The sequence below is a fragment of the Corynebacterium sp. KPL2734 genome, assembly GCF_040225595.1.
Classification (GTDB): Bacteria; Actinomycetota; Actinomycetes; order Mycobacteriales; family Mycobacteriaceae; genus Corynebacterium; species Corynebacterium rhinophilum.
Genome location: NZ_JBEHFO010000011.1, coordinates 1 through 55,626, shown reverse-complemented (window position 1 = coordinate 55,626; position 55,626 = coordinate 1). Strand labels below are relative to the sequence as shown.

Here is a 55,626-nt window from a genome sequence, read left to right as displayed (position 1 = left end):
AGGGAGCAGGCCGCTGGGCAGCATGTTTTGGTCTCGCCGCACCACGTGACGGTGGCGGCCGCAGCCGAGCCGGCGGGCATTACCGCCGTGGCGGGCTATCCCACCGGCCGGCACCACACCCTCATCAAGGCCTCTGAGGCCCGCCTGGCCATCCAGTCCGGCGCGGACGAGGTGTGGGTCAGCATTGACGCCACGCTTGCCGATGTCACCCCCATCCTCTCCGAGCTCGTAGCCATCCGCGAGGCCTGCCCGGACCCGGCCCGCGTGGGCCTCATCCTGCCGGAGGCGGAACCGGTGCGGTCCCTCGCTCAGACCGCCGCCGCCCAGGCCGGTTTTCACAGACTCGTCATAGAAAAAGGCAGCGAGCTTTCCAGCTCGCTGCCCGTCGTAGAATTTCCCACCGCCTAAGTCGCTCCCTAGGCCTCCGCTCCCTAGGTCGGCGCTGTTAGGCGGCCTTCTTCTGTTCGCCGCTTTCGTCTGAGAAATGCTCCAAATCATTCAATGGGACATCGGTGCCCGTAAAGGTGAGCGTGACCTTGCCGTCGCCTACATCCACGGATTCGACCTGCATGTCATTGGCAACGAGCTGCTCAGACATGCCTTCCTGCAGTGCCTCGGAAATGGAGCTAGTGGCTTGCTCAGGCAGGGAGAGGCCGAAGATAGCGGCCTCGGTGGCATTGATCTCCAGCTTGCCGTCGCGGGCGGTGGGCTTGAGCGAAAGGCTGGCCAAACCGCCGCCGAATTTCACCTCCAGCTCGTCGCTTTGGTCATTCGCGGTGATTTCAGTGACCACCATATTTCCAATGGTTTCGCTGCCGGATTGGTCTGAGATTCCTTTTTGGAAGCTAGCTAGCAGATAGTCATCCGGAACGGTAGTGGTGGCGCGGAGGAAGCCGGCTACTGGGTTATCGGTATCCGTCGACATGTCTTCCACGTGGATTTCGGAGGCGGGTTGCCCCTTGATCTGCGATCCTTCGATCTGCAGGGTCGACGGCGTGGTCATATCCATCTGGGAAATCGAGCCGCTCAGCAGGCCAAAGAGGAGGGGGCTGCCGCCAAAGCTTACCGAGGGATCCTCTGTGACCTCGATGCCTTCTTCTTTGGCGCTATTTTTAAACTCCTCGGTCATCTGATTACCAATGAACCAGCGCAGGCCAAACTCGGCGATGAGGATGATAACAAGGAGCGCTACGAGGACGCCTACGACAATTTTCCAAGCGAGCGATCCGCCCGATTTCTTTGCAGCCATGACTACCAGTGTGGCGCATGAGGCGGCCGGTGGCAATGTGTGCTGGATATTAGCGGGGCGCGATGCTCTCCCAGCTCACAGTGAGCGTATTATCGCGCAGCCGGCGGCGGGGAGGCTGGAGGTTAAAGGGGACATCGGCAAGCAGGGCGTGTGCCATGCGCCACCGCACCCGCGGGCCGTGCGGGGCCCACCCGGCGGCGCGATCCCAGGCCCTATCGGCGGCCTGCAGGAGCTCGTGGATGGGCTCGCCGGGCACGTTGCGGTGGATGAGCACCTTGGGCAGGCGCTCGGCCACATCAGAGGGGCGGGTCACGTCGAAAGGATCCCACGCGAGCGTCAGCGTCTTCGGCCCATGCTGGTCGAGCAAGATCCACGCCGCGCGCCGGCCCAACTCATCGCAGGTGCCCTCCACGAAGAACCCGCCAGGGGCCAAGCGCGAGCACACCGTCTGCCAGGCCTCCGCAACCTGGTCCACGTCGTATTGGCGCAGCACATTAAAGGCGCGCACCACCTGCGGCCGGTATCCCGCAAGCTCAAATCCGCCCAGCTCAAAGCGGACGCCATCGCGCGGCGGCAGTACCCTGTCCGGGTGGATTTCCAGCCCGCGCACATCCACGCGGGGGTTGATGCGGCGCAGCCACCGCGCCCACTCCACCGTGGTGGTATGGGAGGCGCCGTAGCCCACGTCGAGCGCGAGCGGGGTGCGCACGTGGCGCAGCAGGGCCGAGATTTCCGGGTGCGCCATCATCCACCTATCGCAGCGCCGCAGCCGGTTGTAGTTGGTGGTGCCGCGGGTAATAACGCCAAAAGGCCGACCCGCTGCTGCGCTGGCGCGCAGGTTATGAGCGTGGTCGGCCATGGGCGTGAAGGAATTCTAAGGGGTGAGTGCCTTAGGAGTTTTCAGAAATCCACTGTTCGGTCAGCTTGCCCTCGTTATCAAAGAGCTCCGAGAGGGATTCGCCCACCTTTGGCTCGATGGCTGCGCCCATCATCGGGATCTTGACGGAGATCTCGTTGGTGTAGGTCAGCTTGGTCATCTCACCCTCGCCGGCCAGGGAAATATCGCCCTTGAAGTCCACCGGGGTGCCCTTGACGTCTGCGGTGTAGTTGACGTCAGCGGCCTGGCCGTTGAGCTCGCCCACGGTGACCACGCGCTTGACCTTGAGATCCTGCGAGACCATCGCGCGCACTGCCTCTGGCAAGAGGGTGGTCGGAAGAACCTCGTAGAGCGTGGCTACGTTATCGGAGAAATCGTGAACCTGGCCTGCCTCAGGGGAAAGGTTTGCCACGATGTACTCCCAGTACCCCTGGGTAAGCAGCGCCTTGTGAACCATGTCGATAGGCTGATTGATGGTTACGGTGTTTTCACTACGAGTTGACATGCTTAACAGACTACCTTGGTATACGTGCTTGATAAATTTTTTACGCAACAACTCACAGCAATCGACGGCGTAGACGTGGATCCCACGGCGAGCTTTGCCGATCTCACCACCTTGCGCGTGGGGGGAAAGCCGCGGGTCACGTTGCGTTGTTCGCGGCCTGAAGCAGCGGTTGCGGCACTGCGGTACCTCGAGAAAGAAAAAATCCCTTTCATCGTGGTCGGCGGCGGTTCCAACCTGCTGGTTTCTGATGGCGAGGTAGACGTAGTCGCCGTAGTCCTCGACTTTGCCGCGGTGGACATAGATACCGAGACTGGTCTCGTGCGCGCCCAAGCCGGTGCGGTATGGGACGAGGTCGTGGCAGAATCCGTGGCACAGTCCCTGGGCGGCATCGAGTGCCTCTCCGGCATACCCGGCACGGTGGGCGCGGTGCCTGTGCAAAACGTGGGTGCCTATGGAGCCGAGATTTCTGAGGTCTTGACCCGCGTGCGCCTGTATAACCTGCGCACCGATGCCGATGAGTGGGTTCCCGTCTCCGATCTTGATCTGGCCTACCGTTACTCCAACCTGAAATTCACCGGCCGCGCGGTGGTACTCGAAGTCGAATTGCAATTGACCACCGATGGGCTGTCGCGCCCACTGCGCTTTGGGCAGCTTACCGATGCCCCCGGCGAGCGCCGACCCGTTGCCCAGGTCCGCGAAGAGGTACTCGCGCTGCGCCGCGGCAAGGGCATGGTGCTCGATCCCGCTGACCACGACACCTGGTCTGCCGGCTCCTTTTTCACCAACCCCGTGGTCGAATCCAGCGTCGCTGATGCCATCCAGGACAAGGTGCGTGCCACGCTTGGCGATGCCCCCGCCGACCGCATGCCCCGCCACCCCGCCACCGCTCCAGCACAGGGCGAACCGTCCCCGCGTGAGAAGCTTTCGGCCGCCTGGCTTATCGATAACGCAGGATTCACAAAGGGCTACCCCGGCTCCGGCCCGGCAACGCTGTCCACCAAGCACACCCTGGCGCTGACCAACCGCGGAAACGCGACCGCCGCAGACATCGTCGCGCTGGCCCGCACGATCCGCGATGGCGTCCGCGAGGCCTTCGGCGTCGAGCTCGTGCCCGAGCCAGTGTGGCTGGGTGTATCCATGGACGAGGACTAGGCCGCGCGGATATAAAAACGTCCAAAACAACCGCGTTCTTCTAAAATTCGCCCTCATTTTTGGCGAAACGCGGTTGTTTTGGACGTAATCGTTGCTTGTGGCCGGCACAGGCAGCACGGGCGGCGCAAAAGCCGCCCCGGCGCAGTCTTAGGCAGCCATGACCTCGAGCCACTCCGGCTTGGCGTCCAAGAACTTGCGAGCCGCATCCTGCGCGCCCTTCAAGCTGTGGTGCGCGCCCCAACCGCACTGCTCTTCGTTGGCGGCGGGAACCTCGGTGGCGGTAAGGATATCGTTCAGCGCACCCTCAACGGCGCGCAGCAATTCATCCTGCTCCATGCCGTTGGTGATGGCATAGAAGCCGGTGCGGCAGCCCATAGGTGCAAAGCCGATGAGCTTATCGGTGTAATTGCGCATAAAGTTGGCCATCATGTGCTCCACGGAGTGCAGCGCCTCCGTGTCCAAGTGCTCCTTATTGGGCTGGCAGAAGCGCAGGTCATACTTGATAATTTCCACGCCGCCGCCCAAATCGGTGCGGTCAGCCACGCGGATATAAGGCGCGCTGACGAGGCGGTGGTCGAGCTCGAAGGACTTAACGTTAATCTTCTGTTCGTTCTGTTCAGTCATAGTCCCCAGCCTAATCGCTGCGAGTGTCACTTCCCAGAATAGATTCTTAAGCCGCATACGCTTCGTAACTATGAGTGCCTTGGACGATGCCCCCGCAACCGGCAGCAAGCTAGCCCGGAAGCAGCCTGCCCAACAGTAAAAGATTGTGCCAAGCACCGTGACCAGCCTGGTCACCGTGGAAAGCCCGGCCGCCGATGTTGATCCGTGGGCGCGTGGCAATCGTCTGCGCAAGGACAGCTGGGGCTTGGTGATGCGGCGCGTGTGGGCAGATTTCTTCCACGATGCCCTCATGGACCGCGCCGCCGCGATGACCTACTTCACCCTCATGGCCTTTGCACCCACCGTCCTGGCGGCATATTCCATTGCCACGCTGATCTTTTCTTCGCGCCGGGGCGAAGTGGAGGCACTGACTGCGCAGTTCATTGATACCTACGTGCCACGCTCCATGGCGGAGGAGGCCGGCACCATTGTCAGCTCCATTATCGGATCCACAAGGGAGGGCACGTTTGCGCTGGTGGTCTCCGTAATGATTTCGCTATTTGCCGCCTCGGCGTATGTGCGGGCCTTCTCGCGTACCGCCAATACGGTCTACGGCCGGGTAGAAGGCCGCGGAACCATCCGCACATGGGTGTTGATGTGGGCCATTACCGTCATCCTAGTCATCGGCGCGGTGGTGGTGCTGTGCGCCAATTTATTGCGCGATACCGTCGTGGACAGCGTCATCGAGCCCGTGGCACTCCGGCTGGGGTTGCACGGCACAGTGGACTTTATCGGCGGCATTTTTATGCCCGTGTGGAATTGGCTGCGCTTCCCTATAACGGTCGTGGTGGCGCTGGCACTCATTGCCGTGTGGTACCACTTTGCACCCAACGTTCGGCCCAGCCGCTTCCGCTGGATTACCTTGGGCTCGGTGGTAGCGCTGCTGACGAACCTAGTGGTGTGGGGCGCATTCTCCCTCTACATCAAGTACCTGGCCGGGGTGAGCATTTACGGGGCATTCGGTACGGTCATGGCGGTATTTATGACTGTCTGGCTGTCCAATACGATGCTGATTTTGGGCATCAAGATCGATGCGGAGATCTTGCGCGCCAAGGAGCTACAGCTGGGGCTGCACGCCGAGCGCTATATTCAGGCCCCACCGCGCTCTGAATTCGCGGCGCAACAGCAGGTGCGGGCGAAGAAGAGACTAGAAGAGCGCTCGGGGCGTATCTTTGCCGGTGCTGCCCGCAGCGAGCACCGCACCCGCGCCGGGGAGTAGTTTCTCCGCCGCGAATTAGCGGGAAGCAACCTCTGCCATCAAGATTTCCTGCACCTGGCGGCGGCGCAGCTTGCCTAGCTGATCGGTGGGCAATTCCTCGCGCACCACGAAATGGCGCGGGACCTTATAGCGCGCCAAGAGGCCACGGCAGTGTTCGCGCACCGCTTCCGCGTCGAAGGTGGCACCGGGCTGGAGCACCAGGCAAGCGGCGACGTCCTCGGAACCATCGGCGCGCGGGACGCCCGCCACCGCGGCTTGGCCTACCGCGGGGTGGCTCAACAGTGCATGTTCCACCTCGCTAGGAAAGACGTTAAACCCACCGGTGATGATGACCTCTTTAATCCGGCCCACCAGCCGGAAATGGCCATCGGCCTCGCGCACCCCCATATCGCCGGTGCGCAGCCACTCGCCGTGGAATGCCTCCCGCGTGGCTGCGGGGTTGTCGAGGTATCCCGCAAAAACCTGGGGCCCGCGGGCAAGGATCTCACCGGGCGTGCCATCGGGTTGGCTGCGGTCCAGGTCACCCGGATCCCCGATGCGCAGGTCGGTATCGGCAAGCGGCTTGCCGATGGTCCCCACGCGCCGCCCCTCACCAAGCGGGTTAATGGTCAGCACGGGTGAGGCCTCGGTGAGCCCGTAGCCTTCGACGAGCATGCCGCCGGTGCGGTCTTGCCAGGGCTCGATGATGCGCGCGGGCAGCGATGCAGCCCCGGAAATGGCGTAGCGTACTCCGCCCAGGTCCGCGGCTGGTTCAGCGGCCTGCTCGTTCATGGCGCGCTCATAAATGGTGGGAACACCCGGCATCCACGTCGGGCGGCGCTGTGCCAAGGCGCTGACCACGGCCGCGGGGCGCGGGGAAGGCAGCAGGACGATCTCGGCGGCGCAGCGCATCGCGAGCAAGACGCTCATGGTCAGTCCATAGGAGTGGAACATCGGCAGCGTGGCGAGGAAGCGCTCGTGGCCGGGGCGCAGATCGACCTGGGCCTCCAATTGGATGCAATTGGAAGCGAGGTTGCCGTGCGTGAGCACCACGCCCTTGGGCTGGCCGGTGGTGCCGGAGGTGTAGAGGATAAGTGCGGCATCGGCAAGCGCGGCCTGGCGGTGGGGAACTGGGGCGCCGGAGAGGGGAAGGGGCGCCTCCAAAGACACGGGGATCACCGTGCTGGCCAGGCCATCGACCACGGCGGCGACCTGATCCCAGACCAGGGCGATGCTGGCGCCGTGGTGGGCAAAGAGCGGGGTCAGCTCGTGGGCGGTGTACTGAGGGTTATGTTCGACTACGACCGCGCCCAGGCGCAGCACCGCGAAAAAGGCAATGAGGTGCTGCGGGGAGTTGGGCAAGACCAGCGCTACCCGGTCGCCGGGGCGGATTCCCATCTCCCGCAGGGCGCCGGCGGCAGCGGCGATGCGGGTATCCAGCTCCGCGTAGCTCAAGGTCTCGCCGCCGAAAAATGTGGCGGGACGGTGGGGGAAGTTGTCTACTGCGGTGGCGAGGAAATCCGTCAGCGTGGCTTCGTACTCGAGGTCTGACATGGTGGTTAATACTAAGCCTTCTGCTTGAGGAGATCGAGCAGATCCTGTTGCACCATGCGGCGGCGGATCTTGCCCAGCTGGTCCGAAGCCAGCTCCTCAAAGTGGTAGAAAGTGCGCGGAATCTTGTAGCGAGTAAGGCGCTCGCGGCAGAAGGATTTGAGGCCTTCTGGGTCTAAGACGGCGCCATCGCGCAGGATGACGCAGGCGACGACGTCCTCGGAGCCATCCTTGCGCGGGCGGCCCACCACGGCGACCTCCTTGACGTCTGGGTGCTTGCGCACCACTTCTTCGACCTCGGCCGGGTAGACATTAAAGCCGCCAGTGATGATGATTTCCTTGATGCGGCTAACCAGCCTGACCCAGCCGTCCTCATCCATGGTGGCCATATCGCCGGTGCGGAACCAACCATTGTGGAAGGACTCCTCGGTGGCCTTTTCATTATTGAAATAGCCCTGGAAAATCTGCGGCCCGCGAGCCAGCATCTCGCCCGGCTCGCCATCTGGCTGGGTTTCATCGAGGTTATCCGGGTTGCCAATGCGCACATGGGTATCGGGAAAGGGCAGGCCCACATAGCCCGGGCGGCGGTTGCCGTTCATGGGGTTGCCAATAAGCACGGGGGAGGTCTCGGTCATGCCGAAGCCCTCCACGAGGCGGCCTCCAGTCATGGATTCCCAGCGCTCCATCACGTCAACCGGCAGGGTAGCGGCGCCAGAGAACGCGTTGCTGATGCCGGCGAGATCCACGCCCTTGTCCTCGGCGGCGTCCATGATCTTCTCGTACAACGTGGGCACGCCCGGCAGCCAAGTGGGAGTGTGCTTCTTAATGATGTCCATGATGAGCGGCATCTGCGGGGACGGAACCAAGATCAGCTCGGCGCCGAAGTAGATGCTGAGCACGCACAGCGTGGTCATGCCGTAGGCGTGGAAGAGCGGCAATGCGGCGAGGAAGCGCTGGTCGGTGGCGTCCATATTCGTCAGCCAAGCCTCGCCCTGCACGCAGTTGGCGATGAGGTTGCCGTGCGAAAGTAACGCGCCCTTGGGCTTGCCGGTGGTGCCGGAGGTGTAGAGAATAAGCGCGATATCGTCCTGCGTGACCTGGGCAATCTCGAGGTCCTTGCCATCGCCGCCGATGGCAGAACCGATAAGTGTGGACCAGGCCACGGTATTCGGGGCCGCGCCGGTCAGCTGCTCGCGCTTGGCGGCTAGCGGTGGCAGAGGAATCCGCAGCGCTAGGCGCTTGAGCGGTGGCATCGCGTCGATCATGTTGACGGACACGATGGTCTCCAGCGGGGTGGTGGCGCGCAGCTTATTCAGCGTCTGCGCCGTCTTATCCCAGGCGATGACCACGCGCGCGCCGTGGTCCTGGAACAGCCCCTCGAGCTCGTGGGCGGTGTAGAGGGGGTTGTGCTCCACCGCGGTGGCCCCGAGCAGCTGGACGGCATAAAACGCCACCACGTGTTGGGGGCAGTTGGGCATGACGATGGCGACCCTATCGCCAGGCCGGATGCCAAAGGCCTTAAGTCCCGCGGCGGCGGCGCGCACCTGTGCGTCTAGCTCCGCGTAGTTCTGCGTATTGCCAAAGAAGTAGGTAGCGGACTTATTCCCATTGATGCGGAGGTTATTGACGTAGTAGTCAACGATGGTTTTATCGCCATAATCAAGCGTGGCGGGGGTCCAGTCGCTGTAGTGCTTAATCCAGGCCCGGGATTCGTATGCAGACACGCGCTACCCTTTCGTTTGGTAAAGAAAAATATTACAAAGGGCGAGTATACCCAGAACGTGAGGAAATCCTCTAGTTTTCTTCGAGTGTCAGCAAAAAACGCTTGATATCCAGGCCGCCGGCATAGCCGCCGAGCGTTCCATCGCTGCGCAGCACACGGTGGCAGGGCCGAATGATCGGCAGGGGATTGGCGCCGCAGGCGGTGCCGACCGCCCGGGTAGCAGCGGGACGCCCCACGGCGGCGGCGAGTTCGCCATAGCTTGAGACCTCGCCGTAGCCAATGGAGTCGAGCTGCGCGTGAATTTGGGCGCGAAATTCCGTCGTCGGCGCCGGGTTAAGCGGCAGCTCAAACTCACGGCGGTGCCCGGCGAAATACTCCGCGAGCTGCTCCTGCGCCACATCTAGGATGTGTGCACCGCGCTTGTCGATGCCCCCATTGTCCCCGCCGCGAGTCTTGTCGGCTCCGTCGCTACCTCTGCTTTCCTCGTCGCGACCCGACTGGATCGCGACGAAGTCGACACGGGACAGCCCGTCCGCATCTGCGGTCAACAGTAGCGGGCCGATGGGGGTATCGATGGTGCGCAACATGGTGTGAACTCTAGGTGTTTTAGGAGTTCTTCTCTGCTTCGAGGCGGTTGATGAGGTCTTCTTGTACCTCGCGGCGGCGGATCTTGCCCATTTGGTCCTTGGCCAGTTCCTCGAAGTGGTAGAAGGTGCGTGGGACCTTGTAGCGGGTCAGGCGCTCGCGGCAGTACTCCTTGAGGCCTTCGGGGTCGAGCGCGGCGCCATCGGCAAGATCGAGGCAGGCCACGACATCTTCGGAGCCGTCCTCGCGCGGGCGGCCCACCACGGCGGCGTCGTCGACGCTGGGGTGCTCGCGCAGGATTTCTTCGACCTCGCCTGGGTAGACGTTGAAGCCGCCGGTGATGATGATTTCCTTGATGCGGCTGACCAGGCGGATGAAGCCGTCTTCTTCCATGATGCCCATGTCACCGGTACGGAACCAGTCACCGTGGAAGGCGGTATCGGTGGCTTCCTGGTTATTGAGGTAGCCCTTGAAAATCTGCGGGCCGCGGGCCAGCACTTCGCCCTCAACGCCGTCCGGCTGGGTTTCATCCAGGTTATCGGGGTTGGCGATGCGCACCTCGGTATCCGGGAAGGGAATGCCCACGTAGCCGGGGCGTCGGTCAGTGCTCATGGGGTTACCTACGATGATTGGCGAGCACTCGGTTAGGCCATAGCCCTCTACGAGCAGGCCACCGGTGGCGTTTTCCCACTTATTGACGGTCTCAGAAGGCAGGGTGGATGCGCCGGAGAAGGCTGCTCGCACGCCCTTGATGGGAACTTCTTGCTCCTCGGCGGCCTTGACGATGCGCTCGTACAAGGTAGGAACGCCCGGGACCCAGGTCGGGGTGTGCTTCTTCATCAGCTGCATGATGAGCGGGATCTGCGGCACGGGGAGAATGACCAATTCGCCGCCGATGAGCTGGGCCAAGGTGACGTTCATGGTCAGGCCATACGCGTGGAAGAAGGGCAGGGCGGCGAGCATGCGCTCTGGCTTATCGCCTAAGCCTGGCACCCAAGCCTTGCCCTGGAGCAGGTTGGATACGAGGTTGCCGTGCGAGAGCATCGCGCCCTTGGGTGCGCCGGTCGTACCGGAGGTGTACATCACCAGCGCGATGGTGTCCTTATCAATATCCTCCGGCGTCTTTATATCGCTGCCATTGCCGCCGATGGCATCACCAATCAGCGCTTCCCACGGCACGGTATTTGGTGCCGGGGCAGAAAGCTGCTCGCGCTTGGCCTTGAGCGGGGGAAGCGGCAGGCGCAGCGCGGCGCGCTGCAGGGTGGGCATGGCGTTGATCATGTTGATGGACACGACCGTTTCCAGGTTGGTGGTAGCCCGCAGCTTCTCCAGGGTGGGGGCGGCCTTGTCCCAGGCGATGGCGATGCGCGCGCCGTGATCCTGGAAGAGGCCCTCAAGCTCGTGGGCGGTATAAAGCGGGTTGTGCAGCACAACCTGGGCGCCGAGCTTCAAGATGGCATAAAAGGCCGCGATGTACTGCGGGCTATTGGGGGCAACGATGGCTACGCGGTCACCGGGGCGCACGCCAAAGGCCTTCAGGCCGGCTGCGGCGGCGCGCACTTGGCGGTCCAGCTCGGAATAGTTTTGGCTGCGTCCAAAGAAATACGTGGCTGACTTATCGCCATTGACCTTGAGGTTATTGTCAAACAGGTCCAACAGGGTGGTGTTGCCATAGTCGAGGCTATGCGGCGTCCACTCCGGGTAATACTGGAGCCATGCCTTTGATTCATAAGCGGACAATGCGTGACCTTTCGGTAGCGTAGGTTGTTGGCAGGGGCCAGTATAGCGCCGCTAAGATGGGACAACATGCGCATCGCCATGATTTCTATGCATACTTCCCCCATTGAGCAGCCTGGCTCCGGGGATGCCGGCGGAATGAACGTCTACGTTTTAAATATTGCCTGCCAATTAGCCCAGCTTGGCGTCGAGGTAGATGTCTATACCCGCGCGACCCGCCCCAGCCACAAAGAAATCGTGGACGTGGCCCCCAACCTGCGGGTGATCAACATCGTGGCAGGCCCCTTTGAGGGGCTAGAAAAAGAAGATCTACCTACCCAGCTGGCAGCTTTTTCCGGCGGCGTTATGCAATTTGCCAAGTGGCAGGGCAAAAAATATGACCTTATTCATTCCCACTACTGGCTGTCCGGCCAAGTGGGGTGGCTGCTGCGCGATCTTTGGGGCATCCCCCTTGTTCATACCGCCCACACCTTGGCCGCGGTGAAAAACGCCTACCGCACCGCCGAGGACACCGTGGAATCAGAGGCGCGGCGCATCTGCGAGCAGCAATTGGTGGATAACGCAGACCTCCTCGTGGTCAATACAGATCAGGAAGCCCGCGATCTAGCCGAGCATTACGATGCTGACCGCGACATCATCCGCGTAGTCTCCCCGGGTGCGGACGTGGGGCTTTTTACCCCTGGTACCGACCGCAATACGGAGCGCTCCCGCCGCGAGCTGGGCATCCCGCTGCATACCAAGGTCGTGGCCTTTGTGGGGCGGCTACAGAAATTCAAGGGGCCCGAAGTTCTTATCCGCACCGCCGCCGAGCTGTGCCACCGCGAGCCTACCCGCGATTTTCGGGTGCTCATCTGCGGCGGGCCATCTGGGGCGAATGCCTCGCCGGAGGCGTATAGGGAATTGGCGCGGGAGTTGGGCGTTAAAAAGCGCGTGCGCTTTTTAGGACCCCGCCCACCCGAGGAGCTGGTAGGTGTGTACCGCGCCGCGGATATCGTGGCGGTGTCCAGCTACAACGAGTCCTTTGGTCTAGTGGCGCTCGAGGCACAGGCCTCTGGCACGCCGGTCGTCGCCGCGGCCGTGGGTGGGCTGCCCATCGCCGTCGTCGATGGTGAGACTGGGCTGCTGGTGCCGTCCCACGATCCGAAGGAGTGGGCGGATTCCTTGACCCAGCTGCTGGACGATGACCCCCGACGCATCGCTATGGGCGAGGCCGCCGTCGCGCACGCCGCGCGCTTTAGCTGGACCAACACGGCTCGCGAGCTGACGGAGATTTATGCCGAAGCCCAGCAGATTCCGGTGCCTGACTGCCACCAACGCCGCGCGATGGGAGACTAGCCTCACTGACGCGCCGGGCGGTTTCGTGGCATGCTGGAGGCATGACTAACGGAAAACTGATTCTTCTTCGCCACGGCCAATCCACCTGGAATGAATCCAACCAATTTACCGGTTGGGTCGATGTTGATCTGACAGAAAAGGGCGAGGCAGAGGCCAAGCGCGGCGGCGAGCTGCTCGCGCAAGAAGGCATCCTGCCCAACGTTCTGTACACCTCCTTGCTGCGCCGCGCCATCCGCACCGCCAATATCGCGCTGGATGCGGCCGACCGCCACTGGATCCCGGTCATCCGTGACTGGCGCCTTAACGAGCGTCACTACGGTGCGTTGCAGGGCCTGAACAAGGCCGAGACCAAGGAAGAATACGGCGAGGACCAGTTCATGGCATGGCGCCGTTCCTATGACACGCGCCCGCCCGAGCTTGCCGATGACGCCGAGTACTCCCAGGCCAACGACCCCCGCTACGCGGACTTGGACAAGGTCCCACAGACGGAGTGCCTGAAGGACGTTGTCGAGCGCTTCGTGCCTTATTTCGAGGAAGAGATTCTGCCGCGGGCTAAGAAGGGCGAGTCAGTCATGATCGCAGCGCACGGCAACTCCCTGCGCGCGTTGGTCAAGCACCTCGATGGTATTTCCGATGATGACATCGCCGGGCTGAATATCCCGACCGGCATCCCGCTGGTGTACGAGATTGCGGAGGATGGCTCCGTGGTCAACGAGGGCGGCACCTACCTGGACCCAGAGGCCGCCGAGGCCGGGGCCGCTGCCGTTGCCGCGCAGGGTGGCAAGTAACCCGCTACTGCATATAAGTCCCCGGGGAGGTGCTCCCTGGGGACTTTCTAATGATTAGGCTTAATCACGTGGAATTAATTTTTGTCTTTCTCGCGGGCGTGCTTGCCTGCGCGGTGGCGCTGCCATTAATTTCTCGGGTGCGCGAGCGTATGGCACGCCGCCAGCGCGCCAGCGACGCCCAGGCAAACCAGGTCACCAACGTGAGCCAGGGCCTGCACCTCGCGGTCCAGGGCTCTCCTACGGCGCTGACGGTGCTCGATAGGAATCAGGAAATCATCCTGTCCAATCCCGCGGCGCACGAGATGTCCGTGGTCCACGATCGCGCCGTCAATCCGGAAATCTGGAAGACCGCAGAGCAGGTATTCGAGGATAAGGAAACCCGCACCGTGGACCTGGCAATCCCCAAGCGCCGCACTGGGCACCGCGTCACTCAGGTCAAGGCCGTTATCAAGCCGCTGACGCTTAACGATGGCCGCTTTATCATCATCTACGGCACCGATGAGAGCGAAAACGTGCGCATGGAATCCGCGCGCCGCGATTTCGTAGCTAACGTCTCCCACGAGCTGAAAACCCCGGTGGGTGGCATCGCACTGCTGGCCGAGGCCCTGCTGCAAGACCCCGAGGATCCGGAGCACGTGAAGTACTTCGGCAACAAGGTGCAAAAAGAGGCCAACCGCATGGCGGATATGGTCAGCGAGCTTATTTCGCTGTCCAAGCTGCAGGGCGCCGAAGCGCTGCCGGAAATGCAACCGCTTTACGTGGACGATCTCATTGACGAGGCGATTTCGCGCAATCAGCTCGCCGCAGACGCGCGCTCCATTAGGCTGACCCAAGGTCCCTCCGAGGGCGTGCAGATCAGAGGCGACCGTTCTCTCTTGGTAACGGCGCTGTCTAACCTCATTTCCAACGCGATTAATTATTCGCCGGAGGAATTGCCGGTCTCCGTCTCACAGAAAGTGGTGGGAGAGGACGTCGTGTTGATCCGGGTGACGGACCGTGGCATCGGTATCCCACCGGAGCATCATAAGCGCGTCTTCGAGCGCTTTTTCCGCGTTGACCAAGCCCGGTCGCGGCAGACGGGAGGCACTGGCTTAGGATTAGCAATTGTCAAACACGTGGTGGCCAACCACGGGGGCAATATCAAGCTGTGGTCGCGCCCGGGCACGGGCTCTACTTTTACCATCGAGTTGCCCATATATAAGGAAGAGAAGCCAGCGCACGAGGCTGACTTGCAGGATAATGAAGACAAGGAATCCGTCGATGCGGCGGCTCCTGGGCTCCAGCGTGCGGTAGCACGCGTAGCAGCACGTCGAAAGGATAAAGCACAATGACCACCATTCTCATCGTGGAAGATGAAGAGTCGCTGGCCGATCCGCTGGCATTCTTACTCCGCAAGGAAGGCTTCGAGCCGATTATCGCCCTCGATGGCCCATCCGCGCTGGAGAAATTCGGCGAAAATGACATCGACATCGTGCTGCTTGACCTCATGCTTCCCGGCATGTCCGGCACCGACGTGTGCAAGCAGCTGCGCGCCACCTCCTCCGTGCCGGTCATTATGGTCACCGCGCGCGATGCGGAAATCGACAAGGTCGTGGGCCTGGAGCTGGGCGCGGACGATTACGTCACCAAACCGTATTCCTCCCGCGAGCTCATTGCCCGCATCCGGGCCGTGTTGCGTCGCGGCAACGATCGGTCCTCCCACGCGGATGCTGCGGAGAGCACCGAGGCAGAAGACGAGCAGATCCTGTCCGGCGGCCGCGTGAAGATGGATGTGGAGCGCCACATCGTCACTGTGGCAGACGAGCCGGTGGCTATGCCGCTCAAGGAGTTTGACCTGCTGGAATACCTCCTGCGCAACGCCGGGCGCGTGCTGACCCGCGGCCAGCTCATCGATCGCATTTGGGGTGCCGATTACGTGGGCGATACCAAGACGCTAGACGTGCACATCAAGCGCCTGCGCACCAAGATTGAGGAGCACCCCTCTCGCCCGAAGCACCTGGTGACGGTGCGCGGGTTGGGCTATAAATTCGAGCTCTAATACCAGCCGGCCTTGATACTGGCTGGGTGCTGGCTAAGCTTTACGCCGTGCTCGGCGGCTTCCGCGCGGGCACGGCATTGTTGAGCCAAAATATCGTAGCTTTCGCGCCCCATGAGCGCGACGAGCTCGTCCTCGTGCGATTGCCACATTGGCAGCGGATTGGCGTGGCAGGCGCCATCGGTAGAGCAGTACCAATCAAAGTCTTCGCCGCCATTGCCCCAACCGCGGCGGTCATATTCGCCGATGGTGGTGCGCAAAATCTCCTGCCCATCGGGGCGTTCTTCATAATCCTCGTAGCGCCGCAGCGGCAGCTGCCAGCACACCTCTGGCTTGACCACGGTCAGCTCCTCGCCGCTATCGACGGCCCATTGGTGCAGCGCGCAGCCGGTGCCTGTTTCCCAGCCGGCGCGGTTGGCAAAGATGCAGGCGCCATCCACGATGGGCGTTTTCAGCGCCGGTTCCGGTTCGCCGTCCTCGCCATCGAGCTCGTCCCATTCCAACCAGGGCTCTAGCTCATCGGTGTTTTCTTGCTCCAGGAATTCATCTACCCCCGCTGGGCGCAGTTGCCAGTAGCGCGCGGGCATGCGGGAGACGGCATCGTAAAGCTGGTCGCGGTCTTGTTCATCGGCCATATATGCACCGTGCACGCAGCAGCCCACATCGGGCTGGCTCTTATCGATGCCCCGGCACGCCGACGTGCCAAATTGGCAGCTGTAGTGCGATTCCACCCACGTCAGATCGATGGAAAAGACATGGTAAGGGTCGTTTGGGTTGGTAAATTCGAACCACTCCCGCGGAAAATCTGGGGCCTCTTCGTGCCCGGCTTTAATCGATGCCGCCGCAGGCGAGCTGGCGGGAAAACCTAGGTAAACGGTGTCAGATTTTGGGCGATTCACACCTAACCACGGTAGACCTACTACGCTATGGGTGTGCGATTAGGTGTATTAGACGTTGGAAGTAATACCGTCCACCTCGTTGCGGTCGATGCCGCAATGGGGGGACGGCCTACTCCGATGAGCGATTGGAAGACCCCACTCCGGCTGGTTGAACAGCTGGATAAGAAGGGAAACATCCACGAAAAGGGCCTGAAAAAGCTCGTGTCCGCCGTGGGTGAGGCAAGCGAGCTGGGTGAAAAACTCGGGTGCTCCGAATTTATTGCCTTCGCGACCTCCGCGGTCCGCTCTGCCCCTAACTCTGAAGCGGTACTCGATGAGGTGGAAAAGCAGACCGGTGTGCGCCTGCAGATCCTCACGGGCGTGGAAGAAGCGCAGCTTACCTTCCTCGCGGCTCGTCGTTGGTACGGCTGGTCCGCTGGGCGCATCACCAACTTGGACATCGGCGGTGGCTCCCTAGAGTTATCTACCGGTACCGATGAACACCCTGACCTGGCTTTCTCTCTCGATCTGGGCGCAGGACGTCTTACCCACAACTGGTTCGATACCGATCCGCCGGAGAAAAAGAAGGTCAGTGCGCTGCGCGATTTCATCGATGCGGAGCTTGAAGATGCCGTCACGCAGATGAAGGCAATGGGCCCGGCTGGCTTGGCCGTGGGCACCTCGAAAACCTTCCGCACCCTCTCGCGGCTGACTGGTGCGGCGCCCTCGTCTGCGGGGCCATACGTCAAGCGCACCTTGACCGCACCGGGCCTGCGCCAGTTGATTTCATTCATTACGCGCATGACTGCAGCAGACAGAGCGGACCTCGAGGGTGTAAGTTCGAACCGATCGCACCAAATCGTCGCCGGCGCTTTGGTTGCCGAGGCAAGCATGCGAGCTCTGGGTATCGAGAAGTTGGAAATCTGCCCATGGGCGCTGCGCGAAGGTGTTATTTTGCGCCGGACCGACAAGGGATTGGAATAGGAAGAGATCATGGCTGACGAAAAACAGTTGACCGTGGCCGAGCTGCTGGCTCGCAATAAGAAGGACCGCACGGACAAGGACGAGAAGACCTCTCGCCGCCGTCGGCGGAGCCTCGATGAGGGCGGCGTATCCGTTGCTGAGCTCACCGGCAGCCTGAAAAAGGTAAAGTCCACCCCGCCTGAGGCGAAGCACACCAACGTATCCATCGACGATGACGCCCCTGTCATCCGGGCGCCGAAGTCCAAGGACGAGCAGGCCGCTGAGAAAAACGCCACGGCGAAGCCGACCAGCTCCAAGCCAGCTGGTTCCACGCCTGCCGGTGCTAAGCCTGCTGGCGCCAAGTCCACTGCGGGCAAGTCTGCCGCAGGCAACCCGGCTGCGGGACAGGCGGGCATCGGCAAGCCTGCGCAAAGCAGGCCGTCCCAGCCTAAATCCGCTTCCCCTAAGCCGGCCGCAGAGAAGCCTTCCGCTGGTACTCCCACCGCGTCCCCAGCGCCGAAGAAGAACGGAAAGCCGAGTGGGCCGACCGCTTCTCCCAAGCCTGCGGCGGGGCCTGCCTCGCAGCCGACGGCTAAGCCTGCCCCAGCACAGAAGGCAAACGCGCAGGAGGGAAAGAAGCCTGCGCAGTCGGAGCCGGAGGACAAGGCGAGCGCAAAGGACGCCGAGAAGAAGTCCCATCAGCCATCCGCAGATGACACTGCGGTGATGCAGCGCATCGGCAAGTCGCAGTCCTTGCAGGACAAGCGGAAGGACGCCGCTGATGCCGCTGAATCCAGTGCTAAAGAAACAGCTGGCGCAGCTGGCGCTGCCGGGACAGGTGCCGCTGCAGCCACCGCAGCGGGCGCCAAGGACGCTGGAACCAAGGGCAAGGCTGCCGCGCCTGCGCAGAAGCCTGTGGCGGCCGCGAAGAAGCCTGACGATACCGGCGAGCTGTCTCAGGTGCGGGACGAGGAAGTTACCGAAGAGCACGAGAAGCTCAACCCCATGTCTATCCTCATCATGGTGGTCGTGGGCATTGTCTTGGCCATTGTTATCTTCAAGGGCTTTGAAGTTCTTTGGGATAACTTCCCGCGCATCGTTGTGGCCATCTTGGCACTCGGCGTGACCGCAATTATGGTCGGAGTTACGCATGCGCTACGCACCGCCCGCGATGGCTTCTCCATGTTCCTTGCGGGCCTTACCGGCCTTATATTGACCTTTGGCCCACTGCTTTTGGTCATGCTCTAAACCGGCGAATTGCTGAGAACCACCCGGCTGCTTCCTTCGTGGAGGTAGCCGGGTGGCGTTATTTTTGGCATTGTGGAGACCATGACAAAGATTGCAATTTTAGGTGGAGGACAAATCGGTGAGGCTTTGACCTCGGGTCTTGTGGAATCGGGCTTTAATGCTTCCGATATCACGGTGACTAACCGCACAGCCTCCCGCGGTGAAGAGCTCAAGAGCAACTATGGCGTTAATGTCACGACGGATAACGCCGAGGCGGTGGACGGCGCGGACTATATCTTCGCGTCCGTCAAGCCTTACGCCATCTTGGACCTGCTGGGCGAGATTAGCCCAGCCAAGGACGCCGTGGTGGTCTCTATGGCTGCTGGGCTAACGCTGGAGGCCCTGCAGGCCGCTGCGGGCGAGGGCGTGCCGGTTGTGCGCGTTATGCCCAATACGCCGATGCTGGTGCGCCGCGGCATGTGCACCTGCGCCGCCGGCGAGCACGTTACTGAGACCCAGATGCAGGGCGTGAGAGAGCTGCTCGAGGCCGTTGGTGAGGTCGCGGTCATCCCGGAGAAAAACATCGATGCTGCGACCGCCCTGGCTGGTTCCTCGCCGGCCTACTTCTTCCTTGTGGCAGAGGCGCTTGTCGATGCCGGCGTGCAGCTCGGCCTTCCCCGCGATATCGCCGAAAAGCTCGCAGCCCAGGCGGCTGCCGGCTCCGGCGATATGTTGGCCAACTCCGGTCGCTCGGCAACGCAGCTGCGCGCGGGTGTGACCTCGCCAGGCGGTACCACTGCCGCGGCCGTGCGCGAGCTGGAAGAGTCTGGCCTGCGCGGTGCGTTCTACCGCGCCGCCGAGGCGTGCTCCGATAAGGCTAAGGAGCTGGGCTAGAAGCCCGCCAAATGCGGCGAGTTCCCCGTGGTGGGGTGTAGTTACCTCGCACCACGCGGGGGCAGTCCGAGAGTCATGGGGCGGTTGTTAAGCAGCGCTTTTGGCGGTGAACTGAACAACTGCTGTGAAAAAATTTGGCACTTGGGTCGCATTAGTCACATGTTTCACGATAGGCTGGGACGAGCACGTGCGTGAAGTCCTGTGGGAGGGGAAGCCTACAGCGCGTAACGAGCTGAAGGGTTAGATAATTATGGCAAATGAAGAAAAAGGAACCTTTCTGACGATCGCGGAGGTCGCCGAAATCATGCGCGTCTCTAAGATGACTGTCTACCGTTTGGTTCACGCAGGCGAAATGCCGGCTGTGCGCGTCGGACGCTCTTTCCGCGTTCACGAGTCTGCCGTTAACGAGTACCTCGAGGCATCCGTTTACGGAGCGTAGGTTCTCGCGCCTTTAAGGCAGCGCCCACTTCTGTTGGCCACTCTTGGTCAGCGGTGGTGGGCGCTGTCTCGTTTTCTCGCGCGCTTCCTTTTGCCGGCGTCGCCATCGGGGTCACTTTTGGAGACGCGCTGGGGACTAGGTAAGATGGATCGCATTCGTGTCGGCACGCCGTGATGGCCCGCATATGTGCGGCCAAGGTGGCAAAGAGTGCACCTTTGCCGTTTCAGGCGCCGGCAGGTTCACAGTACGTACTAAAAGAAAGTGAGGACGCCTGTTATGGGTTCTGTCATCAAGAAGCGCCGCAAGCGCATGTCCAAGAAGAAGCACCGCAAGATGCTGCGCCGCACCCGCGTGCAGCGTCGTAAGTTGGGTAAGTAAACCCAATAGCCTAGGATTCCTCCGCACCGTGCCTTAGCGCGGCGGCGGAGGTTTTCTGGTTTTAACGCCGAGCTTGGATTTCCGGTCGTGCCTCCGCTGCACCTCTCCACATACGGTCGATTGTTTTGAGCTGTAGAATCAATTCAACCCAGAAAAGCTGGGTCATGCGATGCTTCATGTGTTTAGCATCTGTTTCAAGGGAGGTTCCTGAGTGGGGTCCTTATCTGTATTCGGTACGTATTTATTAGCCATCGTTTTGATCGGCGATGCCGTGCTTTCTGTGAAGCCGCCCAAGTTCATTAGTCGCTGCCTTAGCGGAGTCAATTTTCCGCAAGATTGGTGGTGGGTGCTTATCGGAATTAAGGCGCTCGCTGCGCTTGGCTTGATCGTCGGAGCCGTTTTGAATAACCCGTCGATTACAACCACTGTCTCCGTCGGCGTACTTGCTTACTTTATTTTCGCCATTATCGCTCATATCAAGGCGAATTTCGTGGGTAAGGAGTTTTGGGTAAATTGCCTCGGGATGACGATTCTTAGTGCGGTTGTGCTCGTGTTGAACTTCGCGGCGATGGGGTAGCAATAGCCACACCGACGGGCTTAAGAAAGTAATTTGCTGAGCGACCGTTTAGAGTCGGCAGTGCTGGCTGTATTTCTACTTCCGGAAATAGCGCCAGCCGCCATAGGAAAAGGCGGCCGTGACAAGCGCTGGAAGGCCATAGGTGCGAATAGCGCGGCGGATGGAGCGGTAGTCGCGGACGATCCAGCCGCGCTTCTCTGCAATGTTGCGCAGCTTGCGGTCCGGGTTGATGGCTACGGGGGTGCCCACCATGGTGAGCATGGGCATGTCATTGGCGGAGTCGGAGTAGGCGGTGCACCGGTCCAGATCGAGGCCCTCGATGGTAGCGAGGGCGGCCACGGCGTGCTTTTTGCCTGGGCCGTGGAGGATATCGCCCACCAAGCGGCCGGTGAACTTGCCGTCTTCTACCTCCGCGACGGTGCCGAGGGCGCCGGTAAAGCCAAAGCGGCGCGCCAAGACCTGGGCGAGCTGGACTGGGGTAGCGGTAACGAGCCACACCTGTTGGCCGGCGGCTAGGTGCATCTCAGCGAGCTGCGTGGTGCCGGGATATGCGCGGCGGGCGAGTGAGGCTTCGACAATATCCTCGCAGAGCTCAATGAGCTCGTCTACGCTGCGGCCTTTGACAAACTCCAAGGCCTGCGCGCGGCCTTCGGCAACGTCTTTTGCATTCTCCGCGCCAGAGAGGCGGAATTTTAGTTGCTTCCAAGCAACCGGAAGTATCTCAGAGATGCGGATATAGCGCCGGCGGGCGAGCCCAAAGCCGAATTCCACCAAGGAGGAACCCTGAACGAGGGTATTGTCTACGTCGAAAAAGGCGGCGGCGCCGACATCGACGGGGACGTCCGGATCCTGGTCCGTGATGCGCTGGGAGCCTGCGGCGTCATAAGAGCCGGAGACGGAGGCTATGCCGGAGGCGAAGTCCTCGAGCTCTAGCCCGAACTCTTCTAAAGCGGCGGCAGCGGCCGCCTCACCTGCGGCGCGCTGTTCTTTTTCGCCCAAAGGGGCCAGCGCTTGGTTTTCTAAGAAGTTGCGCAGATTGCCGCGCGAGGCCGTCCAATTGGCCAAAAAGTCGCGGGGAGATTCGGGGAATCCGGGGGGAGGTATAGCGGACACGAGTGGAATAAACAGCTTTCGCAAACGCGGGGTGGACTAATATGTCCATAGTAAACGTTTCCACCGTCGGCGTCCTTATGAGGAGAATCCCGCCCCTATGTCCCAGCATCTAGTCGAGCTCATGGTGCGCCCCACCTGCGGTTCCTGTAAACGGGTAAAAGAGCAGATTACCCCCGTTATCCAGGAGGCCGGCGCCCAGCTGGAAGTGCGCAACGTGGAAGATAGCCGCGAGCTCGAGATGGAATTCGGTGACCGCGTTCCTGTTGTAGTGATAGACGGAGAAGAATTCGCCTGCTGGGAAGTTGATAACGAAGAGTTGGCTGCGGAGCTGCGCTGACGATTCGGGTTCCGCGTCCACGCGGGGTAGTCTTTGGAACCATTGCGATCAATCAAAAGGTTGAGGAGTGTGGAGCATGAGCGTGCTTGTAGTGGGAATGTCCCACCAATCGGCACCCGTGGCGTTGCTGGAAAAATTGAGCATGGACGATGTGGTGCAGCATTCCGCCTGCGGGCAGTTGGTTGACGCCGAGTCCCTTACTGAGGCAATGATCATTTCCACGTGCAACCGCCTTGAGGTCTATACGGTGACCAATTCCTTCCACACCGGCGTGCAGGACGTCATCCGGGTGCTCAAGGATGTCTCCCACGTCGATGAGGAAGAGCTGCGCAATTACCTCTACGTGCGCTATGCCGACGCCGCCGCCGAGCACCTTATGTCCGTTACCTCCGGCCTGGATTCGATGGTGGTGGGCGAGCAGCAGATCATCGGCCAGGTGCGTTCCGCCTACCAGTCCGCCTCCAAGCAGGGCACGGTTGGCCCGCGCATCCACGCCTTGGCGCAGTCCGCGCTGCGTGCCGGCAAGCGCGTGCACTCGGAAACGGAGATCGATAAGGCCGGCGTTTCGATGGTGACTTTCGCCTTCGACCAGGCGCTGCAGCGCCTTAATGCGGAGGACCTGCAGGGTAAGGCCGCACTCGTGCTGGGCGCCGGGGCGATGGCCTCGCTTGCGGCCACCCACGCAGGTCGGCTGGGCATCGGCGAGCTGGTGATTGCCAACCGCACCCGCGAGCGCGCCGAGCGCCTTGCCGGCCACGCTGAGGAGGCCGGGGTCCACACCCGCGTGGTGGATTTTGAGGATCGCGCCGCCGCGCTTGCCGATGTCCACCTCGCCATCTCCGCCACCGGCGCCGAAGGCTTTACCATTACCGCGTCCGACATTCCGCCCGCGCACCCGCTGATGCTCATTGACCTCTCCCTCCCGCGCGATATCGATGACGCGGCAACTGAAATCGATGACGTGGACCTGGTGAATATCGAGCGCCTCAGCAAGTCCCTGTCGGCGGCAGCGACTGATGTCGCGGCGGGCACGGACCCGCACGAGCAGGCCCGCACCATCGTGGACGAGGAGCTTGCCGCCTATACCTCTGCCCAACGCGTGCGCGATGTGGCACCTGCCGTTAGCGCCCTGCACCGCCGCGCGGCGGATCTCGTGGAGTGCGAGGCGGCTCGCCTGCAGCAAAAGCACCCGGAGCTAGAGGGCAAGCAGCTTGCCGATGTCCAAGGTGCCCTCAAACGCGTCGCCGACAAGCTGCTGCATGAACCGACGGTGCGGGCGAAGAAGCTGGCGGCATCGGATAGCAGCTTTAGCAGCGAAAATGCCCTGCAGGAACTCTTTGGCCTGCAGCTAGAAGGCTCCGGCGTTGCCGTGGCCGTCAATGAATTGCCCACGCTGAATAAGGAGGCGTAAATGTTCCAGATTGGTACCCGTGGCTCCAAGCTTGCCACCACCCAGGCAGGACACGTCCGCGATTGGCTTATCGATGCCGGATTCGATTCCGAACTCCACATCGTCACCACCGCAGGCGATACCAATATGGCCCCAGTCGAACGCATCGGCGTGGGCGTATTCACCCAGGCGCTGCGCGAGGCGCTGTACCGCGGCGAATGTGATATCGCCGTGCACTCTTTCAAAGACCTGCCCACGGCCGAGGATGACCGCTTCCGCTTGGTTATCCCGCAGCGCCAAGACAGCCGCGAGGTGCTGGTCGCCCGTGACGGGATGAGCCTGATGCAGCTGCCGGAGGGCGCGCGGGTGGGAACCTCGGCGCCGCGCCGCATCTCCCAGCTGGCCGCCCTGCGCCCGGACCTGGAGATCCGCCCGCTGCGCGGCAATATCGATACCCGCATGTCCAAGGTGACCGATGGCGAGCTCGATGCCGTGGTGTTGGCCTATGCTGGCTTGCTGCGCGGCGGCTACGAGGACCGGGCGAGCGATATCTTCGACCCAGAATTATTCATGCCCGCTCCTGCCCAGGGTGCGCTCGCCATCGAGGCCGTCGCCGGCACTGAGGCGGCCGCGGCGCTCGATACTGTTGTCGATGATCAAGCCACCGCCGCCGCCCTCGCCGAGCGCGCCGTCCTCGCCCGCCTCGAGGCCGGCTGCACCGCGCCCGTGGCCGCCACGTCCCGCTGGAATGGCGATCAATTAACGGTGCGCGGCGGCGTCTTTGCGCTGGATGGTTCCCGCCAATTGACCGCCACCGCCTCCGGCACTGCGGCGGACGCAGCGGAAGCGGCGGAGTTGGGCGCGCGGGTCTCTGATGAGCTTTTCGCCCAAGGCGCGGCCGATCTGCTAGGTCAGTAATTTCTACTTTAAGCGCTAATAATTTAAGGTGTAGATACCATAGATCATTTTTTGCAATGATACCCGGCCCCCTTTAAGGGCATCCCAGGACGTAGCGCCTGGGATTTTGGCCGTTATGACCTTGATACCCACCGACGGCGCGGGGAGAAACACTGCAGGCGATCATGTCCGTGTGCGGTGCCGCGGGCCCAGATCTAGAAAAGAACTTTATGAGCAATGCTGTGTCAGACACCCAGTTGGGCAAGATCGTCTTCGTGGGCGCTGGTCCGGGAAACCCAGACCTGCTGACCGTCCGCGCCCGCGAAGTTCTGGCCAATAACGCTATCGCCGTGACCGATCCGCAGGTCATGCAGGGCGTGCGCGATGCTGTCGCCACCGCGCTGCCCGTCCCGCAAGAGCTGCTGGATGCCGCGGAAGAGGAATACGCGCAGATGTGCGCCGATGCCAAGGCCAAGGGCGCGCGCCGCAAGCCGCCCCGCCCGCCGGCACCGACCGCCGCGGTGCTCTACGCACCGGGCGAGGACATCGTAAGCCAGCTGCGCGAGTGCCTTGCCGAGGCCGATGGCGAGGACGTCATCCGCCTCGTGACCGGCAACCCGCTCAACCGCGAATCCATTAAGGCCGAGATCAACGCCGTGGCTTCCGCGGGCCTGGAATTCCAGGTCGTGCCGGGCATGTCCCTGCCCTCGACCGTGCCGTCTTTTGCCGGGCTAGCCCTGGGATCGACGTACACGGAGGCCGATGTCACCGATGGCGCCGACTGGGACGCGCTCGCCAATGCCACCCAGCCCATCGTCTTGCAGGCCACCAAGGAAGACCTCGCGGAGATATCCACCGAGCTGCAGCAGCGCGGCATGCCGGCGGAAACCGAGGCCTTTGTGACCGTCCACGGCACAACGCGCCTGCAGCACACGTACGAGACGACGCTGGGGACCATCGCCAAGCTGGACGCGGATTTGTCCGGCCCGCTGGTGGTGACCCTTGGCCGCAGCATCGATGACCGCACCAAATACTCGTGGTGGGAAAACCGCCCGCTCTATGGCTGGCGCGTGCTGGTGCCGCGCACCAAGGAACAGGCTGGGTCCATGTCCGCGCGCCTAGCCGGCTACGGCGCCATCCCGCAGAACGTGCCGACGATTTCCATTGAGCCGCCGCGCAACCCAGCGCAGATGGACCGCGCCATCAAGGGCATCGTCGAAGGCCGCTACAAGTGGATCGTCTTTACCTCCGTCAACGCCGTGACCGCCGTGTGGGATAAGATTTCCCAGCTCGGCCTGGACGCCCGCGATTTCGCCGGCGTGCACCTTGCCGCCGTAGGCACCAAGACCGCCGATGCCATCCGCGCCAAGGGCATGGTGCCGGAGCTTTTGCCGCACAAGAAGAAGCAAAACGCAGAGGGCCTGCTCGAGGTCTTTCCCAATTACGTCGAAGACATCGATGCCGTCAGCCGCGTGCTCCTGCCGCGCACCGATATCGCCGCCGATACGCTTGTCGATGGCCTCCAGGCCCTCCAGTGGGACGTCGATGACGTCGTGGCCTACCGCACCGTGCGCGCCGCCCCGCCCTCGGCAGAAATCCGCGACATGATCAAGACTGGTGGCTTCGACGCCGTGGCCTTTACCTCCGGTTCCACCGTGCGCAACCTGGTGGGTATTGCCGGCAAGCCGCACCAGCGGACGATCATCGCGTGCATCGGGCCATCGGCAAGCGCAGCAGCAGAAGAGCTGGGCCTGCGCGTCGATGTCGTGCCAGATGTTGCGGACGTACCCGCGCTTGTCGATGCCCTCGCTAGCCACGTCGCCGCCCTCCGCGCCGCCGGTAACCTGCCCGCGCCCCGCAAGAAGCGTCGCGCGCGCAAGAAGACTACTAAGGTCGAGAAGGCGTAAGTTTTTAGTCTCGCTCTAAGGAGTACCCAATGAGCTCATTTCCTGCCCGCCGCCCCCGACGCCTGCGCTCCACGCCGCAGATGCGCAACCTCGTGGCCGAAACCACGCTGCGCCCATCGGACTTAATTCTGCCGATGTTTATCGCAGACGGCCTCGATGAGCCGAATGAGATTTCTTCAATGCCCGGCGTGTACCAGCACACCTTTGACTCGCTGCGCCGCGCGACCGAAGAAGCCCTCGAGGCCGGCGTTACCTGCGTGGATCTCTTCGGCGTTCCGCTGGAAAAGGACAAGGACGCCACCGGCTCCGTGGCCTGGAATCCCGACGGCATTTTGAACCGCGGCATTGCCGCCCTGCGGGAGGAATTTGGCGATGACCTCATCATCATGGCCGATACCTGCCTCGACGAGTTCACCTCGCACGGGCACTGCGGCGTCCTCGATGACCAGGGCCGCGTGCTTAACGATGAATCCGTCCAGCTCTACCAAAAAATGGCCCGCTCCCAGGCTGAAGCCGGCGCGCAGATCATTTCACCGTCGGGCATGATGGACGGCCAGGTTGCCGCCATCCGCGCTGATCTCGATGAAGCCGGGCGCGATGACGTATCCATCATGGCCTACTCCGCGAAGTACGCCTCCGCCTTCTTCGGCCCCTTCCGCGAAGCCGTCGGCTCCTCCCTCGAGGGCGACCGCCGCACCTACCAGCAGGACCCGCGCAACTTCCGCGAATCCCTTTTGGAGGCCGAGCTCGATATCGAGGAAGGTGCCGACTTCGTCATGGTCAAGCCGGGCCTGCCGTATTTGGATGTCTTGTCCGCAATCGCGGAGACCTCTTCGGTACCCGTCGCCGTGTACCAGGTCTCCGGCGAGTACGCGATGATCAAGGCCGGTGCCGCCAACGGCTGGGTCGATGGCGAGGCCATCATGCTCGAGTCGCTCACCGCCTTCAAGCGCGCCGGTGCCGACCAGATCCTGACGTACTTCGCCACCGAAGCCGCACGCCTGCTCAAGTAAAGGATTCTTGTGACACAGCCTTCTTCTCGTCCGTCGCCGCGCCCTGAGTCGCCGCAGCCCGAGTCGCCACAGGCCGGCAATCCTGGGCCACAGCGCGATAAGCAGCGAGAGCCTCAACGAGAATCGCGGCCTAAGCTGCAGCCTGGATCGCCGCAGCCCGGTGACCCGCGTGACCCGCGTGACCAGCGCGGCAAGGGCTCGCAGGGCGGTTCCAAGCGCCCCGAGACCGTGGTCTACATGCTGTGGCTTTGGCTGGGCGTCGTCGCCGGCGAGACCGTCCACCAAATCCTTAATGTGGTGCTGACCCTGCTCAACCACGATGTGCTCATGGCGCAGGCCAAGCAGATGGTCGAAAGCACCTCGGGTGGCGAAGACGGCGAAGAAGTTTCGGACTCCTTAATTGAAATGGCCGCCTATGGGTCGGTGGCGCTATCGGCTGCCATTGCCATCGGCGTGCTGGTGCTGCTGCTCTTTTTGCTGAAGTCGCTGGCGGGGCCATCAAAACGCGCGGGCACCTCGCGCCGCATCTGGTTCGCCTTTTCCATTTACTTCGGTTTCCGCATCCTGCTGACTTTCATGGTCACGCCCACGGGTGCTGACGTCCCCGACTGGCTCTTTGCCGCTGACGGCATGGTACAAATCTTGGTCGGCGTCGCCGCCGTATTGGGGCTCATTTTTTCCATTAAGCCCGACACCCTCGACTACACTGGCGAACTCGCGCAAATGCGCGAGCTGGAAAAGGAACTGGAGCAGGCGCGCCGGGATAAAGAGCGTGAGAAGCGCGAAAAGCAGGAAGCCAAGGAGAAGGGTGCCAAGGATCGGGGTAAGGAAACTTCCTCCCAGCAATCGCTTGGCGATGACCACAAGGACAACCGATGACCAGTATGTTCCCCGGCCACGGCCGGCGCGATGACGGTCAAAGCGACGGTGCTGCGGATAAGAATCAACGCCCAGGCCCCCGCGACTATAACCGCCCCGTACAAAACATCACCCAGGAACAAGACCTGTCCGTGTGGCCGCGCCCTCTCCAGTGGGCGTATTGGGTGCTCGTTGTTGCAGCCGTCATCATGCTGGTTAGCGGCATGGTCGGTATCTTCGGCGGAGGCGGCGAACAGATGGAGCCCTCGGATTCGCGCATCGCCGAGTATGTGCGGTCGAACCGCTTATTCGTCTCGGTATTTAATATCATCGGCGCAATCATTCTGGCGCTCTTTTCCGCGCAACTCGCCAATGGATCGAAGTGGGCGCGCCGCATTATTTCAGTCGTCATTGCGATTGCCCTCTTTTTCAATATCGCAGCTTTGGCGCTTGGTATCGGTGGTCTCGGCCTGCTACTGATCGCCGTGACGCTGCTTATCGCGGTGGTCCTGCTCTTCCGGCCCCAGTCCAACCGGTTCATTGCCCACCGCAGCCTCCACGGGAGCGACTGACGCCTGGTTTGCGCACAGGGAACGCAAGACCCGCGGCGCGGCAAATTAGCCCCTGCTCCAACTTTTGATTCATAATGAGGAGTATGTCTCGACTTAACCGCGCCCCCATTATCGATGCCGCGCTCGGCCGCACCCCCTCCCGCCCGCCAGTGTGGTTGATGCGTCAAGCTGGTCGCTCCCTGCCGGAGTACCGCGCCGCCCGCGAGGGCATCGGCATGCTGGACTCTTGCTTCATGCCGGAACTCCTCGCAGAAATCACCCTGCAGCCGGTGCGCCGCCATGACGTGGACGCGGCCATCCTCTTTTCCGATATCGTGGTCCCGCTCAAGGCAGCCGGCGTCAACGTCGATATCGTGCCCGGCCGCGGGCCGGTGATGGAGAAGGCGGTGAGGGAGAAGGGGGACATCGGCAAGCTGCCTATTCTTGATACCGACGTGCCCGAAGTTGCCCAGGGCATCGCGGGGATCCTCGGCGAGCTGACCGAGACCCAAGCGCTCATCGGGTTCGTAGGCGCGCCATTTACCCTGGCCAGCTACCTTATCGAGGGCGGGCCATCCAAGAACCACGAGCGCACCAAGGCGCTCATGCACGCCGAGCCTGAGACGTGGCACATGCTCATGCGCCGGCTCGTGCCCACCATCATTAACTTCCTGCGGGTGCAGGTCGATGCCGGCATCGATGCCATGCAGCTTTTCGATTCCTGGGCCGGCTACCTCAACGAGCGCGACTACCGCGAATTCGTGCTGCCATATTCGCAGGAAATCCTGGCCAGCGTCGATATTCCGCGCATCCACTTCGGCGTGGGCACCGGCGAGCTGCTGCCGGCGATGTCCGAAGCCGGCTCCGAGGTCATGGGCGTGGACTACCGCGTGGCCATGGACGCCGCCGCCCAGCGCGTGAGCTCCCGCGTGCTGCAGGGCAACCTCGACCCGGCGCTGCTTTTTGCCGGCGACGATGCAGTGCGCCAAGCCGTGCGCACCATCCGCGGCGAGGTCGAGCGCGCCCAGCAGCGCGGCGATATCGACACCCACATTTGGAACCTTGGGCACGGGGTGCTGCCCACTACCGACGCGGAGGCCATCACCCGCGCCGTATCCATCATTCACGAGGAGGGCTAAATGCGTATTGCCATCATCGGTGCCGGCCTCGCCGGCCTTACCGCCGCCTACGAACTGCGCGATCACGACGTCGAGGTTTTCGAGGCCGCCGGGCGCATCGGTGGGAAGCTGTATTCCGTGCCGTTTAATGACGGCCCCACCGACATGGGTGCCGAGGCATTCCTCGCCCGTCGGCGCGATGCCGTGGACTTCTTCCACGCCCTCGGCTTGGGCGGCAGTTTAGTTGACCCGTCAGGTTTGCGCTCGCTGGTCTACAGCGGGGAGCTCAAGGCCCTGCCGCAGGGCGGGGTGATGGGCATTCCGTCGCATTCCGAGCCGGTTGCGCATCTGGTTTCGGAGGACACGGTGCGGCGCATCGATAACGAGCAGCCCTTTGAGTGGGCCGTGGGCGGCGACGTCTCGGTCGGTGAGTTGGTGCGTCAACAATATGGCGGCGACCTGGTGGACCGCGTTGTTTCCGCGCTGCTGGGCGGGGTGTACTCATGCACCGCCGATGACCTGGGCCTGCGCGCCACCATCCCCACGCTTGCCGATGCCTTCGATACCCTCTCCGCCTCCGGCCCCGTCACCCTCTCTGCGGCCGTGCGCTCCCTCGAGGAATCCCGTGCAGAGAACCCCAGCGCCGGCGGGCCCGTTTTCCAGACCTTCCGCGGCGGCTACGCCGAACTCTATGAGACCCTGGCCGAAAAATCCCGCGCCAAGATTTTCGTTGACACATTCATTTCTGGCATCACACGCGAGGGCGATAAGTTCCGCCTGGCCGGCGCGCCGGGCGATACTGCGCCCTTCGACCGCGTGCTGGTAGCTACCCCGGCACCGACCGCCGCGCGCCTGCTGCCCAAGGTGGCTCCGGATGCGGCAACGCGGTTGAAGGGGGTGAAGCTGGCGGCATCGGCAGTCGTGGGCCTCAAATTCGACTCCGATACCGATCCCTCCGGTACCGCGTTGCCACAAAACTCCGGCATCCTCGTCGCCACCGACCAAGATGACGTGCACGCAAAGGCATTCACGCTGTCATCGCGCAAATGGCCGCACCTGGCAGAGCGCGGCGGGGCGCTGGTGCGTGCCTCGTTCGGCCGGTTCGGCGACGACGCCATCGTCCGCGCCGAAGAAGACGACCTCGTGGACTACGCCCTCGATGACCTGCAACACCTGACCGGCTTCGACGGCCGCGCTGCTGGCGTCGCCGAAATCTTCACCCAACGTTGGTTCGGCGGCCTACCGCGCTTTGATGCCACCCACCTCGAGACTGCGGCAGCCGTGCGCGATGCCTTGTCTCAATCCGCAGGCGTCGACGTCACCGGTGCCTGGGCCGGCGGCGTGGGCGTGCCTGCGGTCATCGCGGATGCGCGCGCTGCCGCCGCCCGCATCGCCAGCAGCTAGCTCGCGCGGCTGCAATTAACGCTGCTTGCCACTGGCACCACTTGCAGCCCGCGCTGGTTGAAACTAACCCCGGCTGTAGTTGACTCCACTGGGAGCCAGCGCCGGTTGCAGCTAGCGAAGTTGGTGGTTGGTGCTGCCGGTGGTTAAGCATCACCGGCTGTGTCTCGGCTGAACCGCGACGCGATTCGAAGAAGCAGCGAGTCGGATTTGGGCATGCCTAAACAGGCAGCAGGGTTACTGCTGCCTGACCAGGCGCTTGTGGCCAATGCACGCGCGTGCGGAAACCTGACATGCGCGCAGATAATTGGCATGTGCTAGGGCCTGACCCCTCGGCCGGGAATGCCGGTTGGGGCCTGGGCGCTAGGTTTCGGCGCTGGAGTCGGGCACGGCTTCGGGCACGGCATCGGCCCATGGTGGTTGCCACACCACCCGCCCGCGTCTGCGGGCGAGGCGACCGCGGCGCGGCGGTGCATTCGGGTCATCGTCGTTGACGCCGTTGTGGTACGGGCAGCAGGCCGCAAGGTTGGCCATATTGGTATCGCCGCCGTGCTGCCAGGCTTCTAGGTGGTGGATTTGGCACTTATCCGCGGGATAGTTGCACCGCGGCCACGGGCAGACAGGATTTTCGGCGGCGGCCATGAGCCGCTGCTTCTCGTTGGCCATGCGCTCGGTGCGGTAGAGGTTCACCGCGCCCTCGAAGGGATGCACGAGGGTGATAAGGCCACGCTCGGAAAGCGTGCGCGCGACCAATTCGGCGCCGGTAAGCCGCGCACCATTGGTGAGTTGGATGGTGATTTCCTCGCCGTCACCGTCGATGATGCGGTCGAGCTCGTCGAGCGTGATGATCGCATTGGTCGTCACCGTGGGGCGCGGGGCGGCGGAGCCGGAGAAAAGCCCCGCGACGGAATCTAAAGGCGCATCCTCGTCCAGATTGGACTCTAAGTCCGCGATGAGGGAGGACGGCCCTGTAATCGCGAGCGTCCACGGCGCGTCCTTGCGGCGGCGAATGCGCACGCCGGGGCGCGGTGGGGTGGGTGGATTGATTTCACGCAGCTTCTTGCGCGCGAGTTTTTCCATCTCATCGGTATCCGCAGCGGTGCGGCAGAGCTCCACCCGCAGCTGCCACGCCTGGCGCTTGGTCTTGGCGCGCGTGGCGTAGCGCTCGATAACCTCCAGCGTTGGCAGCGCGTGGGCGTGTTCGCGGGCGGCGGCCACGGCGCGGCGTTGTTGCCGGGAAAAGGAGGTGGGGGAGAAGAAGGCATCGGCAAGCGTGAGCAGCGTGCGCGCAGTCCGGTTCGGCGCACCGGCCGCGCGTAGCTCGCGGGCGGACATGCCAGTGCACCCGGCGACGATGTCGATGCCGGGCGCTAAGGCCGCGAGGTATGCCTGAAGTGCTGTCATGCCCCGCAGCCTAAGGTGATAGCGCAACTAAAGCGCGGCGCGCGGGTGGAGCCTGTGGATAACTCGGCCCAAAAGCGCTAAAAAGCCGCGGTTCGTTGACGCGACATGTGAATAACTAGCCCTTATTGCGGAAAACGAAGATGGACGAGAAGTCCTGGTTCCCGTGGCCCATGTCCTGCATCTCGGCGAAGCGCTCGATGGCGGCGGATACGGCGGGCAGGGGCTTGTCGGAGGTCTTCTCCATGAGCTTGGCGTCCTTGGCCAAGGCGTCGACGGTGAAATCGCCCGGGTCGGTATTGCGCTCGCCGGTGATGAACGGGCCTTTCATATTCGACATGAACGACAGGCCGGTGATGTCGAGCATCTGCAGGATGACCTCGGAATCGAGCCCCTCGGATTCGCCGAGCTGCAGGGCCTCGAGCAGGCCTTCGGCGGTCACGGCTAGAGCAAGGTTGGCCAGCAGCTTGCCGATGGCCGCCGTCGCCGCCGTTTCCACCCCAATCAGCTTCTCTTCGCCGGCCCAGGCCTCGGCAAGGCCGAGGGCGACCTCGCGGCGGTCATCGTCAGGCGTGCCGACATAAACGCCCAGGTTGCCTTCCCGCGCCGGGCCCAGCGAGCCCACGACGGGGGAGTGGACGTAGGAGCCGACGGCGGCGGCGAACTCGCGGGCATCGTCAGGCGAGACCGTCGTGGTGTCGATCCAGGTAATGCCCTCGGGGATGAGCTGCGGCTCGATGACCACCTCGCGGATCTGGTCAGGGCCAAAGAGGGAGGTGATGATGACCTCGGCGCCCTCGATGGCGGCGGCGGGGGTATCGGCGAGCGCGGCGCCCTCATCCACGAGGGGCTGCGCGCGCTCGGCGGTGCGGTTCCACACCGTCAGCTCGTGTTCAGTTAGTAGGTGTCGGGCAAGCTCGGTGCCCATGCGTCCGGTTCCTAAAAATGCAATCTTCATACCTCCCCAGTGTGCCATCTCAGCGGGAATGCTGTTTCTATGACGTGTCATGGAACCGCGGGGAAGCTTTGTGGGTTGCTGTGAATTACGCCGACATGCACAGTCAAACTTTTGTATGGCGCGCGAGTCGCTAGAATGACAGACATGCCTAATACTTCCCAGTCGCAACAGTGGTTCGAGCGTTCCTCCAAAGTGATCCCGGGCGGGGTGAACTCGCCGGTGCGCGCTTTCGGCTCCGTGGGCGGCCAGGCCCGCGTGATTGAGCGGGGCGCGGGATCGCGCCTGTGGGATGTCGACGGCAATGAGTACGTCGACCTCGTGAGCTCGTATGGCCCGATGATCCACGGCAATGCGCACCCGGAAATCGTCGAGGCTGTGCAGCAGGCTGCCACCGGCGGGCTGAGTTTCGGCACGCCGACGGAGGGCGAGGCGCTGCTGGCGGAGGAAATCGTCAAGCGCACCGCGGCCGATAAGGTGCGCATGGTTAACTCCGGCACGGAGGCAACCATGTCGGCGGTGCGTTTGGCCCGCGGCTATACGGGCCGCGCGAAGGTGCTGAAGTTTGAGGGTTGCTACCACGGGCACGTGGATGCGCTGTTGGCATCGGCAGGCTCGGGCGTGGCGACGTTCGGCCTGCCGGATTCGCCGGGCGTTACGGGGGCGACGGCGAAGGACACTATCGTCGTTCCTTATAACGATCTGGATGCGGTGCGCGAGGCTTTTGCGGAGAACGAGGGCCAGATTGCCTGCATCATTGCGGAGGCCTCTGCCGGCAATATGGGCACCGTGGCCCCGAATGAGGGCTTCAACGCGGCACTGAAGGAGATCGCGCATGCCGATGGTGCCCTGCTCATCCTTGACGAGGTCATGACCGGCTTCCGCACCTCCTATAAGGGCTGGTACGGCGTCGATGGCGTGGCGGCGGACTTAGTGACCTTTGGCAAGGTGGTCTCTGGTGGCTTGCCGGCTGCGGCCTTTGGTGGTCGCGCCGAGGTCATGGACTACCTGGCGCCGGACGGTCCGGTCTACCAGGCGGGCACCTTGTCCGGTAACCCGGTGGCGATGGCCTCAGGCCTGAAGTCGCTGCAGCTTGCCGATGAATCCCTCTACCCCCGCCTGCAGGAAAAGGCCGACCAGCTCGGCGCGATGATTTCCTCCGCGCTGGAGGCCGAGGGCGTGGCGCACCACATTCAGCGTGCGGCATCTATGTTCTCCATTCGTTTTGCAGAGGGCGAGGGCCGCAACTTTGCGGACATGCAGGCCGCGGAGAACTTCCGCTTTGCCCCGTTCTTCCACGCGCTGCTTGAAAATGGCATCTACGTGGCACCGAGCGCGTTCGAGACTTGGTTCGTCTCTGATGCTCTTGGCGATGCCGACTTTGAGCGCATCGATTCCGCCCTCAAGCCCGCCGCGAAGGCCGCGGCCGCAGCGCGTCCCGCACAATAAGGCCTGCGCAATTAGGCCTACTCAACAAGGAGAGACATGACACGCACCATCGTTCACCTCGTGCGCCATGGCGAGGTACACAACCCGGGAAAGATCCTGTACGGGCGCATCCCGGGCTACCACCTATCCTCGCGCGGGCATTCCATGGCCGCGCGCACGGCGGAAAGCTTTCGCAATCATGATGTGACCTATTTGGCGGCCTCGCCGCTGCAGCGCGCGCAGGAAACGGCGCGGCCGATTGCGCAGGTGACGGGGTTAAATGTGGACGTCGATAAGACGCTCATTGAATCCGGCAACCAATTCGAAGGCCTGCGCACCAAGGGCTTGCGCTCGGCGCTGTGGAACCCGCGGCACTGGCCCAAGATGGTCAACCCGCTGGAGCCGTCGTGGGGTGAGGCTTATGAGGGCATCGCCGAGCGCATGCTCGGTGCGGTCGACCGCGCGCATACCGCGGCGGAGGGGCACGAGGCCGTGCTGGTGAGCCACCAGCTGCCCATCGTGATGGTGCAGCGCACGGTGCTGGGCCAGCGCTTGCCGCATGCGCCGTGGAACCGCGAGTGTGCGCTGGCCTCGGTAACCTCGCTGCTCTTTGAGGATAACCAGGTCACCGATATCTTCTACTCCGCGCCGGCGCAGGAGATTTAATGGCACGCACACGCACCCGTGCGGCAACGCGCGTTGTGGCAGCCGCGCTTTCTGTAACCGCCTTGACCCTTTCCGCCTGCACGCAGGACGCCGACAACGCACAGAACGCGGTGGCTACCGGCGGCGAATTCGAATTCATCTCCCCGGGCGGGGAGCGGGAAATTCACTACGAGGAAGCCGATAGGAAACCGCTGCGCAGTTTTAGCGGCGCGGACGTCCGCGATACGGATAAGACCATTTCCTTGGACGATTACGAGGGCGAAGTCGTGGTCTTGAATTCCTGGGGTCAGTGGTGCGCGCCGTGCCGCGCCGAGGCCGATGACCTGCAGGCGGTGCACGCCGAGCTGCAAAAACGTGACTTGGGCACGGTCCTAGGCATCAACGTGCGCGACTATAACCCGCAGGTATCCAATGACTTCTTGGACGATAACGGCCTGGACTACCCCTCCATCTATGACCCGCCGTTTAAGACGGCCGCCGCGCTAGGCGGCGTACCTACGTCCGTGGTGCCGACCACGATCGTCTTGGATAAACAACACCGCCCGGCTACCGTTTTCTTGCGGTCCATCACCACCGATGACGTGATGGATGTTGTGGATGAATTAGAAAAGGAATAAATGGAATACGCAGCAAATATCGGCGGTTCGTTTGCCGAAGCTGCCACCTCCGGCCCGTTGATCCTCGGCATCCTCGCCGCGGCTCTGGCGGGTCTTGTCAGCTTTGCCAGCCCCTGCGTCATCCCGCTGGTGCCCGGCTATATCTCCTACCTCGCCAGCGTGGTTGGCGGTGAGGTGAACTATGACGAGAAGCTGGGGGTGGGCGTCGGCAAGCGCAGGCAATGGGCCGTCGTTCTGGCGGCAGCACTGTTTATCTTGGGCTTTACCGTGGTCTTTGTGCTGGCGACGGTCTCGGTCTTTGGCGCGATTTCCGCGCTCACGCTCAACGCCGATACGCTGATGCGCGTGGGCGGCGGCGTCACCATCTTGATGGGCGTGGTCTTCCTGGGGGCTATTCCAGCGCTGCAGAAAGATACCCGCCTGGCGCCAAAGCGCTGGACCACGTGGCTGGGCGCGCCGCTTTTGGGCGGCGTTTTCGCGCTGGGCTGGACGCCGTGCCTGGGACCCACGCTGGCGGCGATTGTGTCCATTTCCGCCGGCACCGAAGGCATGACCGCCGCCCGCGGCGCCCTGCTCATCGTGGGCTATTGCCTGGGCCTTGGACTGCCGTTCCTGCTGGTGGCGCTGGGGTCCGCGCGGGCGATGCGCACCATTTCGTGGGCCCGCAAGCACTCGCGCACCATTCAGATCATTGGCGGCGTGGCGATGATCCTCGTGGGCGTTGCCCTGATTACCGGCCTGTGGGGCGAGTTTATTTCCTATATCCAGAAATGGACCGTGGACTACGGCGCAACCCTCATTTAGGAGAAACGTGAAATATATCCGCAAAGCCTGGCGCTGGCTTACCAGCATGCGCACCGCGCTGGCCCTGCTTTTCCTGCTAGCGCTCGCCGCCATCCCCGGCTCCCTCTTGCCGCAGCGCGACCTTAACGAGCAGAACGTGCAGGAGTTCATCGAATCCAATGGCACCGTAGCGGAAATCTACGATAAGCTGCAGCTTTTTGATGTCTTTTCCTCCATCTGGTTCCAAGCCATCTTCCTGCTTTTGGCGGTCTCGCTTATTGGCTGCATCATTCCGCGCTCCATCGATCACTACAAGGCGTGGCGCACGCAGCCCACGCGCGCGCCGAAGTACCTGCACCGCCTGCCGCTAAGTGCCGAGGGGCATTCGGATAAGAGCGAGGAAGAACTCAGCGCGGAGATCTACAAGCGCCTGAAAAAGTGGCGCGTGGCCGAATACAGCCCGGATAAGGACCGCGCCGGGGTGCACGCCTTTTCCGCCGAGCGCGGCTACGGCCGCGAGCTGGCCAACCTCATTTTCCACGTCGCCCTGGTGGCGATCCTGGTCACCGTAGCTGCCGGCCGCCTGGTCAACTACGAAGGCCAGGTCATCGTGGTTACGGAATCCGGCTCGCAGGGCGGCAATACCTCGCTGGAGCAGTCCACGGAGTTTTGTAATACCTCCACCTCGAACTTTGACTCCTTCCGGGCAGGGCCGCTTTTCGATGGCACCGGGCTCCACCCCTTCTGCATGACCGCGCATGACTTCACCGCGAAGTACCTTCCCAATGGCCAAGCGGAGATGTTCACCTCCAATGTCTCCTATGCGGAAGGCGACGATATTTATAAGGATCCTTCCGAATGGAAGGACTATGAGCTCAAGGTCAACCACCCGCTGCGCCTGGCGCAAAACCGCGTCTATCTGCAGGGCCACGGCTATGCACCGACGGTGACGGTGGAGTGGCCGGATGGGGAAAAGCGCACGCAGACCATCCAATTCCAGCCCACTGACACGACCTTCTTCCTGTCTTCGGGCGTGCTGCGCTTTGACCCGCCTGCGGGCATGTACCCGGACCTTTTCGAGCGCCGCCAAAACCAGCTGGCCATCCAGGGGCTTTTCGCCCCGACGGCCGAGTGGAGCGGTGAGAACGGCAAGCTTTTGCAGTCCTCCCACCCGGGCCTGAACGATCCTGCGCTGGCGGTCGATATCTACCGCGGTGATGCCGGCCTCGATACCGGTACGCCGCAGTCGCTCTTCTCGCTGGATTCAAGCCTCGTGCACTCGGGGCAGCTGCAGAAGATCGACCGCGTGAACCTGAGCCAGGGCGATGACGTCACGCTTGATGATGGCACCAAGATCACCTTTGACGGTGCCAATGAATTTGCCAATTACCAGGTCTCCTATGACCCATTCCAGAAGTGGGTGCTGGCATCATCGCTGATCATGCTGGTGTCCCTCGTGGCCTCGCTGATGATTAAGCGCCGCCGCGTCTATATTCGCCTGCGGCCGGAGTCTGCCGGCGGCACCACCATCGAGATGGGTGGTCTTGCTCGCACCGACCGCGCCGGCTGGTCCGAGGAATTCCACGAGCTGCACCGCGCGCTCTTGGAGCTTCCGGATCCAGATGAGGTGGAAGAAGACAAACTCTATACTGATGATTGATCCAACTATAGTTGGATCCCGCTGCTTGCATGAGTAAGGTAATCAGCGTTATCCCGCACGTGTGAAGGCTAGGTGGACTCCCTTGCAGATTGATCAGAATCTGTCGAACTTCTCGGATCTCGCGGTGCAGACCGCATTCGTGGTGTACTGCGTCGCGCTATTGATGTCGCTGTTGTACTACGGCCGCATACGCAGCCTCATCGAGGCGCGCCGCGTGGGCCGCTCGGAGGCGTCCAAGGTATTGGTCGGCGCAGGGGCCGAGGCTGGCACCGCTACCGCTACCGCCACCGGCTCTGACGCTGCAACCGGCACGGGCGCAACGGATGCCAGCACCGATTACGAAGCTGAGGCAGCCTCCGCGGCAGCAACCATGAGCGAGAAAAAGGTCACGGAAAAGGAACGCAAGCTGGATAAGCTCGGCGGCATGACCACCTCGCTGATGTGGGTTGGCATTGCCCTGCACGCCGCGGCCATCGTGCTGCGCGGGCTGGCTACGAGCCGTTTCCCATTTGGCAACCTCTACGAATATGTATTGATGGTGTGCTTCGGCGTGCTGCTGGTGGGCAATATGGCCATGCAGCGCAAGGAATGGCGCACGGTCTGGCCGTGGATCCTTACCCCGGTCCTGGCGCTGATGTTTTACGGTTCCACCAAGCTCTATGCGGATTCCGCACCGGTGGTGCCGGCGCTGCAGTCGCACTGGCTGCCCATCCACGTCACGGTGGTGTCCTTGGGCGCGTCCATCGGCATCGTTTCCGGCATCGCCTCGCTTTTGAGCCTGTTGCGCCAGTGGCAGCCAAAGGACGCGGAGCGTGGCTTCTTTGGCGCGCTGGCTTATCCGCTGCCGTCCGCGGCCAAGATTGACCGCCTGGCATACCGCTTGGGCGTTATCACCCTGCCCACCCTGGGCCTGGGCATCATCTTGGGCGCCATCTGGGCCGAATCCGCGTGGGGCCGCCCTTGGGGCTGGGACCCGAAGGAAACCGTGTCTTTTGCCACCTGGATCCTCTATGCGGCCTACCTGCACGCGCGTGCGACCCCGGCCTTCCGCAAGGCGGCGCCGTGGATCAACGTCCTAGCGATGGCGGTGATGGTCTTCAACCTCTTCTTTATCAATATGGTGGTCTCCGGCCTGCACTCCTATGCGGGGCTGAACTAAATGGCTACCAACCATAGCCCGCGTAATAAACAGGGAAAGCCCGCCGGCGATAACGAGCTCATCTTGGGCTTGGGAGCGCAGATTGCGCAGCGGCGGCGTGAGTTGGGCATCGTCCAGCAGCAGCTTGCCGATGCCGCCCAGGTCTCCCGCTCCACCCTCCACACCATCGAACACGGCGGGGCCGGTGTGCGGTGGGAAAAGGTTACCGCCGTGGCAGAAGCGCTGGGACTTGAGATGCGGTTCGTGCCAAAGGATTAATCCTGGTTGTCGTCCTGGCCCTTTGAACCATTATTGCCGTCGGCGTCGCGAGTGCGGCGCTGGCGGCGTTTTTCTTCCTCGGCCTCCTGCTTGCGGCGCTGCTTGAAGCGCTCCTTTTCCAGGTTCCACAGGAACTCCTCATCATCGTCGGGGCCCTTGATGGAACGCGGTTGTTCTTCAACCTGGCGGGACTTCCAGGATGATGGCCCAAAGGCCTTCCACACCAGGTAGGCGGCGAGGACAAAAAGCAGTAGGAGGATTAGTCGACCCATGCAGATTATTCTACCTGTACGGCGTACAATCGACCCCCATGACGCACAATCCTGAGCCACCAAAACCGGACCCCGAACTGCGCCGTCGCTCCCGCAAGGCGCTATGGAAATACGGGCTCGCGCGCGTGGTGCTTTTTATCGCGCTCACCGCGGTTATCGAGCTGCTGGCGGTAATGATTGGTTTCCCCATCCCCGTCCTCGTGGCGGCGCTCCTGGCGCTCTTTGTCGCCCTGCCGCTATCGATGCTGATATTTAAAAACTGGCGCATCGAGGCCACGCAGACGCTGGCGGAATACTCCGCGCAACGCAAGGCGCATAAGCAGTGGGTGCAGGCCGAATTGGAAGGCCGCGCGGAAGCCTAGGCGCGCAAGCCTAGAGGCCTACACTAGGGCGACGGCGATAGCCTCGATTACTGCCCAGATGAGCATGGCGCGCCCGGTCAGCCCCAGCACGGGGATGAGCTCGGGCCCGGTGGCGCCGCGATTGACGGTGCGCACCGCGCGGAGTGCAAACGGGAAGTAGACCAGGCCGGCGAGCGCGAGCCAGCTGCCGAAGGCAACCGCGATGGTGAGCACGAAGGGCAAAAGCAGCAGGCCGGTAAAGAGCAGGCGGGCGTTCTTATTGCCCAGCCGCACCGCTAGGGTGATCTTGCCGGCCTCGGCATCGGAGGGAATATCGCGGATATTATTGACCAGGTTCACCCCGGAGCTCATGGCGCCGATGCCGATGGCCAGGGCCAGGCCCGTCCAGGAAATGCGGCCGGCTTGGGTAAATTCGGTGCCCAGCACGGCGACGAGGCCGAAGAATACAAAGACGGCGACCTCGCCCAAACCGCGGTAACCGTAGGGGTTCTTGCCGCCGGTATAAAACCACGCGCCGGCGATGCACAGCGCGCCGATGAGGATCAGCCACCAGGCACCAGCCACCAGCGACAGGATGATTCCGGCCAAACCGGCGACGGCAAAGCACCCGAACGCGGCGTATTTCACGTGGCGCGGTTGCGCAAGCCCGCTGCCGGTCAGCCGCTGCGGGCCGGTGCGGTCATCATCGGTGCCGCGGATGCCATCGGAGTAGTCATTGGCATAGTTCACGCCGATGATAAGCGCCCACGCCACGATGAGCGCGAGCAGCGCGCGGCCGATATGCCCGCCGCTAATGCCGAAAGCTGCGCCCGTACCTGCGATAACGGGTGCGAAGGCATTGGCCCATGTATGCGGGCGAGCGCCATTGATCCAATCCTTGGCGGTCGCGGAATAATTACCGGCTGATGAAGTCATAGCCACCATTGTGCCACTGCGTAGTGGGCGTAAAGCAATCAGGAAGCTGGGGCCTGCGGTGGGGCTAGGCGTTAAAGAGGGCGGCGACGGCCTGGCGGTCAACCTTGCCGGGGCCGGTGGTGGGAAATTCCGCGAGGTGCTTTAAGTCTTTAGGCAGCTGCCAGCGGGGGAGTTCGGCGTCTTCGAGGGCTTCGAAGATATCGCCAAGCTCAGCATCACCGGTATAGGCGGCCACGATGGCCTGGCCCAGCCGCGGGTGCAGGATGCCGACGACGCACGCCTCGGCAACACCCGGTACGCGGAGGATCTCGCGTTCCAAGACCTCTGGGTGCAGTTTCAGCCCGCCGGAGTCGATGACATTATCGAGGCGTCCGGTGACGGTAAGGATGCCATCTTCGATGACGCCGGCATCGGAAGTGGCGAACCACCCGTTTCCGGGAAAAGCCTCGTGGCTTGGGGCATTGCGGTAGCCCTGCGCGATGGTGGGCCCGCCGAGTAAGATGCGGCCGTCCTGGACGCGGGCGGTCGTCCCGGGCAGCGGGCGGCCATCGTAGACGCAGCCGCCGGCGGTCTCGGAGGAACCGTAGGTGGTGGTGATAGTGATGCCCTGGTCCGCGGCCGCGGCGTGCAGGCGCGGGTGGATGGCGGCACCGCCCACCAAGATGGCGTCGAAACTCTGGAGCGCATCGATGCCCTCCGGCACATCCATGGCCTTGGCCAGCTGCAGCGGGGTGAGCGCGGTGTAGGTGCGGTCGCCGGTGCGGGAGAGCTCCGCGGCGGCGCGGGCGAAGGAAGAGATATTAAAGCCCGCGCTGAGATCGAGGCAGAGCGGATCCACCCCGGCCACCAGGGAGCGGACGAGAACCTGGATGCCGGCGATGTGGTGGGCGGGCATCGCCAAGAGCCATTGCCCCGGGCCGCCGAGGACCTGGTGAGTGGCATCGGCGCTGGCGACCAGGTTGGCCGGCGTTAGTTGCGCGCCCTTTGGGGTGCCGGTGGACCCGGAGGTGGAGACCACGAGCGCGATGTCCTCGGCGATGGGCTCGCCGGCGCGCTGGGAATTGCGCAGGAGGGTGGCGCGGGTGGCATCGGCAAGCGGCAGCGGCAAAAAGCAGGACCTACCGGCAATGGCGGATTCGAGGTCCGGCAGGATGGCCGCGGGGTCATGCGGATCGACGGGCAAGGGGGCGAGGATAGTCACGGAACTAGATCTTAAGGCCACGGCGGGACAAACCCCGGTTGCGGCCGGGGTGAGTCGATGCAGGAATCAGCGGTACGTGTCCTCCTGATCAAAGGGCCGCTCGTTATTGGCCTCGGCCTCCTTAATGCGGCGCAGCATCCACACGCGGGAGCCGAGCACGCCCGCGACGGCGAGGACCGCGAGCAGGATACAAAATGCGATGAGCACGGTGCGGGGTACTCCTTAGTAGTAGTAAGGGAACTCGTCCCAGTTGGGCTCGCGCTTGTCTAGGAAGGACTGCTTGCCCTCGACGGCCTCATCGGTCATATAGGCCAAGCGGGTGGCCTCTCCGGCGAAGACCTGCTGGCCCATCAGGCCATCATCGGTGAGGTTGAACGCGAATTTCAGCATGCGCTGGGCGGTGGGGGACTTCATATTGATTTCCTGGCCCATGCGGATGGCGGCATCCTCGAGCTCGCCATGGTCCGCGACCTCATTGACCGCGCCCATCTCATACATGCGCTGGGCATCGTAGGTGCGGCCCAAAAAGAAGATCTCGCGGGCGAATTTCTGGCCCACCATCTTGGCCAGGTAGGCCGAGCCATAGCCCGCATCGAAGGATCCAACGTCCGCGTCCGTCTGCTTAAAGCGCGCCTCCTGGCGGGAGGCCACGGTCATATCGCAGACCACGTGCAGCGAGTGCCCGCCGCCGGCGGCCCACCCATTGACCACGGCGATAACCACCTTCGGCATGGTGCGGATAAGGCGCTGGACCTCCAGGATGTGCAGGCGGCCGCCTTCTACCTTGGCGCGGGCCTCATCGACGCTGGATTCATCCGCCGTGGCATCGTCGTGGACGTGCTCGGTGGCATAGCGATACCCTGAGCGCCCACGAATGCGCTGGTCACCGCCGGAACAAAACGCCCAGCCGCCATCTTTTTGCGAGGGCCCATTGCCGGTAAGCAAGATCGTGCCCACATCCGGGGTGCGGCGGGCGTGATCCAAAGTGCGATACAGCTCATCCACGGTGTGCGGCCGGAAAGCATTGCGCACCTCCGGCCTGTCGATGGCGATGCGCACAATCCCATTCTTCCGACCGTCCGCCGCCAGACGGTGGTAGGTGACGTCCGTGAGATCCTCAAAGCCCTCAACTGGGCGCCACAATTCCTCGCGGAATGGATTTTCGGTGCTGTAATTCTTCTGCTCGCTCATAGCGCCCAGCATAGTGGGCGCGAAAAAGTTTAGTCCCCATTCCCAACCCTCACCTCTACGCACTGCCCAGCATGCTGGTAATAATCGATACTCAATAACTGCGAGGGTTTCCCGCAATGTACCCGTGTACCCTATGCCGGCGCGGTCATCAATACGGTGGGAAGACTCGAACTTCCTCAACCCTTTAACGCCAAAGGGTGCCTAGATGTCCTCGAATTTCCCCTCGAAGGCGGGGGCATACTCGCTGCAAGTGCGCAAAGGCTACCGCCACGCGCGCGGCGTGGCATGACTAAAGCTTCGCTATGGAGTTATCAGTTCCGTATTCCAGTTCAACTGCTGGATGCGGGTATCAAGCTCCCGGTACTGCTTGGACAGGTCATCGACCCGCTTGCGCAGCTCTGCTACCGGAAGCGTGGCCACGAACTTAATCTCCGCGCGGGAGTAGCGGTCCTGGCGCGCGCCCGCGGCTTGGGCGAGGTCGTGGTAGATGCGGCGGGTGCGCACGAGGCCATCGCGAAGCGCCAGCGCCTGCATCAAGTTCCTCTCGCCATCAAAATCGGTGGCCACGTTCGTGGCATTGATGGCCTGCACGAGCTTATCGATGCGCCCGGTAATGCTCTCCAACTCGCGCAAAAGCTCGGCCGGATCCTCGTCCGGGGTATCGCCCTCCTGCACGCGCACGACGGAGAGCAGGCGCTCGCGCAGCTCATTGAGCCGCTCCTGCGCCTGCGCGCGCTCTGCTAATGCCTCTGCCAGTAACATGGTTCCTCCTTCAGGGTAGGTAGGAACTAACGTAGCCTGGGTGGGGGCTGGGGTCAATGGGGCTGAGACACGAAAGTGAAGCTGTGAACGCATCGCTTGTGGATCTCCCAGTCAGAGCTTAGTTCTCATTACCCCTGATAGACTTCCAAATATCCAAGGATGGGGTTACGGCGGGCTGGGGTTCAGTTCTCATTACCCCTGATAGACTTCTGCCAGCAACACGTCCATGGGGAAGTTTGCTGGGGTTCAGTTCTCATTACCCCTGATAGACTTCGGGCGCACTTGGCATCGGTGAGGCGCTTGCTGGGGTTCAGTTCTCATTACCCCTGATAGACTTCGCGACTGCGCACGCGTGACAAAGTACGTGCTGGGGTTCAGTTCTCATTACCCTGATAGACTTCGCCATGAGGTCGTAGAAGCGGTGTGCTTGCTGGGGTTCAGTTCTCATTACCCCTGATAGACTTCCATTGCAGCCTGGGCAAGGTGGTCATGTGCTGGGGTTCAGTTCTCATTACCCCTGATAGACTTCAGTGCGGCCCGAAAAGGGCCGTTTAACTGGAGTTTATTGGCGATCTTGCTTTAAAAAATTACGAGTTGGGAAGGCTTTTCCTCTACTTCAGAGGGCTCTGCCTTAGAAAATCTGATGGCTTTTGCCCACTGATTATCAGTGACGGAAACTATCCTGATATCGCCACCTTCTGGGAGAGCAGTCTTTATTTGTTTGACGGTCGAGGCAATCCTAGAAGAAAGTGGGAAGTATTGGGCATAAACGCTTAGTTGGGATCTACAGAATCCGAGGTCCAAGAGATGGTTTCGGAATTTGTTTGCCTCACTGGTTTGTTTCTTAGATTTAACAGGCAGGTCGAACATCACCACACACCACATTGGCTCACTATCCTTCGCTGGCATCGAGGATTCCTTCCCAACGGGGCACGCTTAAGTCACGAACTGCTCCCTCGACATACAGACCATAGTGCTGGCCAAATTCATTAAAAACGGTGCTTAATGACTTTCCACCAGCTTCGAAGGCCCAAGTTAGAGCAGTGGAAATTGCCGTCTTTTGTGCAGCATCTAGTTCCGCGCCATAGTTGATGTTTGTGAACACGATTTGGTCCACCATAGGTCTGAATGGCTCCATGAGATCGTCCACAAGAGCCCAATTATTTCCGCGGCCATGATGAAACACGCCCAGTGTTCCAGACAACCCAGCACCAGCGATGGCACGAATTCCGTAGCCGCGCAAGAGCGTATAGCCGTAATCTAAAGCGGAATTCCAACCAGGATCGCCAGCGCCAGGTAAGCGTGAGAATGCTTGATCATGCGAAAGACAAGACCAATATTTTCGGGCTGCTAGGGCCTCTCGATTTTCAGGGTCTCCGGATTTCACAGTGCGAGATAGTTTAATCAGTTCATCGGCGCCGGTCTTTTGCAAAGCTTTCAACACGGACGCCTGACCATGTATTTTGGCTGCGACTATCCGAGTCCAAGCCTGCTTCTTTTTAGGGACAGAAAGCTGAGCTTGTGCTTGCTGTCGTGCGCCCAATCTTGAGTGCTGATTCCACGGATAAGCCCCGGACACTGGAACGCCTCGCCAATCGCAGACAATTAAAGCGATATCATAGTCACCGAATTTCTGAAGTACGGCACCACTGATTGAGCTCCTAGAACCGATAAGAACAACTGCAATTTGAGATAGGGGTATGACGACATCGTCAGCATCGTCCTTGCTGATGACGAGTTGACCTCGAGAATATCGAAGTGAACCGTGGAGGTTCAGACAGTCTATTACTCGCCATCCAGCATTCATTTTTACTCCGCCTTCCAAGAAATAGGCAGATGTGCACTGCTCTTTAGCCTTACTCTGCCCAATGCATCACGTCTAATTACCGTTATTCCTCCCGTACTAAAGAGTTTGTTGACAGATGGACGCCATCCCTTTCCTTCAATAATTGTCTTCGATCCTGGCGCGGCATCCTTGGGTAATCCTTCGGCACTCATTTGAAGTGGGCGGAGTCGTAGTACTGAAGATGAATCAAATCCAGCCAATCGCCAACGCTGAATTTGACTGAATTCGCTTTGCATCTCCACGATTTGGCCTGTATTGAACTTAGACGTATCAATGACCAGCTCGTCATCGGTGACGAGCCAACCTAGGTACTCTGCTGTATTTTCTGCCAGTGCCTTTCGGAGCTTCGGTTCTGCTTGTCGGACAGACATGGTTTGCGGTTGGATCTCAACAGAAAACAGGTCTTCATGACGGTGTCGAATGAGATCGGTGTTATAGACGCGAAGCATGCAGTAAACTGGCGCTTTCTTGCCGGGAATTTTGTAAATGCGTGCATGGTGGAAGCGGCTCAGCTCGGCATAGCCGCCACGAACCTTGATGGCGCCAGCAGCTATGGGGAAGACTTCAATCTCATCTTCTGCCTCATACCAAGTACCGTGAATGCGGATCCGGCGACCTGGATTTTCTGGGAGTCCGTTCTTTTCATCGAAGTCCGGTTCGCGGGTAAGCGCACACCACAAAGCTTCACTAGAGGCTCGGTCGATATCGGTGACGGAGATGGCGTCGCCGACTCGGATGGTCTTCAATTCGCCAATGGTATCTTCGTGTGCACGCCCGTTTCCTAGGCGTAAACGCAAGTTGGAGGTGACGGCGATGCGATCTTCATCCAATGCCTTTTGCAGCAGGACAGCCAGTTTTTGCATTTTGGGAAGCCAAGCATTCCACGCAGCGCGGTGTTCTGCATCGGATCCGGTGAATTCTTTCCATTGTGAGGTAGCCTGTAGAAGCTGAGCTTCACGCTTTTTATTGGAACGAATGGCTAGGGTTTCCGCGACATAGTTTTGGGTAAACGCAACGACTGCCGCATCGACTGCATGGTGACGTCGGTCGAGTCGGGACTTTCCAGTTCCGTCAATAAACCGTAGCTTGTCGGAGATGCCTGCAGCTCGGCGCGCTTCTGCAGTAAGCTCACCACGGTAGACGTTGACCACAGTATTTTCTTCCTGGAACCGTTGTGCCACTCGGCCGCGCAGCTCATTTGCCATCCACGCTACTGATTCCATGGAACGAGCATCTAAAGGTTCATCGACAACGGTGCGTTTTAACCGGTCGCAGACATTCTTGCGGAATTTCTTGAAGTCTTTTGAAGTCATTCCGGAGTCTTCTGACCAGTGTCGTGTCCTATCAAGTGCCTCTTTGACGCTGACCCCTGGAATATTGGTTTGCGCAGCCCACACAGCAAAAGGAATGTTCTTCTTTGCAAGGTTGCAGCGGTGGCAGGTGGCAACCAAGTTGTCCCTGGTATTTGTAGAGCCTTCGCCCGCACGCGGAACAATATGGTCCATCTCGCAGGTTGTGTAGGTAATAGGAGAACCGCAGTATGCGCATTGGCAGTTCTGCCTTTGTACGGATTGGTAGCGCCACAAGTCTGAACTACGCAGTTTTCCGTCGATGCCTAGGTTTTCCTGCATTTGCTTGAAGAGCTCTCGGTTCCGCTGGTGGCGGGTGTTATTAGCTCGGTCAATTTCATTGGCCTTAGATTTACTGATGAAGCCATCGCGAACATGCTCAATGACCACAGATTTGGGAGCCCCCCCATTCATCTGCTGCAGCTTCTAACCACCGTGCCACTCCTTTAAGGACACGATCTACGGCTGGATTTCCAACGGGTTCGCCAATTCGAGGCGCGGGAGGTGCCCAGTCTTTGGGGATATCAAACTCAGCTAGGCGGGCTTCATAAAGATCCAAATTCTCGTCGAGCATTCGGCTAGTCAGGCGCATTAAAGTGTCTTCACTGTATGCAGCACGCCCAATTGGGAGGTGAAGGGAATCTAGTTTCTCTTGTTCAGATTCATCTAAATTGGCGAAGAATGCTTGAACTTGTGCTCCGGCTGGGGAGTCGAAGTCTTCCACCTCGGAGTTAGATAGGGACTTTAGCATTGCAGCACGCTCATCGTCGTTGGCGCCTTCCCACCAGTGCACGAGAGGTTTTACCTTGCATCCCAGGATAGTTCTGTTGGTGTCGTGCACCGGGGGCGTAGCGCCGGCGCGTTCACCATCATCGGTCATCGTGGCAGTACCACGGAGCTGGCCTCTGTCGATGTTTAAGACCTCGGCAACCTTGAGCCATGTTGGTTCCTCTTTATGAGAGAGGTTGATTAGGTAGTTAAAGACGATGAGTTTTTCGTCTCGGTCGAGAGGAGTAGAAACACCGTCGCGGTAGATACGCAGGTTTCCAGCCAAAGCAGCGATTCGGTATTGCTGAAAAGCATCCGAAGCTTTTAGAGCACGGAGTAGCTTTGGTTGCAGCGGGTCTTTTCCTACGCGCCCAATTTGTGCGCCCTTGGGAGATTCTGCGGCGAAGACAAGATCTAAAATCTGCTTTCGCAGGGTGTCATCAATTTTCTGCACTCGGCAGATTTCGTTGATTTCACGAGCATGATCAATCTGATGAAGCCGGGCCGAGATTACGGCCTGATTAACCTGCTCCTGTGGTTTCTTTTTATCCTTTTTCTTCCCACCACCGCGTAGCCGGTCCTTGCCAAACTGGGCAAAGGAAATTAATTGGCCAACGGTAATGGTCTCCGGGATCTTGCGGCCAGTAGACTTCTCGAGTTCTTTGCGGATCTGTTCAAAGGCATCGCTCGGCTTGTCGGGGGAGTACAAGCTCGATACTTTCCAGTACGGATTCCGCCAGCCACGGTGGTTGGCAATATGGCGGAAAGCGATAGAGAGGTACCTGCCGCGTTGGGCATCATCGGCGATATATCCATTGACTAACGCAACGCGTGCGTTCCAAGGGAGATATGGATTGGAGTAATGCTCAAAGGGGCGAGTTTCCCATCCTTGGGAGGTGAGAAATTTTTCCAGATTTATCATGCGGCGACGACGGCGACGATAAAGGCGACGAGTTCGTCGAGCTACGCCAGAAGAAGCAAGCCTCGTTACCGCCCGCTTTTGCTGATCTGGATCTAGTCCAGAATCGTGGATAAGCGATACCGAGCTCAGGATATTGATTGGCTGGTCTTTATCGTCTACTTCAATGGCGGTGCATCCCAAGGAGTAGGTGCCAACATCGATACCAACGCGGTAGGAGAGGGACAAGGGGAAAGACCTTTCAGATATGAGAAAAGCCGAACCCGAAGGTTCGGCTGGAGCATTCATTCGACGCCGGAAACGAGCCGACGCTTACTGAGGTTCAGTTCTCATATAAGAATATATCTCATTATCCGTAGCATTTGTAGATTAGGCAGAATATATCCACCCATTGGGGGTAAAAATTAACCCTGCTGAGTAGTTCCGATGAGCCAGTGTGGACATCCCTTCTTAGTTGGGGGTAAGGAATGCCAGCTACCATGACCTTATGAACATCGATGACGTTCTCGACCGCGCCCACGTAGTCTCCCTCCCGCTGGCCGTGAAGTTTCGCGGCATCACCACGCGGGAGGCGTTGCTGATTGAAGGGCCTGCCGGTTGGGGTGAATTTGCGCCGTTCCTGGAATACGGGCCCGCGGAATCGGCCGCGTGGCTGCGCGCCGGGTTGGAAGCGGCTTACGAGGGATTTCCGGAGCCTGTCCGAGAGTGGGTAGAGGTCAACGCCACCATTCCCGCCGTTCCCGCCAGCGAGGTACCGGCGATTGTGGATCGCTATCCCGGCTGCCGGACGTTCAAGATCAAGGTGGCGGAGAAAGGCCAGATGCTTGCCGATGACATCGCGCGCGTCCACGCCGTCCGCGATCACGTCAGCGCCCGCGGCGTTATTCCTGTGCTGCGCGTGGACGCCAATGGCGGCTGGAGCGTGGCCGAGGCAGTAGAAGCCGCCCAAGCGCTCATGCCGCTGGACTATATGGAACAACCCTGCGCGAACGCGGAAGAATTGGTGGAGGTGCGCAGGCAGCTCATGCGCAACGGCCTTTTTGTGCGCGTGGCCGCGGATGAATCCATTCGCAAGGTGGAGGATCCGTACCGCGTTGCGGATCTGCAGGCAGCCGATGTGGCGGTGGTCAAACCCGCGCCGCTGGGCGGGGTGCGTCGCGTCCTCGACGTGGCACAGCACCTGCGCGAACGGCATATGGATATTACGGTGGCCTCGGCGCTGGATACCTCCATCGGTATCAATATGGGCCTGGCGGCGGTGGCGGCGTTGCCGCAAATCTTTGACGACGAGGAAATCGACGTCACCCCGGCCGCAGCGGGCCTGGCCACGGGAAGCCTTTTCGAAGAAGACGTCACCGCGCCCCGCCAGCTACACGACGGGCACCTGCGCGCCGAGATCCTTGCCCCAGAACCGGACCGCCTGTCCTCCTTGGCTGCACCGGCCAACCGCCGCGAGTGGTGGTTCGAGCGCCTCCGGGAATCGTGGCAGCACCTGTAGTTGCGCCTGAAAGCATAAGAAAAGCGCCTGGCATATGCCAGGCGCTTTATCTATCTAAACCTTAGACCAACTCGTGGGTGAGGTTGGCCGGACGGGTGTAGGTATTAACAACCGGGGACCACTTGATGGCGTCGTCCACGATCTTCTGCAGGGTCTCCTGGTCGGCGTCGCCGTCGATGTTGACCTTAACGTTGACGTCGGAAACGCCTGGGCGCTTGTCCTCGCCCAAGTCACCAACTCCCCAGGTTGGGGAGAGGTCGATGTCGCCGACGATGTCGAGCTCCAGCTTGGTCAGGGTAACGCCACGGTGCTGGGCGATGGCCTGGATGCCAACGTTGATGCAGGCACCAAGACCAGCCTGAGCGACCTCGGTGGGGTTGGGTGCGGAGTCATCGCCAAGCAGCGGCAAAGGCTCGCCCACCTTGATGGTGTGGTCGCGCACGGTGGTGTTATTGCGGAAGAAACCGTCAGCCTCAGTGTGGGAACGGACGTGCTTCTTGGCACCCTCCGGGTTGTCGATGTTCTTCTGTGCTAGGTCGTTGAGCTTCTCGCCGTCAATGGGCTCGAGAGCGTCGCCTTCTTTGTGGTTCGGGGTGAGATCAGACATTAAATTGCTCCTTGTATCAGATGTTTATTAACTGATGGCGCCATGGTAACGCGAAGGCAAATATAAATCTAGAACGAGAGGTCTATTTTGTAGAGAACGCCAGGTCTAGAGTGAATATAAATGATTGCGCCGTATTTCCTGACCTGTGAATTTAGAAATTGACACCGTAGTGTGCCTGGCCTAGGTTCGTTCTGAACAAACCACTTGGTCTATTTAAGAAAGGACGCATGGTTCACAATCGGAAGCTGTCGCGACGGCAGATACTGCGCAGCGCAGTGGCAATGGGCGGGGTAGCAGTAGGCTCGCAGGTGCTATCCGCATGTTCCACGCCGCGGCAGGAGGACAAGGCCCAGCCTGGACAATCCGGGCAGGGCGGGGAAACCCTCACCATCGGATTCGTACCCATTGCGTGCGCATCACCATTGGTCGCGGCCGATGGCCTGGGCGCCTTTGAAAAGCAGGGCCTCAACGTTGAGCTGCGCAAATTCGCGGGGTGGGCGGATCTCTGGACCGCCTATGCCACCGGCGCCTTAGACGTGGCGCACATGCTCTCGCCCATGCCGCTGGTCATCGATGCCGGGGCTACCAATGCCTCCCGGCCCACCGAATTGGCCTTTACGCAAAACACCAACGGGCAGGCACTGACCTTGTCCACCTCCCACCTGGATACCGTGTCGCGGCCTGAGGATCTAAAGGGCATGGTGCTAGGCATCCCCTTTGAGTATTCGGTGCATGCGCTCTTGCTGCGCGATTACCTCGTGGCCGGCGGGGTGGATCCGGTCTCTGATGTGGAACTGCGCCTCTTGCGCCCGGCCGATATGGTGGCCCAACTATCGGTAGGCACCATCGACGGGTTTATTGGCCCAGAGCCCTTCAACCAGCGCGCCCTGACTACCGGCTCGGGCCGCGCCTTTGTTCCCACCCGCCAGATGTGGGAAAACCACCCGTGTTGTTCGGTGGCCGTGGCGAAGGAAGTGGACCGGGGCGTGCGCGACCGCGTCGTCGCGGCGCTGCAGGAAGGCGCGCAGTACGTCGATAGCCCAGACCACGTCCATGAATCGGCGTCCATGCTGGCTAAGGAGAAGTACCTGAACCAGAAGGAAGAGCTGATTTCGCGGGCGCTCGCCGGAAACTACACCACTTGGGACGGCAAGGACACGGTGGATCCACAGATGATCAAGTTTGGCGGCCGCACCTCCGCCACCGCAATTACGTGGATGGGCACCCAAATGGCCCGCTGGGATCTGGGCGGAAGCGCGATGCGGATGGATGACCAAGCGTTGCTAGATGTCACGAAATCCGTCTTACCGCGCGAAGCCGATCTCACCACGGACCCGGTGAAAATCAACGGTCATAGCTTCGATCCCCTGCACCCCACCGCCGGATACCAGCGTTAAGGACTCTTGCCTTATGACCACAGTAAAAAATGACAGCGCCAGCACCAGTACTAGCACTGCATACTCCACTGACACCCAAGCAACGTCCCGTCCAGGTCGCACCGCCAACGCCAGCCGCAAGAAGCGGCGGGATAGCCCGTGGAAGGCGATGGGCCTGGGCATCGCGCTTTTTATTGTTTTTATCGGCATCTGGCAGGCGGTCGCAGCTGCGGGCTGGCTTTCAGATATCGCCCCCACTCCCGCGCGCACCTGGGATAGGGCCGTAGAGATCCTTTCTGATCCCTTCTACCGGGATGGGTCGGCCTCGGTGGGCATCTTTTGGCACATGGTGGCCTCCCTGCGCCGCGTGCTCATTGGCTTTGTCATCGCCATGGTGATAGCTATTCCGCTGGGCTTTTGGCTGGGGTCCTCGGACACCTTCCGCCGCGCGACCGATCCCTTTGTCCAGATCCTGCGCCCTGTATCCCCGCTGGCATGGCTGCCGCTAGGCCTGGCATTGCTTCGCGATGCCGAGAATACCGCCGTCTTTGTCATCATCCTTTCGGCCTTGTGGCCGACGCTGCTCAATACCATCGAGGCGGTCCGCGGGATTCACCCCACGTATAAGAACTTGGCGGCCACGCTCGGCACGAACCGGATGCAACAGCTCCTCTATATCGTCGGCCCGGCGGCGCTGCCGGGGATTATCACTGGCATGCGGCAATCGCTATCGACCGCCTGGTTGGTCATCGTGGCCGCGGAAATGCTCGTCGGCGGCCAGGGCGTCGGCTTCTTTGTTTGGAATATGTGGAACCGTCTTGATATTGACGCCATCGTTGTGGTCATCGTGCTTATCGGTGTCATCGGATTGGCCCTGGATTACCTCGTTGCTTCCCTGCAGAAAGTGGTGCGCTATGACTAATGCCCATATCGAGTTTGCCGGTATTACTAAAAGCTACGGCCCAACCAAGATCATTGGGGATACCTCCGTATCCATTGGAGAAGGCGAGTTCGTATCCCTGCTGGGACCATCGGGCTCTGGCAAATCCACCATGCTGAATATGATCGCGGGCCTCGCTTTTCCCTCTACCGGCGAGGTGCGCGCGCGAGGCGAGGCCGTCACCGGCCCAGGTCCAGACCGCGGCGTGGTATTTCAAAATCACGCGCTCCTGCCGTGGATGACGGCGCGTGGGAATATCGAATTCGGACTGCGTTCGGCCCGCCCGGAACTATCCAAGGCGGAGCGCACCCAGATTGCACAGGATTTCCTCGATGAGGTCAGCTTGGGCCATGCGGCAGATAGGCGCCCGTCGCGGTTATCCGGTGGCATGCAACAGCGCGTCGGTTTGGCGCGCGCCTTTGCCATTGGCTCGGATATTCTATTGCTCGATGAGCCCTTCGGCGCTTTGGATGCGCTTACCCGCCGCCAGCTGCAGTCGCTGCTGCTAAATGTGTGGGAAGAAAACCGCCGCACGGTGGTCATGGTCACCCACGACGTGGATGGGGCGGTGCTGCTCTCGGATCGCATCTTGGTGATGTCGCCGGGGCCAGAGGCCACCATCATCGAGGACATCGAAGTAGGGCTGCCCCGCCCGCGCAGCGGCAGCGAAGACTCCGCGGTGGTGGAGCGCAAAAATGAGCTGCGCGAACGGCTCCTTGGGCTGCTCGAAAACGGCTAGAGCGAGAGGATGTTCCTATATAGGTTGTCAACTTCGTGGGTGGGCTTGTTGGGGGTGTGTTGACTTTAGGTTGCTGCGGCGTTGAGTCTTTTGCCTTCTTTGCGTTTTCGTTCATAGAATTGCCGGGAACGCTCGTGGAATCTGATCGATGCAAAAGACGATTGCCATAGGGCGTTCTTTAATTTTTTGTTGCCAGCCCGATTGGGCGAATTCGACATAAGGGCCTGACCCCCGAAATGTGGACACGTCGGGGGTAGCTGTGCTGCTTTAGTTAGTGTAGCTGAAGTCTCGGCTTCAAAGACATCAGGAGCTACAAGATTGCACCAGGAGTGGCACCTTCGGGTGTTGTAGCCCATGCACCACCGAAAGACTTCCTGGCGGCAGCTGATTGGACTTTCAAAGAGTTTCCTATCACGCAGTACTTCCCGCTTTAAGGTGGCGTTAAATGATTCTGCCAGGGCATTATCGGCACTCGTTCCAACCGCACCCATGGACTGGCGTACACCTAACGATGAGCAGTAGTTTCTAAATGCTTGTGTGAAGTGTCCCAGGTTTTGTTCCGTTTGAGTAGATGGGAAATCTGGAATATGCCAAGAAAATTTGACCAGGATGCGA

Annotated in this window: 55 protein-coding genes and 3 pseudogenes (1 of these 58 only partly in view); 34 read left to right on the top strand and 24 right to left on the bottom strand. The window is 61.3% G+C overall.

Going from position 1 to position 55,626, the window contains the following annotated elements; translation table 11 throughout:
• Window positions 1–408: the 3' portion of a deoxyribose-phosphate aldolase gene (locus ABRP88_RS08275; protein WP_349836916.1), read on the top strand. Its footprint begins 36 nt before the window's first position; only the last 408 of its 444 coding nucleotides appear in the window; its start codon lies off the left edge, out of view; its stop codon occupies window positions 406–408.
• 37 nt (window positions 409–445) lie between these two features.
• On the opposite strand, the gene ABRP88_RS08270 is transcribed toward ABRP88_RS08275, so the two are convergent.
• Genes ABRP88_RS08270 through ABRP88_RS08260 form a run of 3 tightly spaced genes read right to left on the bottom strand, consistent with a single transcriptional unit; the run spans window position 446 to window position 2,631 of the window.
• Window positions 446–1,249, bottom strand: coding sequence for an LmeA family phospholipid-binding protein (locus ABRP88_RS08270; RefSeq protein WP_349836915.1), 804 nt, complete (start codon window positions 1,247–1,249; stop codon window positions 446–448).
• Between the two features lie 49 nt (window positions 1,250–1,298).
• Window positions 1,299–2,108, bottom strand: coding sequence for a class I SAM-dependent methyltransferase (locus ABRP88_RS08265; protein ID WP_349836914.1), 810 nt, complete (start codon window positions 2,106–2,108; stop codon window positions 1,299–1,301).
• A 31-nt stretch (window positions 2,109–2,139) separates the two neighbouring features.
• A complete protein-coding gene (locus tag ABRP88_RS08260; RefSeq protein ID WP_284853626.1) occupies window positions 2,140–2,631 on the bottom strand; it encodes a DUF2505 domain-containing protein in 492 nt (163 codons plus the stop codon).
• Window positions 2,632–2,655: 24 nt separating this feature from the next.
• On the opposite strand from ABRP88_RS08260, the gene ABRP88_RS08255 reads away from it, so the two are divergent.
• The gene (locus ABRP88_RS08255) at window positions 2,656–3,783 is read left to right on the top strand and encodes a UDP-N-acetylmuramate dehydrogenase (protein WP_349836913.1); all 1,128 of its coding nucleotides are present in this window, start codon (window positions 2,656–2,658) and stop codon (window positions 3,781–3,783) included.
• 147 nt (window positions 3,784–3,930) lie between these two features.
• Here the strand turns inward: ABRP88_RS08255 and ABRP88_RS08250 are convergent, their stop codons facing one another.
• Window positions 3,931–4,407 (bottom strand): S-ribosylhomocysteine lyase, encoded by a 477-nt coding sequence (locus ABRP88_RS08250; protein WP_126318154.1) that lies wholly within the window; start codon window positions 4,405–4,407, stop codon window positions 3,931–3,933.
• A gap of 145 nt (window positions 4,408–4,552) precedes the next feature.
• On the opposite strand from ABRP88_RS08250, the gene ABRP88_RS08245 reads away from it, so the two are divergent.
• Window positions 4,553–5,665 carry a YihY/virulence factor BrkB family protein gene (locus ABRP88_RS08245; RefSeq protein ID WP_349836912.1) on the top strand — a complete coding sequence of 371 codons (1,113 nt, stop codon included), beginning with the start codon at window positions 4,553–4,555 and terminating at the stop codon, window positions 5,663–5,665.
• 15 nt (window positions 5,666–5,680) lie between these two features.
• Here ABRP88_RS08245 and ABRP88_RS08240 read toward each other — a convergent pair whose 3' ends face one another.
• The 4 genes from ABRP88_RS08240 to ABRP88_RS08225 form a co-directional block, all read right to left on the bottom strand.
• Complete coding sequence (locus ABRP88_RS08240) at window positions 5,681–7,198, bottom strand: AMP-binding protein (protein WP_349836911.1); 1,518 nt, start codon at window positions 7,196–7,198, stop codon at window positions 5,681–5,683.
• Between the two features lie 11 nt (window positions 7,199–7,209).
• Window positions 7,210–8,919: a long-chain-fatty-acid--CoA ligase gene (locus ABRP88_RS08235; RefSeq protein WP_349836910.1), complete on the bottom strand. Its 1,710-nt coding sequence runs from the start codon at window positions 8,917–8,919 to the stop codon at window positions 7,210–7,212.
• Between the two features lie 70 nt (window positions 8,920–8,989).
• On the bottom strand, window positions 8,990–9,505 hold the full coding sequence (locus ABRP88_RS08230; RefSeq protein ID WP_349836909.1) for a methylated-DNA--[protein]-cysteine S-methyltransferase: 516 nt from the start codon (window positions 9,503–9,505) through the stop codon (window positions 8,990–8,992).
• Window positions 9,506–9,524: 19 nt separating this feature from the next.
• Window positions 9,525–11,243 carry a long-chain-fatty-acid--CoA ligase gene (locus ABRP88_RS08225; RefSeq protein ID WP_284785372.1) on the bottom strand — a complete coding sequence of 573 codons (1,719 nt, stop codon included), beginning with the start codon at window positions 11,241–11,243 and terminating at the stop codon, window positions 9,525–9,527.
• Between the two features lie 66 nt (window positions 11,244–11,309).
• Here ABRP88_RS08225 and mshA point away from each other — a divergent pair, with 66 nt between their 5' ends.
• From mshA to ABRP88_RS08205, 4 genes are all read left to right on the top strand, one after another.
• Window positions 11,310–12,575, top strand: coding sequence for a D-inositol-3-phosphate glycosyltransferase (gene mshA, locus ABRP88_RS08220; protein ID WP_349836908.1), 1,266 nt, complete (start codon window positions 11,310–11,312; stop codon window positions 12,573–12,575).
• A 41-nt stretch (window positions 12,576–12,616) separates the two neighbouring features.
• On the top strand, window positions 12,617–13,363 hold the full coding sequence (locus ABRP88_RS08215) for a phosphoglyceromutase (protein ID WP_005276632.1): 747 nt from the start codon (window positions 12,617–12,619) through the stop codon (window positions 13,361–13,363).
• A 68-nt stretch (window positions 13,364–13,431) separates the two neighbouring features.
• Window positions 13,432–14,694, top strand: coding sequence for a sensor histidine kinase (locus ABRP88_RS08210; protein ID WP_410755951.1), 1,263 nt, complete (start codon window positions 13,432–13,434; stop codon window positions 14,692–14,694).
• Entirely contained in the window at window positions 14,691–15,401 is a 711-nt protein-coding gene (locus tag ABRP88_RS08205; protein WP_284783253.1) for a response regulator transcription factor, read from the top strand. The genes ABRP88_RS08210 and ABRP88_RS08205 overlap by 4 nt, the downstream gene beginning before the upstream one ends.
• Here ABRP88_RS08205 and ABRP88_RS08200 read toward each other — a convergent pair.
• Complete coding sequence (locus ABRP88_RS08200; protein WP_284771000.1) at window positions 15,398–16,297, bottom strand: DUF3109 family protein; 900 nt, start codon at window positions 16,295–16,297, stop codon at window positions 15,398–15,400. The genes ABRP88_RS08205 and ABRP88_RS08200 overlap by 4 nt on opposite strands.
• A 33-nt stretch (window positions 16,298–16,330) precedes the next feature.
• On the opposite strand from ABRP88_RS08200, the gene ABRP88_RS08195 reads away from it, so the two are divergent.
• From ABRP88_RS08195 to ABRP88_RS08170, 6 genes are all read left to right on the top strand, one after another.
• On the top strand, window positions 16,331–17,260 hold the full coding sequence (locus ABRP88_RS08195) for a Ppx/GppA family phosphatase (protein ID WP_349836907.1): 930 nt from the start codon (window positions 16,331–16,333) through the stop codon (window positions 17,258–17,260).
• 9 nt (window positions 17,261–17,269) lie between these two features.
• Entirely contained in the window at window positions 17,270–18,487 is a 1,218-nt protein-coding gene (locus tag ABRP88_RS08190) for an Rv0497 family membrane protein (RefSeq protein ID WP_284771002.1), read from the top strand.
• 81 nt (window positions 18,488–18,568) lie between these two features.
• The gene (gene proC / locus ABRP88_RS08185) at window positions 18,569–19,360 is read left to right on the top strand and encodes a pyrroline-5-carboxylate reductase (protein WP_284771003.1); all 792 of its coding nucleotides are present in this window, start codon (window positions 18,569–18,571) and stop codon (window positions 19,358–19,360) included.
• 250 nt (window positions 19,361–19,610) lie between these two features.
• Window positions 19,611–19,799 (top strand): helix-turn-helix domain-containing protein, encoded by a 189-nt coding sequence (locus ABRP88_RS08180; RefSeq protein WP_005276651.1) that lies wholly within the window; start codon window positions 19,611–19,613, stop codon window positions 19,797–19,799.
• Window positions 19,800–20,075: 276 nt separating this feature from the next.
• Window positions 20,076–20,177 carry a 30S ribosomal protein bS22 gene (locus ABRP88_RS08175; protein WP_003855542.1) on the top strand — a complete coding sequence of 34 codons (102 nt, stop codon included), beginning with the start codon at window positions 20,076–20,078 and terminating at the stop codon, window positions 20,175–20,177.
• A 211-nt stretch (window positions 20,178–20,388) separates the two neighbouring features.
• Window positions 20,389–20,754 (top strand): DoxX family protein, encoded by a 366-nt coding sequence (locus ABRP88_RS08170; protein ID WP_349836906.1) that lies wholly within the window; start codon window positions 20,389–20,391, stop codon window positions 20,752–20,754.
• Between the two features lie 75 nt (window positions 20,755–20,829).
• Here ABRP88_RS08170 and ABRP88_RS08165 read toward each other — a convergent pair whose 3' ends face one another.
• Window positions 20,830–21,867 carry an HAD family hydrolase gene (locus tag ABRP88_RS08165; protein WP_284785374.1) on the bottom strand — a complete coding sequence of 346 codons (1,038 nt, stop codon included), beginning with the start codon at window positions 21,865–21,867 and terminating at the stop codon, window positions 20,830–20,832.
• A gap of 97 nt (window positions 21,868–21,964) precedes the next feature.
• On the opposite strand from ABRP88_RS08165, the gene ABRP88_RS08160 reads away from it, so the two are divergent.
• The 9 genes from ABRP88_RS08160 (at window position 21,965) to ABRP88_RS08115 (ending at window position 31,342) form a co-directional block, all read left to right on the top strand.
• Entirely contained in the window at window positions 21,965–22,204 is a 240-nt protein-coding gene (locus ABRP88_RS08160) for a glutaredoxin family protein (RefSeq protein ID WP_239268840.1), read from the top strand.
• Window positions 22,205–22,280: 76 nt separating this feature from the next.
• Window positions 22,281–23,615 carry a glutamyl-tRNA reductase gene (locus ABRP88_RS08155; RefSeq protein WP_349836905.1) on the top strand — a complete coding sequence of 445 codons (1,335 nt, stop codon included), beginning with the start codon at window positions 22,281–22,283 and terminating at the stop codon, window positions 23,613–23,615.
• Window positions 23,616–24,512: a hydroxymethylbilane synthase gene (gene hemC / locus ABRP88_RS08150; RefSeq protein ID WP_349836904.1), complete on the top strand. Its 897-nt coding sequence runs from the start codon at window positions 23,616–23,618 to the stop codon at window positions 24,510–24,512.
• Between the two features lie 209 nt (window positions 24,513–24,721).
• Window positions 24,722–26,398, top strand: a complete 1,677-nt coding sequence (locus tag ABRP88_RS08145; protein WP_349836903.1) for a bifunctional uroporphyrinogen-III C-methyltransferase/uroporphyrinogen-III synthase — start codon at window positions 24,722–24,724, stop codon at window positions 26,396–26,398.
• Window positions 26,399–26,427: 29 nt separating this feature from the next.
• Entirely contained in the window at window positions 26,428–27,411 is a 984-nt protein-coding gene (gene hemB / locus ABRP88_RS08140) for a porphobilinogen synthase (RefSeq protein WP_284623966.1), read from the top strand.
• Between the two features lie 9 nt (window positions 27,412–27,420).
• Window positions 27,421–28,290 (top strand): hypothetical protein, encoded by an 870-nt coding sequence (locus ABRP88_RS08135; protein ID WP_349836902.1) that lies wholly within the window; start codon window positions 27,421–27,423, stop codon window positions 28,288–28,290.
• Window positions 28,287–28,841, top strand: a complete 555-nt coding sequence (locus tag ABRP88_RS08130; protein ID WP_349836901.1) for a tellurium resistance protein TerC — start codon at window positions 28,287–28,289, stop codon at window positions 28,839–28,841. The genes ABRP88_RS08135 and ABRP88_RS08130 overlap by 4 nt, the downstream gene beginning before the upstream one ends.
• A gap of 83 nt (window positions 28,842–28,924) precedes the next feature.
• Window positions 28,925–29,959, top strand: coding sequence for a uroporphyrinogen decarboxylase (gene hemE / locus ABRP88_RS08120; RefSeq protein WP_284771012.1), 1,035 nt, complete (start codon window positions 28,925–28,927; stop codon window positions 29,957–29,959).
• Complete coding sequence (locus tag ABRP88_RS08115; protein WP_349836899.1) at window positions 29,960–31,342, top strand: protoporphyrinogen oxidase; 1,383 nt, start codon at window positions 29,960–29,962, stop codon at window positions 31,340–31,342.
• A gap of 360 nt (window positions 31,343–31,702) precedes the next feature.
• Here ABRP88_RS08115 and ABRP88_RS08110 read toward each other — a convergent pair whose 3' ends face one another.
• A complete protein-coding gene (locus tag ABRP88_RS08110) occupies window positions 31,703–32,743 on the bottom strand; it encodes an HNH endonuclease signature motif containing protein (RefSeq protein WP_349836898.1) in 1,041 nt (346 codons plus the stop codon).
• Between the two features lie 115 nt (window positions 32,744–32,858).
• The gene (locus tag ABRP88_RS08105; RefSeq protein WP_349836897.1) at window positions 32,859–33,698 is read right to left on the bottom strand and encodes an NAD(P)-dependent oxidoreductase; all 840 of its coding nucleotides are present in this window, start codon (window positions 33,696–33,698) and stop codon (window positions 32,859–32,861) included.
• Window positions 33,699–33,833: 135 nt separating this feature from the next.
• On the opposite strand from ABRP88_RS08105, the gene hemL reads away from it, so the two are divergent.
• The 7 genes from hemL (at window position 33,834) to ABRP88_RS08070 (ending at window position 40,266) form a co-directional block, all read left to right on the top strand.
• Window positions 33,834–35,144 carry a glutamate-1-semialdehyde 2,1-aminomutase gene (gene hemL, locus ABRP88_RS08100; RefSeq protein ID WP_349836896.1) on the top strand — a complete coding sequence of 437 codons (1,311 nt, stop codon included), beginning with the start codon at window positions 33,834–33,836 and terminating at the stop codon, window positions 35,142–35,144.
• 36 nt (window positions 35,145–35,180) lie between these two features.
• Window positions 35,181–35,789 (top strand): histidine phosphatase family protein, encoded by a 609-nt coding sequence (locus ABRP88_RS08095; RefSeq protein WP_349836895.1) that lies wholly within the window; start codon window positions 35,181–35,183, stop codon window positions 35,787–35,789.
• Window positions 35,789–36,406: a TlpA disulfide reductase family protein gene (locus ABRP88_RS08090; RefSeq protein WP_284642646.1), complete on the top strand. Its 618-nt coding sequence runs from the start codon at window positions 35,789–35,791 to the stop codon at window positions 36,404–36,406. Before ABRP88_RS08095 ends, ABRP88_RS08090 begins: the two co-directional genes overlap by 1 nt.
• Window positions 36,407–37,210: a cytochrome c biogenesis CcdA family protein gene (locus ABRP88_RS08085; protein ID WP_349836894.1), complete on the top strand. Its 804-nt coding sequence runs from the start codon at window positions 36,407–36,409 to the stop codon at window positions 37,208–37,210. It abuts the gene before it with no gap.
• Between the two features lie 7 nt (window positions 37,211–37,217).
• On the top strand, window positions 37,218–38,849 hold the full coding sequence (locus ABRP88_RS08080; RefSeq protein ID WP_349836893.1) for a cytochrome c biogenesis protein ResB: 1,632 nt from the start codon (window positions 37,218–37,220) through the stop codon (window positions 38,847–38,849).
• 82 nt (window positions 38,850–38,931) lie between these two features.
• Complete coding sequence (ccsB, locus tag ABRP88_RS08075; protein WP_349836892.1) at window positions 38,932–40,008, top strand: c-type cytochrome biogenesis protein CcsB; 1,077 nt, start codon at window positions 38,932–38,934, stop codon at window positions 40,006–40,008.
• Window positions 40,009–40,266 (top strand): helix-turn-helix domain-containing protein, encoded by a 258-nt coding sequence (locus tag ABRP88_RS08070; RefSeq protein WP_023016668.1) that lies wholly within the window; start codon window positions 40,009–40,011, stop codon window positions 40,264–40,266.
• On the opposite strand, the gene ABRP88_RS08065 is transcribed toward ABRP88_RS08070, so the two are convergent.
• Window positions 40,263–40,538, bottom strand: a complete 276-nt coding sequence (locus ABRP88_RS08065; RefSeq protein ID WP_302525244.1) for a hypothetical protein — start codon at window positions 40,536–40,538, stop codon at window positions 40,263–40,265. The genes ABRP88_RS08070 and ABRP88_RS08065 overlap by 4 nt on opposite strands.
• Before the next feature lie 38 nt (window positions 40,539–40,576).
• On the opposite strand from ABRP88_RS08065, the gene ABRP88_RS08060 reads away from it, so the two are divergent.
• Window positions 40,577–40,900: a DUF4229 domain-containing protein gene (locus tag ABRP88_RS08060; RefSeq protein WP_349836891.1), complete on the top strand. Its 324-nt coding sequence runs from the start codon at window positions 40,577–40,579 to the stop codon at window positions 40,898–40,900.
• Window positions 40,901–40,918: 18 nt separating this feature from the next.
• On the opposite strand, the gene ABRP88_RS08055 is transcribed toward ABRP88_RS08060, so the two are convergent.
• From ABRP88_RS08055 to cas9, 8 genes and pseudogenes are all read right to left on the bottom strand, one after another.
• The gene (locus ABRP88_RS08055) at window positions 40,919–41,824 is read right to left on the bottom strand and encodes a 1,4-dihydroxy-2-naphthoate polyprenyltransferase (RefSeq protein WP_349836890.1); all 906 of its coding nucleotides are present in this window, start codon (window positions 41,822–41,824) and stop codon (window positions 40,919–40,921) included.
• Between the two features lie 55 nt (window positions 41,825–41,879).
• Window positions 41,880–43,016, bottom strand: a complete 1,137-nt coding sequence (gene menE, locus ABRP88_RS08050; protein WP_349836889.1) for an o-succinylbenzoate--CoA ligase — start codon at window positions 43,014–43,016, stop codon at window positions 41,880–41,882.
• 66 nt (window positions 43,017–43,082) lie between these two features.
• Window positions 43,083–43,223 (bottom strand): hypothetical protein, encoded by a 141-nt coding sequence (locus tag ABRP88_RS08045; RefSeq protein WP_023028231.1) that lies wholly within the window; start codon window positions 43,221–43,223, stop codon window positions 43,083–43,085.
• A gap of 15 nt (window positions 43,224–43,238) precedes the next feature.
• Entirely contained in the window at window positions 43,239–44,207 is a 969-nt protein-coding gene (locus ABRP88_RS08040; RefSeq protein ID WP_349836888.1) for a 1,4-dihydroxy-2-naphthoyl-CoA synthase, read from the bottom strand.
• Between the two features lie 300 nt (window positions 44,208–44,507).
• Complete coding sequence (locus ABRP88_RS08035) at window positions 44,508–44,969, bottom strand: DIP1984 family protein (protein ID WP_278724070.1); 462 nt, start codon at window positions 44,967–44,969, stop codon at window positions 44,508–44,510.
• Between the two features lie 579 nt (window positions 44,970–45,548).
• Window positions 45,549–45,854, bottom strand: coding sequence for a CRISPR-associated endonuclease Cas2 (cas2, locus tag ABRP88_RS08030; RefSeq protein ID WP_349836920.1), 306 nt, complete (start codon window positions 45,852–45,854; stop codon window positions 45,549–45,551).
• Between the two features lie 7 nt (window positions 45,855–45,861).
• A complete protein-coding gene (gene cas1, locus ABRP88_RS08025; RefSeq protein WP_349836887.1) occupies window positions 45,862–46,776 on the bottom strand; it encodes a type II CRISPR-associated endonuclease Cas1 in 915 nt (304 codons plus the stop codon).
• A gap of 2 nt (window positions 46,777–46,778) precedes the next feature.
• Window positions 46,779–50,079: pseudogene (cas9, locus tag ABRP88_RS08020) on the bottom strand (type II CRISPR RNA-guided endonuclease Cas9).
• Between the two features lie 259 nt (window positions 50,080–50,338).
• On the opposite strand from cas9, the gene ABRP88_RS08015 reads away from it, so the two are divergent.
• Window positions 50,339–51,349, top strand: coding sequence for an o-succinylbenzoate synthase (locus tag ABRP88_RS08015; RefSeq protein ID WP_349836886.1), 1,011 nt, complete (start codon window positions 50,339–50,341; stop codon window positions 51,347–51,349).
• Between the two features lie 61 nt (window positions 51,350–51,410).
• Here ABRP88_RS08015 and ABRP88_RS08010 read toward each other — a convergent pair whose 3' ends face one another.
• Complete coding sequence (locus tag ABRP88_RS08010) at window positions 51,411–51,956, bottom strand: OsmC family protein (protein WP_284610703.1); 546 nt, start codon at window positions 51,954–51,956, stop codon at window positions 51,411–51,413.
• Window positions 51,957–52,183: 227 nt separating this feature from the next.
• Between ABRP88_RS08010 and ABRP88_RS08005 the strand changes: the two genes are divergently transcribed.
• The 3 genes from ABRP88_RS08005 to ABRP88_RS07995 are packed head-to-tail and all read left to right on the top strand — an operon-like array spanning window position 52,184 to window position 55,011.
• Entirely contained in the window at window positions 52,184–53,353 is a 1,170-nt protein-coding gene (locus ABRP88_RS08005) for an ABC transporter substrate-binding protein (RefSeq protein WP_349836885.1), read from the top strand.
• Window positions 53,354–53,366: 13 nt separating this feature from the next.
• On the top strand, window positions 53,367–54,254 hold the full coding sequence (locus ABRP88_RS08000) for an ABC transporter permease (protein WP_284785387.1): 888 nt from the start codon (window positions 53,367–53,369) through the stop codon (window positions 54,252–54,254).
• Window positions 54,247–55,011 carry an ABC transporter ATP-binding protein gene (locus ABRP88_RS07995; RefSeq protein ID WP_349836884.1) on the top strand — a complete coding sequence of 255 codons (765 nt, stop codon included), beginning with the start codon at window positions 54,247–54,249 and terminating at the stop codon, window positions 55,009–55,011. The genes ABRP88_RS08000 and ABRP88_RS07995 overlap by 8 nt, the downstream gene beginning before the upstream one ends.
• 74 nt (window positions 55,012–55,085) lie before the next feature.
• Here ABRP88_RS07995 and ABRP88_RS07990 read toward each other — a convergent pair.
• Both ABRP88_RS07990 and ABRP88_RS11460 read right to left on the bottom strand, forming a co-directional pair.
• A pseudogene (locus ABRP88_RS07990) lies at window positions 55,086–55,235 on the bottom strand (IS110 family transposase); the annotation flags it as partial.
• 147 nt (window positions 55,236–55,382) lie between these two features.
• A pseudogene (locus ABRP88_RS11460) lies at window positions 55,383–55,502 on the bottom strand (IS3-like element IS3502 family transposase); the annotation flags it as partial.
• Between the last annotated feature and the right edge of the window lie 124 nt (window positions 55,503–55,626).

Coding starts and splice junctions, on each gene's coding strand:
- ABRP88_RS08270 (WP_349836915.1), bottom strand. CDS start 1,249: ATGGCTGCAAAGAAATCGGGCGGATCGCTCGCTTGGAAAATTGTCGTA.
- ABRP88_RS08265 (WP_349836914.1), bottom strand. CDS start 2,108: ATGGCCGACCACGCTCATAACCTGCGCGCCAGCGCAGCAGCGGGTCGG.
- ABRP88_RS08260 (WP_284853626.1), bottom strand. CDS start 2,631: ATGTCAACTCGTAGTGAAAACACCGTAACCATCAATCAGCCTATCGAC.
- ABRP88_RS08250 (WP_126318154.1), bottom strand. CDS start 4,407: ATGACTGAACAGAACGAACAGAAGATTAACGTTAAGTCCTTCGAGCTC.
- ABRP88_RS08240 (WP_349836911.1), bottom strand. CDS start 7,198: ATGTCAGACCTCGAGTACGAAGCCACGCTGACGGATTTCCTCGCCACC.
- ABRP88_RS08230 (WP_349836909.1), bottom strand. CDS start 9,505: ATGTTGCGCACCATCGATACCCCCATCGGCCCGCTACTGTTGACCGCA.
- mshA (WP_349836908.1), top strand. CDS start 11,310: ATGCGCATCGCCATGATTTCTATGCATACTTCCCCCATTGAGCAGCCT.
- ABRP88_RS08215 (WP_005276632.1), top strand. CDS start 12,617: ATGACTAACGGAAAACTGATTCTTCTTCGCCACGGCCAATCCACCTGG.
- ABRP88_RS08205 (WP_284783253.1), top strand. CDS start 14,691: ATGACCACCATTCTCATCGTGGAAGATGAAGAGTCGCTGGCCGATCCG.
- ABRP88_RS08190 (WP_284771002.1), top strand. CDS start 17,270: ATGGCTGACGAAAAACAGTTGACCGTGGCCGAGCTGCTGGCTCGCAAT.
- proC (WP_284771003.1), top strand. CDS start 18,569: ATGACAAAGATTGCAATTTTAGGTGGAGGACAAATCGGTGAGGCTTTG.
- ABRP88_RS08180 (WP_005276651.1), top strand. CDS start 19,611: ATGGCAAATGAAGAAAAAGGAACCTTTCTGACGATCGCGGAGGTCGCC.
- ABRP88_RS08175 (WP_003855542.1), top strand. CDS start 20,076: ATGGGTTCTGTCATCAAGAAGCGCCGCAAGCGCATGTCCAAGAAGAAG.
- ABRP88_RS08160 (WP_239268840.1), top strand. CDS start 21,965: ATGTCCCAGCATCTAGTCGAGCTCATGGTGCGCCCCACCTGCGGTTCC.
- ABRP88_RS08155 (WP_349836905.1), top strand. CDS start 22,281: ATGAGCGTGCTTGTAGTGGGAATGTCCCACCAATCGGCACCCGTGGCG.
- hemC (WP_349836904.1), top strand. CDS start 23,616: ATGTTCCAGATTGGTACCCGTGGCTCCAAGCTTGCCACCACCCAGGCA.
- ABRP88_RS08145 (WP_349836903.1), top strand. CDS start 24,722: ATGAGCAATGCTGTGTCAGACACCCAGTTGGGCAAGATCGTCTTCGTG.
- hemB (WP_284623966.1), top strand. CDS start 26,428: ATGAGCTCATTTCCTGCCCGCCGCCCCCGACGCCTGCGCTCCACGCCG.
- ABRP88_RS08130 (WP_349836901.1), top strand. CDS start 28,287: ATGACCAGTATGTTCCCCGGCCACGGCCGGCGCGATGACGGTCAAAGC.
- hemE (WP_284771012.1), top strand. CDS start 28,925: ATGTCTCGACTTAACCGCGCCCCCATTATCGATGCCGCGCTCGGCCGC.
- ABRP88_RS08115 (WP_349836899.1), top strand. CDS start 29,960: ATGCGTATTGCCATCATCGGTGCCGGCCTCGCCGGCCTTACCGCCGCC.
- ABRP88_RS08110 (WP_349836898.1), bottom strand. CDS start 32,743: ATGACAGCACTTCAGGCATACCTCGCGGCCTTAGCGCCCGGCATCGAC.
- ABRP88_RS08105 (WP_349836897.1), bottom strand. CDS start 33,698: ATGAAGATTGCATTTTTAGGAACCGGACGCATGGGCACCGAGCTTGCC.
- hemL (WP_349836896.1), top strand. CDS start 33,834: ATGACAGACATGCCTAATACTTCCCAGTCGCAACAGTGGTTCGAGCGT.
- ABRP88_RS08095 (WP_349836895.1), top strand. CDS start 35,181: ATGACACGCACCATCGTTCACCTCGTGCGCCATGGCGAGGTACACAAC.
- ABRP88_RS08090 (WP_284642646.1), top strand. CDS start 35,789: ATGGCACGCACACGCACCCGTGCGGCAACGCGCGTTGTGGCAGCCGCG.
- ABRP88_RS08085 (WP_349836894.1), top strand. CDS start 36,407: ATGGAATACGCAGCAAATATCGGCGGTTCGTTTGCCGAAGCTGCCACC.
- ABRP88_RS08070 (WP_023016668.1), top strand. CDS start 40,009: ATGGCTACCAACCATAGCCCGCGTAATAAACAGGGAAAGCCCGCCGGC.
- ABRP88_RS08065 (WP_302525244.1), bottom strand. CDS start 40,538: ATGGGTCGACTAATCCTCCTACTGCTTTTTGTCCTCGCCGCCTACCTG.
- ABRP88_RS08060 (WP_349836891.1), top strand. CDS start 40,577: ATGACGCACAATCCTGAGCCACCAAAACCGGACCCCGAACTGCGCCGT.
- ABRP88_RS08055 (WP_349836890.1), bottom strand. CDS start 41,824: ATGGTGGCTATGACTTCATCAGCCGGTAATTATTCCGCGACCGCCAAG.
- ABRP88_RS08040 (WP_349836888.1), bottom strand. CDS start 44,207: ATGAGCGAGCAGAAGAATTACAGCACCGAAAATCCATTCCGCGAGGAA.
- ABRP88_RS08035 (WP_278724070.1), bottom strand. CDS start 44,969: ATGTTACTGGCAGAGGCATTAGCAGAGCGCGCGCAGGCGCAGGAGCGG.
- cas2 (WP_349836920.1), bottom strand. CDS start 45,854: ATGTGGTGTGTGGTGATGTTCGACCTGCCTGTTAAATCTAAGAAACAA.
- cas1 (WP_349836887.1), bottom strand. CDS start 46,776: ATGAATGCTGGATGGCGAGTAATAGACTGTCTGAACCTCCACGGTTCA.
- ABRP88_RS08015 (WP_349836886.1), top strand. CDS start 50,339: ATGAACATCGATGACGTTCTCGACCGCGCCCACGTAGTCTCCCTCCCG.
- ABRP88_RS08010 (WP_284610703.1), bottom strand. CDS start 51,956: ATGTCTGATCTCACCCCGAACCACAAAGAAGGCGACGCTCTCGAGCCC.
- ABRP88_RS08005 (WP_349836885.1), top strand. CDS start 52,184: ATGGTTCACAATCGGAAGCTGTCGCGACGGCAGATACTGCGCAGCGCA.
- ABRP88_RS08000 (WP_284785387.1), top strand. CDS start 53,367: ATGACCACAGTAAAAAATGACAGCGCCAGCACCAGTACTAGCACTGCA.
- ABRP88_RS07995 (WP_349836884.1), top strand. CDS start 54,247: ATGACTAATGCCCATATCGAGTTTGCCGGTATTACTAAAAGCTACGGC.